Genomic DNA, 57,143 nt, shown 5'->3' with positions numbered 1-57,143 from the left:
CTGGTACACCGTCAGCTGCGCGACCTCGTCGGCGATCGCGGGGACGATCTGGACGCCGCTGGAACCCGTGCCGATCTGGGCCACCCGCTTGCCGGCGAAGCCCACGGGTGTCGCGGGCCAGCGGCCGGTGTGGTGCTGCTCGCCGCGGAAGTCCTCGCGGCCCGGGATGCCGGGGACGAAGGGCACGGAGAGGATGCCGGTCGCGGCCACGACGTGACGCGCCCGGTGTTCGGTGCCGTCCTCGGTGCGCACGGCCCAGGTGCCGGTCGCCTCGTCCCACACCGCCTCGGTCACCTTCGCGCCGAACACCATGTGGCGCCGCAGGTCGAACCGGTCGACCACGTGGTTGAAGTAGCGCTCGATCTCCGGCTGGCCGGCGAAGTGCTCCGACCACTCCCACTCCTCCCACAGCTCCTTGGAGAACAGGTAGCCGTAGGTGTAGCTCTCGGAGTCGAAGCGCGCCTGCGGGTAGCGGTTCCAGTACCAGGTGCCTCCCACACCGCTGCCAGCCTCGAGCAGCCTCGTCGAGAAGCCGGCCTCCCGGGCCCGGTACAGCTGACCGATGCCGGTGACGCCGGCGCCGATGACCAGAACGTCTACGAGGCCACCGAGGCCACCGAGGCCACCGAGGGCCTGGTCCGCCGTGCCCGTCTTCGTGGTTTCGCTCATGTGCTCTCCCGCGTGAGCCTTGATTCATATGTCGACCGGTCGATCGAATATTCAGGGTGAGAGTAGAGGAGGGGTCGGATTCGTTCAATGGATGCGAACTTCGCCCGGGACATTGATTGTACCGACCGTCTGGTCTAACTTTCGCTCAGGGACGCGAAGCCGCGCGACGGGAGCAGTTCATGAGTGACGACAGCGTCGAGGAAACCACCGATTTGCGGGCCGCGGGCTGGAAGGCCATGCGGGCCGCCCTGCCCGGCGTGTTCCCCGAGGAGGACGTCGACCTGCGGGACGGTCGCCTCGGGGAGGAACTCGTCGACATCGGCCTCACCGGTGTCTGGGGAGCGCTGTGGGGACGCGAGGGGCTCGCCCCGCGCGACCGCAGCCTGGTCACGCTCGGGATCCTCATAGCCCTCGGGGCCGAGACCGAGCTGAAGACCCACGTCCGGATCGCGCTGACGAACGGCCTGACCCAGGACGAGATCGCCGAGGTCATCTACCACGCCAGCGGCTACACCGGGTTCCCGCGGGCGGTCGCCGCCCGCACCGCCGCCCGCGAGGCGCTGGAGGGCTGAAGGCCCGCCCGGGTCCTTCCGCCCGGGTGTCCCCACCCGGATGTCAGCGAGCGGGGGCCCCACACCGAGCACACGAGGAGCACACATGTCACTTCAGGGAAAGGTCGCGGTCGTCACCGGCGGCGCGCGGGGGATCGGGCACGGGATCGCGACCGTGCTCGCGGCCGAGGGGGCCGCGGTGGCGGTCTGGGACCTGAACACCGAGGGCGCCGAGAAGACCGCCGCGGAGATCCGGGCGGCGGGCGGCACGGCCGTCGCGGTGGGCGGTGACGCCGCCGACGCGTCCGCCGTGGCCCGCTCCGCGGCGCGCACCCGCGACGAACTCGGGCCGGTCACCATCCTCGTCAACAACGCGGGGACGACCGCCTACGAACCCTTCACCCAGATCGGCGAGGCGTCCTGGGACCGCATGATCGGCATCAACCTCAAGGGACCGTTCCTGGTCACCCAGGCGCTGGTGCCCGACATGCTCGAGGCGGGCTGGGGCCGGATCGTCAACATCTCCTCGTCCTCCGCCCAGACCGGTGCGCCCGCCATGGCGCACTACGCGGCCTCCAAGGGCGGCGTCATCGGCCTCACCAGGGCGCTGGCCGTCGAGTACATCGACAAGGGCATCACCGTCAACCACGTCCCGCCGGGGTTCATCGACACCCCGCTGGTGCGCCAGGGCCCCGTCGACGTGGACGCCGTCGCGGCCACCATGCCGATGAAGCGGGCCGGTACCCCCGAGGACGTCGCGCACGCGGTGGCCTACCTCGCCTCGCCGGCGGCGGGCTATGTGACGGGTCAGACGGTCAGCGTCAACGGCGGGCGCTACCTCGCCTGACCGACCGCCCCCGTCTTCACCCGGAACACAGCACCGACACCGCAGCAACGCCGTACTGGAGCCGAGAATGAGCATCGACGACGACGTCAGGGCCCCGGCCCGCGTCCTGGTGGTGGGCGCCTCCGCGTCCGGACTGACCACCGTGGAGACCCTGCGCCGCAAGGGCTACAAGGGCCGGATCACGGTGCTCGGCGACGAGCCGCACGCGCCGTACGACCGGCCGCCGCTGTCCAAGCAGGTGCTCTGCGGGGCATGGGAGCCGGAGCGGGCCGCACTGCGCGCCCCGGACGTGCTGTCGGCGCTCGACGCCGAGTTCGTCCTGGGCGACCCGGCGGTCTGCCTCGACCGGGCGTCGCGCGGTGTCCGTACGGAATCCGGGCGGGAACTGCGGGCGGACGCCATCGTCATCGCCACGGGGGTAAGGGCCCGGCGCCTGCCCGGCTCGGAGGACCTCGCCGGCGTCCATGTACTGCGCACCCTCGACGACGCGCTGGCGCTGCGCGCCGGTCTGCTCGCCGGCACCCGGCTCGTGGTCGTCGGCGAGGGCGTGCTCGGCTCCGAGATCGCGGCCACCGCGCGGACCCTGGGTCTGGACGTCACGCTTGCCGGACCGCTGTCGGCGCCGATGGCGCTCCAGGTGGGCACGCTGGTGGCGGGCGTGCTGGCCGGACTGCACACCGAACGCGGCGTGCGGCTCCGGCTCGGCAACGGCGTGGTCGGACTCACCGCGCAGGGCGGCCGGGTCACCGGCGTCCGGCTCGCCGGCGACGAGGTGCTGCCGGCCGACGTGGTGGTCGTGGCGATCGGTGCCTCCCCGGCGACGGACTGGCTCGCCGACAGCGGGCTGGAACTCGACAACGGGGTGGTGTGCGACTCCCGCTGCCGGGCGGATCAGGGCATCTACGCCGTCGGCGACGTGGCCCGCTGGCACCACGAGGGCCTCGGCAGGCTCGTCCGTCTGGAGAACCGGACCAACGCCACCGAACAGGCCATGGCCGTCGCCGGGGAGATCCTCGGCGCGGACCGGCCGTACGCGCCCGTGCCGTACTTCTGGACCGACCAGTACGACGCCAGGCTCCAGGTGCACGGCTTCCTGCCCCCGGACGCCGAAGTGGACGTCGTCGAGGGCGATCTGACGACCCGTCGCTTCGTCGCCCGGTACCGCAGCGAAGGCCGGGTGACCGGGGTGCTCGGCTGGAACATGCCCAAGCAGGCCCGCATGCGCCGACAGGAGATCGTCGACGGTCTCGACGCTCCCGCCCCGACCCACTGAACGATCAGGAGAGATTCCCATGAAGGTTGTCGTCGACGAGGAGAAGTGCGTCGCCGCCGGGCAGTGCGTGGCCGCCGCCATGGACGTGTTCGACCAGCGCGAGGACGACGGCATCGTCGTCCTGCTGAACGAGAACCCGGCGGCCGAACTGTCCGAGGACGTCCGCAACGCCGCCGCCGTGTGCCCGGCGCTCGCGATCCGCCTCGAGGAGTAGACCCCGCGAAGTCCACCCCTTCGCCCACCCCCACCACCAAAGGACCATCCATGGCTGAGGCAGACACCCGGGACGCCCCCGACGAGTCCCTCTACTTCTACCAGGACGAACGGGACGCCAAGTGCCCCTTCGCGCCGCCGCCCGGACTGCGCGCCCTGAACGACAGGGCTCCCGTGTCCCGGGGCCGGATCTGGGACGGCAGCACCCCCTGGCTCGTCACCGGCCACGCCGCCCAGCGCGCCATCCTGTCCGACCCCCGGGTCAGCTCGGACGACAAGCGGCCGGGATTCCCGTATCCCAACCGGGCCATGGCGGAGACCGCCCATCACCACCCGCTCACGATCTTCAACGCCGACGGCGCCGACCACACACGCATCCGCCGCATGATGACCCGCCCGTTCACCCGCCCCCGGATGGAGGCGCTGCGGCCGGACATCCAGAGGTTCACCGACGAGCTCATCGACAAGATGCTGGCGGGTCCCAAGCCGGTGAACCTGGTGACGGCGCTGTCGCTGCCGCTGCCCTCGCTGATGATCTGCGCGCTGCTCGGAGTGCCGTACGAGGACCACGACTTCTTCCAGGAGCACGCCTCCTTCGCCACCCGGAGCGACAAGACGGCCGAGGACGACCGCCGGGCGAGCGAGGCACTGGGCGGCTACCTGGCCGGACTGCTCCAGAAGAAGATGGACGAACCCGCGGACGACGTCCTCTCGGACTTCGCCGCGCGGATCAAGGCGGGTGACCTCACCCTTCCCGAGGCCACCCTGCTCTCCATGATCCTGCTGATCGCCGGTCACGAGACCAGCGCGACCATGATCACGCTGGGCACCGCACTGCTGCTGGAGAACCCCGACCAGCTCGCCCGGCTGCGCGAACTCGAGGACACCCGGGACGCCGCGAACGCGGTCGACGAGATCCTGCGCTACCTGACCGTCGCGATGTTCGGACAACGGCGCATCGCGTCCGAGGACTTCGAGTTCGAGGGCGCGCAGATCAAGGCGGGCGACGGCATCGTCGTCCCGCTGCCCGCCGGCAACTGGGACCCGGAGGCCTTCCCCGAGCCGGAGAAGCTCGACCTGACCCGCAAGGCGAACCACCACCACGCCTTCGGCTGGGGCATCCACCAGTGCCTGGGCCAGCAGCTCGCCCGGATCGAGCTCCAGGTCGTCTTCGGCACGCTGTACCGGCGCGTCCCGACCCTGCGCCTCGCGGTCGCGCGCGACGACCTCGAGTTCCGCCCGGCCGACGCGCTCGCCTTCGGCATCAAGGAGCTGCCGGTGACCTGGTAGCCCGGGCATCGCCGCATCGCCGCATCGCCGCATCGCCGCATCGCCGCGTCGCCGCAGGCGCTCCGGCGCCGACCGGCAGGTCCCGCCCGCCCGTCCGGGCGGGACCGGCCATCGCATCCGCGACCGCAGTACAACACCGCAGTACAACAGGAGTCAGGCATGAGCGAGTTGAGCTTCGAAGGACGCGTAGCGGTCGTCACCGGCGCGGGCCGGGGGATCGGCCGGGCCCACGCCCGCCTGCTGGCGGAGCGCGGTGCGAAGGTCGTCGTCAACGACCTGGGCGGATCCATGGAGGGCGACGGGGCGGACACCGGCCCCGCGCAGAAGGTCGCCGGGGAGATCGTCGCGGCGGGAGGCGAGGCCGTCGCCGACACCAGCGACGTGTCCACGCAGGCCGGCGCGGAGGCGATCATCGGCTCGGCGATCGAGCACTTCGGGCGCATCGACATCCTCGTCAACAACGCGGGGATCATCCGGTGGGCCGGCCTTCCCGAGGTCGACGCGGCGAACCTCGAACGCCACCTCGCCGTACACCTCGTCGGCTCGTTCAACACGCTGCGCGCCGCCTGGCCGCACTTCGTCGGGCAGCGGTACGGCCGGGTCGTGCTGACCACCTCCAGTGGCCTGTTCGGGCTCGACAACAACCTGTCGTACGCGGCGGCGAAGGCGGGCACGGTCGGGCTTGCCCGCAGCGCGAAACTGTCCGGCGAGCCCCACGGGATCAAGGTGAACCTGATCGCGCCCGCGGCGATGACCCGGATGGGCGGCGGCCCCGAAGAGGAGCCCGCCGAGGCGGCCCCCGGTATGCCGTACATGCCGTCGGACGCGGTGGCCCCGATGGTGGCGTACCTCGCGCACGAAAACTGCCCGGTCAACGGGGAGATCTACACCGCGGGCGCCGGCCGCTTCGCGCGCCTGTTCATCGCGTCGACCGAGGGCTACGTCCACGAGGGCGACTCCGTGACCGTCGAGGACGTGGCGGGGAACTGGGACGCCATCAACGACGAGAAGGGCTACTACGTGCCGTCGGACCTGATGGCCTGGTCGGGCGCGTTCCTGAAGCACCAGTTCACACCGAGCGCCGATTCGGCGAACGCGTAGGGGGCGAAGGCTTTACGGCTGCACGGTGTACGACCGCACGGGGTGCGGCCGTTCGGCTCCACGGCTGGCGGGGGTGACGCCCCGCCGGCGTGGCATGGCCGGTGGCGGCTGTGGTTGTGGCCGTGGCCGAACGCTGACGGCCGTGAGGCGGACGAGGTGGCCGAGGGCCGGGCGGAAAGCCCGGCCCTCACGGCGTTTCGCCGCGCGCGTCGCAGGGGCCGAGGGATCCTGCCGGGTGCCGGGTGCCGGGTGCCGGGTGCCGGGTGCCGGGTGCCGGGTGCCGGGCCGGGCCTACCACCTGCGGTCTGGGCCCACGGCCACTTGTTCGGGGCCGCCTGGGCCTGAGGTGTTCGGGCGGCGGTGTTCGGGCGGCCGGGGCGGTCCGTTGCCTGCGGAGTTCGGCCTGCGCTGCCGGGGTTACGGCGGCCGACTACCAGGGTTGTGGGGCCCGTTGAGTGGCGGCACGCGCAGCCGCCGCGCGGAGCGAGACACCGCGGCAAGCGCGAACGAAGCGGGTCGGCGCAAGGCGGCACGCAGTGTGGGTGGGGTATGCGGCGCGGGTGGAGGCGGCATGCGGCCCGCGCCGGGAAGGCAGGCAGCGCGGGTGAGGCAGCACGGGGCCCGGCGCGATGCGGCACGCAGGGCGAATAGAGGCGGCACGCCGCCCGCGCCGGGGAGGCGAGCGGTGCGGGTGCGGCGGCAGCCGGGGAGGCGAGCGGTGCGGGTGCGGCGGCAGCCGGGGAGGCGAGCGGAGCGGTCCCGTGCGGGCACGCCGGGGCGGCGTGATCAGGCCGCCTGGCCGACCTCCGCCTCGTCGAGGCGCTTGCTCCGGGGGATGAGAAGCACGAGCAGCGCGCCCAGGGCGCAGCATCCGACGACCAGCCAGAGACCGTTGGTGAACCCGGTGTCGAGATAGAACTGGGTGCCCTTGAGGATCGCGCCGTGCTGGGCCATCACGACGAAGGCCAGCTGGGAGACGATGATCTGTGCGACGCCCTGGCCGAGCGTCTGCGCGCCGTTGGCCAGCGCCTGCTCCTCGGGGGTGACCACCTCGATGATCATGATGGGCACGATGGCCATGACCATGCCGGTGCCGATCCCGGCGATCACCCCCATCTCCACGATCTGCGCGGCGGTGCGGTGCAGGTGCGTGCCGATGCCGTAGCCGACGACCGTGAGCACGGATCCGGTGCCCAGCAGGATGCGCGCGTCCATCCGGCGGGCGAGCCAGCCGGTGCCGACGGCCGCGAGGATGATCATGGCGCTGATCGGGCTGGTGACGATGGCGTTGTGGGTGCCGGACCAGCCCAGGCCCTCGGAGACGGTCGGGATGCTCGGCATCAGTATCAGCAGCTGGATCACCACGCCGACGGCGCTGAGCGAACCGGCGGCGATGGACGTGGCCAGCAGGACGGTCCACACCGGACGACGCCGGGTCATGGACGGCGGGAACAGCGGTTCGGCCACCCGGCGCTCGACGAGCACGAAGGCGAACAGCGCGATCAGTGCCCCGGCGACGTAGGCGGCGAACCTGCCGCTGTCCCAGCCCCAGTGCGATCCCTGGCCGACGGCGTACACGAGCGCGGTGATGCCGCCGCCGAGCAGGAGTCCGCCGATCCAGTCCATCCGGCCGCCCGCCGCGCGGATCGGGCTCTCGGGCACGAAGGCGGCCACCAGGACGAAGCTCGCCGCGGTGCTGACGGCCATGAACCACAGCACACCGCGGAAGCCGTGGTCGTCCAGCAGCCAGCCGGACAGGAACGGCCCGCCGAAGGCGACGAGACCGACGCCGCCCGCGAGGATCCCGCTGGCGAGTCCGACCCAGCGGCGGGGGAACACGTCGCGGGTGATCGCGTAGGCGAGCGGGGCGGTGGCCGCGTAGATGCCGGCGATGCCGCGACCGATCAGCAGCGTGCGGTAGTCGGTGGCGACGGCGGCGATCAGATCGCCCACGAAACCGAGTCCGGTGGCGACGAGCAGGACACGCTTCTTGCCGAAGAGGGCCGCGGCCTTGACCGCGAAGGGCAGGAAGAAGGTCCCGGTCAGCAGGGTCATCAGGGTGAACCAGGCGATCTCGGTGGTCCGGAAGTGGATCGCCACATCGGCCTGCGCGATGCCGGACAACGCGGCCATGAGGGCGACCAGTTGGACGGTCCACACAAGCGCCACGACCATCAGGACGTTACGCGTGGAGGAGGATCTCTCCTCCCGGGCCGGCGGAGCGGCGGTGGGTGTCTGCGACATCGGGGGCCTTCCATGGGTGAGCGGAGAACCAGAAGGCGGCTCTGGTCCGGGCAGGGACGGGGAGCCCTCGGCGGGGTGCCGGCGATCGCTCGGTCACACCGGCCCGAGGGCTGACGGACCGGGAGGCACGGGACGAGGGCGCGGTGCGCCGTGGTCACGGGCGGAGGCAGGTGTGACGCCCGTCTGAAGCTTCGGTGCGGCTGCCGGAAAGATAGACCCAACGGTCGGTACAATCAATGAGCCGCACAGAAAAAGGGACCCTGCAGCCGACAGGTGCCGTGCGGCACCCCCTCCCGCCGCCGTGACCAGCGCGTTCCGCCTCCCAGCCGGCCGGACACACCACGAACCGCAGTCGGCCTCCGTCCCGCTCAGTGGGACGCTTCAGCGCTCCACCCGTCCGAGTCGCCCGGACGCGCGTGGTGGGGGGCGCGGGTTCCCGGCCGACCGCCGCTGTCCGGCCCCGAGTCGGCGGTGTGGAACCCCTTGGTGATTCCTTGGCCCGTCGCACACTCGTCGTACCGTCGACTTTCACACCCGCGTCACCCGGCCCTTCCCTGACGTTCGGTGCCCTTGGAACACTTCGTGGCGCGCGCATTGCGTCACGAACCGGCAGGCGCAGCCCCTTCCGTACGAGAGGTGCCTCACCCATGCCCGAAGTCAACCGGCGCCGATTCCTCCAACTGGCGGGCGCTACCACGGCGTTCACCGCTCTCTCCAACAGCATCGAACGCGCCGCCGCGCTGCCCGCCAACCACCGCACGGGGTCGATCGAGGACGTCGAGCACGTCGTCGTCCTCATGCAGGAGAACCGCTCCTTCGACCACTACTTCGGCAAGCTGCGCGGCGTCAGGGGCTTCGGCGACCCGCGCCCGGTCACCCTCGCGAACGGCAAGTCGGTCTGGCACCAGCCGGACGGCTCCGGCAAGGACGTCCTCCCGTTCCACCCGGACGCCGACGACCTGGGTCTCGCCTTCATCCAGGACCTCCCGCACGGCTGGAACGACGGCCATGTCGCCTTCGACGGCGGCAAGTACGACAAGTGGGTGCCCGCCAAGAGCACCACGACGATGGCCTACCTGACCCGCGAGGACATCCCCTTCCACTACGCCCTCGCCGACAGCTTCACCATCTGCGACGCCTACCACTGCTCCTTCATCGGCTCCACCGACCCCAACCGCTACTACCTGTGGAGCGGTTACACCGGTAACGACGGCAAGGGCGGCGGCCCGGTCCTCGGCAACGACGAGGCCGGCTACAGCTGGACGACGTACCCCGAACGCCTGGAGCAGGCCGGGGTCTCCTGGAAGATCTACCAGGACGTCGGCGACGGCCTGGACGCGGCCGGCAGCTGGGGCTGGATCCAGGACGCCTACCGCGGCAACTACGGCGACAACTCGCTGCTGTACTTCAAGCAGTACCAGGACGCCAAGCCCGGCGACCCGCTGTACGACAAGGCCCGCACCGGCACCGACGCCCGCAGGGGCGAGGGCTTCTTCGACCAGCTGAAGGCGGACGTCAAGGGCGGAAAGCTGCCGCAGATCTCCTGGATCGCCGCCCCAGAGGCCTTCACCGAACACCCCAACTGGCCCGCGAACTACGGCGCCTGGTACGTCGCCCAGGTCCTGGACGCGCTCACCGCCGACCCGAAGGTGTGGGCGAAGACGGCGCTGTTCGTCACCTACGACGAGAACGACGGCTTCTTCGACCACCTGCTCCCGCCGTTCCCGCCGGCCTCGGCCGCGCAGGGCCGGTCGACGGTCGACGTCGGCCCGGACCTCTTCAAGGGGGACAGCAGTCACACCGCCGGCCCCTACGGGCTCGGCCAGCGCGTGCCCATGCTCGTCGTCTCGCCCTGGAGCAAGGGCGGTTACGTCTGCTCCGAGACCCTCGACCACACCTCGGTCATCCGGTTCATGGAGCGCCGCTTCGGCGTCCACGAGCCGAACATCTCGCCGTGGCGGCGCGCGATCTGCGGCGATCTGACCTCCGCGTTCGACTTCTCCCGCCCGGACACCCGGCCGGTCGCCCTGCCGGACACCGACGGCTACGAGCCCCCGGACAAGAACCGCCACCCCGACTACGTACCCACCCCGCCGGCCCACCCCGTCCTGCCGAAGCAGGAGCGCGGCACGCGACCCACCCGTCCGCTCAGGTACGCGCCCGCCGTGGACGCCGCGGTGGATCCGACCGCCGGTACCCTCACCCTCACCTTCGCCTCCGGGGCCAAGGCCGGCGCCGCCTTCCTGGTCACCTCGGGGAACCGCACCGACGGCCCGTGGAGTTACACCACGGAGGCGGGCCGGACCGTCTCCGACACCTGGAACTCGGCCTACTCGGGCGGCTCGCACGACCTGACCGTGCACGGCCCGAACGGATTCCTGCGCGCCTTCAGGGGGACGGGCAGGGCGGCAGGGTCCGAGGTGGCCGCCCGGCACACCGGCGACGGCCTCGAACTGACCTTCACCCACCGGGGTTACGGCACGGTGGAGCTGAAGGTGGCCGACGGGTACGGCGGCCGTCCCACGTCCGTCAGGCTGCGGCCCGGCGCCGTGGTCAGGCGCACCCTGGACCTGCGGGCGAGCCGGCGGTGGTACGACCTCACCGTCACCTCCACCGCCGACCCGGCGTTCCTGCGGCGGCTCGCCGGACACGTCGAGAACGGGCTGCCCGGCGTCAGCGACCCGGCCATCGTCACGGAGTGACCCGCTCGGTTCCCCAAGTCACGGTGAATGCGCGGTGAACACCGCATCGTGGGGGCTGGTCAGGTCCAGGTGGGATCGGGGTAATGTGCCCCGGTGACCACGCAATCGAACACACCTTCAGGTTGGTATCCGGACCCGCACGGGGCGGACCGGACCCTGCGGTACTGGGACGGCGCCCAGTGGACCGAGCACACGCACGCGGACGACAAGGGCGGGCCCGCGCCGCAGGTGCCGCAGCAGGCGGGGCCGGACGACCGGGTCCGACGCCAGGTGCAGCAGCAGGCCGGGGTCGCGGCGGGCGGCCCCGGCGGCGGCACGCTGTTCAGTGAGCCGGTGCTGGTGGTGAACCAGAAGGCCAAGCTGATCGAGCTGACCAACGAGTACAAGGTCATGGACCAGCAGGGCAACCAGCTCGGCTCGGTCATCCAGGTCGGCCAGAGCGCGCTGCGCAAGATCCTGCGCTTCGTCGCCAGCGTCGACCAGTACCTGACGCACCGGCTGGAGATCCGTGACGTCCACGGGCAGCCGGTGCTGCTGTTGACGCGTCCGGCGAAGGTCTTCAAGTCGCGGGTGGTCGTGACGCGCCCCGACGGGCAGCCGGTGGGTGAGATCGTCCAGCAGAACGTCTTCGGGAAGATCAACTTCGCCATCAACGCGGACGGCCGGCAGATCGGCGCGATCAAGGCGGAGAACTGGCGGGCGTGGAACTTCGCGATCGTCGACCACGACGACAACGAGGTCGCCCGGATCACCAAGACCTGGGAAGGCCTCGCCAAGACGATGTTCACCACCGCGGACAACTACGTCCTGCAGATCCACTACCAGCTGCCCGAGCCGCTGCTGAGCCTGGTCGTCGCCACGGCCCTCACCGTGGACACCGCGCTCAAGCAGGACGCACGCGGCCTGGGCTGAGGTCCTCCGCGCAGATGTGATGCCGCACGCGGCACGGGGTGAGGTCCTCCGCGCAGATGTGATCGATGCCGCACGCGGCCTGGGCTGAGGCCCTCCGCGCAGATGTGACGCCCCCCGGTACTGCTCGAGGGAGCGTCACGTCTGCGCGCGTGCGCTACAGCGGGGTGAGGTGCTCCGGGCCGGTCGTCGGCCGCGGCAGCAGCGCCGGTTCGGCCGACGCGGTCTCCGGCCGCAGGGCCAGCACCGCCGCCACGGGGTGATCCTCGTCCGGGACGGCACCGGGTTCCGGCGTGGCCCGTGACAGCAGGACCACACCCCACCCCGCGACCCCCGCTCCCGCGAGTGCGAGGAGCACACCCGCCGCCCCGCCCTGGAGGCGTTCGCCCAGGAGCGCGAGGCCGATCGCCGCGGCGGCCACCGGGTTCGCCAGGGTCACCATCGCCAGCGGTGCGCCGAGGCCACCCCGGTAGGCGGTCTGCGACAGCAGCAGCCCGGCCGTCGCGAAGGCCGCGACCAGCAGCGCCACCCCGATCACCTGCACGCTGAGCAGCGGACCCGAACGGTCCGTCGCGGCCACCGTCACGGTCTGGGTGAGCGCCGAGGCGACCCCCGAGGCGAAGCCGGACGCAGTCGCGTGCCGCAGTCCCGGCCTGGCGCCGCGCCGGGCCAGCAGCCCGATGAGCGCCGCGGTCGCTCCCGCCACCCCGACCGCTTCCGGCAGGCTCAGGACGTCCGCGGGAGCCGGGCCCGACGCGGTGACCAGGATCGCGGCCAGGCCGGCCAGGGTGAAGGCGGTGCCCCGCCACTCGGCGGCGCTGACCCGGCGCCCGGCGACCCGCGCGCCCATCGGCACCGCCGCGACCAGGGTGAGCGCGCCGAGCGGCTGCACCACGGTGAGCGGTCCGTACTTGAGCGCGACCACGTGCAGCAGCGCGGCTCCGGCGTTCAGCCCCACCGAGCACCACCAGGCACCGTTGCCGAGCAGACGCAGCAGTCCCGTGCCGGGGTGCCGGGAGGCGAGCCGCTCCTGGGCGACGGCGGCGGCCGCGTAGGCGACGGCGGAGAAGAGGGACAGGACGACGGCGATCAGGGTGGCGTTCATCGGCCCGCTCCCACGAGAACCGGCTTCTCGGCCGGGACGACAGTGCGCGCACCGGGTCCCACCGGGGTGGCCGTGCGCCGGGGTGCGTGGATCAGCGTGAGCGCGAGGCCGAGCAGCGCACCCGCCGCGATCGCGTCGAGCCAGTAGTGGTTCGCGGTGCCCACGATCACCAGCAGGGTCAGCAGCGGATGCAGCAGCCACACCCACCGCCACCGCGACCGGGTGGCGACGACGAGGCCGATCGCGACCATCAGGGCCCAGCCGAAGTGCAGCGAGGGCATGGCGGCGAACTGGTTCGACAGGTGGTCGGTCCGCGGCGGGCCGTAGACCGACGGCCCGTACACGCGCGCGGTGTCGACCAGTTCCGTCGCCGCCAGCATCCGTGGCGGGGCGAGCGGGAAGGCGAGGTGCAGCACCAGGGCGGCGGCGGTGACCGCGGCCAGTACCCGGCGGGCCCACACGTAGTGGGCCGGGCGCCGCAGGTAGAGCCAGATCAGGAAGGCCAGGGTGGCCGGGAAGTGCACGGTCGCGTAGTAGGTGTTCGCGACCTTGGCCAGGATGTCGCCGTGCAGCAGCAGGGACTGCACGGAGCCTTCTCCGGGCAGCCGCAGCAGGCGTTCGACGTGCCACACGTCCCGTGCGTTGCGGAAGGCCTCGCCGGTGTGGCCGGCAGCCAGCTGCCGACCCAGCTTGTAGACGAGGAAGAGCCCTGCGACAAGCAGGAACTCGCGGACTATGGGCGGCCGCGCCGGTGTGGCCGGCTCCGCTTTGGCAGGCTCGGTGCGGGCATTCATCCCCCGGCCCCTTCACTGACGGTGGTGCGGTGAGGTGGTGCTGCCGTGCTCGTGACTCGTGCATACACCATCGATACGATGTCGTACCGATACGTCAGTGTACCGATACGCAGGCGTACCGGTACACTGACGTATCGATTGATGTGCGCCACACTGGACAGAGGCTCCCGCCGGGGCCTCGAGGCAAGCCGGAGAAACGGTGGAGAAGGAGAGGGGTCGGCAGATGACGTCGCAGGCAGCGGACGGGCCCGAGTCGGTCGCCGCCACGAGCCGCTCCAAGCTCACGCCCGAGCGTGAGCAGGAGTTCTTCGACGCCGTCCTCGACCAGGTCCGTGAATGCGGGTACGAAGCCGTCACCATGGAGGGCATCGCCGCCAGCACCCGGTGCAGCAAGTCCACGCTCTACCGGCAGTGGAAGACCAAGCCCCAGTTCGTGGTGGCCGCCCTGCGCTCCCGTCGACAGGCCAGGCTGGCCGGCATCGACACCGGCTCGCTCGCCGAGGACCTGCGGGAGGCCGCCCGGGCCACGGGTCGCTGGTCCACGAACGACACCAAGCTGCTGCAGGCGCTCGGCCACGCCGTCAACGGTCACGAGGACCTCGCCCGGGCGCTGCGCGAGGCGATCGTCCACCCCGAGATCGAGGCGCTGCGGGAGATCCTGCGGCGCGGGGTCGAACGCGGCGAGATCGCCGGCGACCATCCGGCGCTGGAGTACGTCCCTGCGCAGATGTTCGGAGTGATCCGCGCCCGTCCCGTCGTCGACGGGGAGTACGCCGACCAGGAGTACCTGGTCCGCTTCGTGGAGGCCGCCGTGCTGCCGGCGCTCGGTCTCACCTAGGGATCGACACGGAGTCCGACACAGAGATCAGCACCTGACTCAGGCCGCCGTCCACGGGATGACTGGACGGTGACCTGTCTCGCGCCGCACCGTGGGGACGGGGGCGGCGCGCACCACCCGGCCGGGTGGGGTCCCCTTGAGCGGAGGGGCGCCCCACCCGGCCGGCCGTGTCAGACGTCCTGCCCGCTGCCGCCGCCGGTCGACACCTTGATGCCCTGGGTGACGGTGTCGATGACCGACGCGCTCTGATCGGCGTCGAGCCCGAAGCGGAGCACCACCAGCCGCTTGCCGTCCGCGGGCGCCGGGAACGCCAGCGATTCGACGATGCCGTCCGCGCCCTTGCTCGTGACGGCCTTCCAGCGCACCAGGTACCCCTTCTGCCCGGCCACCGTCACCGCCTTGGAGGCGAGTACCTGGTGCGAGGTGATCGCGCCGTACGTCGTGCCGCCGTAGGACTCCTCGGCGTTGGCCGAGATGTCCGCCTTCGCGACCTCCTCGGCGGTGTCGCCCTTGGTCTTCAGCACCTCGACGGGCGCCGAGTACACGCCCCCCTTGGTGCAGGTCTTCGAGGTGTCGCCCGGGCACTTGTAGGAGGAGTCGGAGGTGATCTGCGCACCCACGCTCAGCTCCTGGCCGGTCCAGCCGGCCGGGATGGGGATGCTGATGCCGTTCAGCGCGTCGGTCACCGAACCGCTCTTGATCTTCGGCGCCTCGGACTCCCCGGGCGCGGGAGAGGCCCCGCCCGAACCCCCGGAACCGTCCGAGCCCCCGGAACCGCCCGAGCCACCCGAACCGCCGGAGTCACCGAAGGGCCCGCCCTGGCCGCCGCTGCCGCCCTGGCCACCCGTGCCGCCGGGTCCGCCCTGCCCGCCCGGCCCCTGGGCCGTGCCGCCGCCACCCGAGCCGTTGTCGTCGGCCAGCGCGTACACGCCGACCCCGATGCCGACGAGGACCGCGACGGCCGCGGCGACGGCTGTGCCCGTCCGCAGCCCGCGCCGCCCGCCCGTGCCCGCCGGCGCCGCGGGATACCCCGGATACCCCGGATGCTGCGGGTACACCGGGTGCGCCCCGTCCGCCGGCGTCTGCGCCGGCGGACCCCATACGGCGGCCGAACCCGCGGCGCGGGTCTGATCCGTCCATGCCTTGCCGTCCCACCAGCGTTCGGTGGCGGGACCGTCACTTGTCTGCCCCGGGTCGGGATACCACCCGGGAGGAGTCACCTGCGTCATGTTCCCACCGTATGAGGCGTCGGTGAAAGCCGGATGAGAGGGAGGGCACTTCGATGAAATCCGTTCCGCGCGCCCCGTCGCCCTTCTGGCGTGAAGTCGACGTCAATTCGGTGCTTGTCACTCGCCGTTGACGTCAGGGGACCACTTCCGCAGGCCCGCCGGGGCGCCCCGGGCCGTCCCGTGTCACTCGTCGAGGCGGACCTGCCCGGACCGCCCTCCGTTCGGGCCTCCGGAGGGCTACGCTCGACGTCGGTACGTCGTTCGGGCGACTTGGGGAGGTAGCGGGATGACGGAGGTCCGGCCGGCGGCGGCCGCCTCGGCTTCCCTGTGGGAGCGCGAGCAGGAAGTCGCCGCCATCGCGCAGGCGGTGGAGAGGCTCTGCGCCGACCGGTCCTCGTCGGGTCACCTGCTGGTGCTCCGGGGCGAGGCGGGATTCGGCAAGACCGCGCTGTTGGCCGAGACACGCCGCATCGCCGAGAGCCGCGGCTGCGTGGTCTGGTCGGCCCGCGGCGGCGAGACACTGAGGTCCGTCCCCTTCAACGTGGTACGGCAGTTGCTCCAGCCCGCACTGCTGTCCCTGCACCCGGAGGAGGCGCGCGAGTACTTCGGGGACTGGCACGACATCGCCGGCCCCGCCCTCGGCATCGCGGAACCCGGCGAGGGCCACGCCGACCCGCAGGGCGTGTGCGACGGCCTCGTCGCCGCCGTGACCCGGCTGGCCAGGCGCGACTACCCGCTGGTGCTGCTGATCGACGACGCGCACTGGGTCGACCAGGAGACCCTGCGCTGGCTCGTCGCGTTCGTCGAACGCCTCGACGAACTCTCGGTCCTGGTCGTCGTGGCCCGCAGGCCCGGCGAGGTCAAGGGCGACGCCGCCCGCCACCTCGACGCCATCGGCCAGGCCGCGGGCCGCGCCGTCACCAGCCTCAGCGCCCTGACCCCGGCCGCGGTGGCCGGCCTCACCCGCGCCACCCTCGGACCGCACGCCGACGCGGCGTTCTGCCGCGAGGTGTGGGCCGTCACCGACGGCAATCCCTACGAGACCGTCGAACTCCTCGCCAAGGTCCGCGACAGCGAACTGGAAGCGAGCGAGTCCTCGGCCGGTGAACTGCGCGACCTGAACCGCGCGGCCCGCGGCGGCGGTCTCGTCGACCGTCTGGAGAAACTGGGCGTCGACGCCACCAAGTTCGCCATGGCCGCCGCGATCCTCGGCGCCGACATCTCCGTCACCCAGGCGGCCCGGCTCGCCGGACTCGGCCGGGACGAAGCGGTGCGCTGCGCCGAGCTGCTGCGTGCCGCCCGCATCCTCACCGAACCCGTCCCCGGCGCAGTCCCCGCGGGCGACGGCGATCTGGAGTTCGTCCACCCACTGATCGCCTCCGCCGTCTACGACTCCATCCCCGGCGGCCTGCGCACCGCGATGCACGGCATCGCCGCCCAGGTCGTCACCGACGAGGGCAAGGGCCTCGCGGCCGCCTCCCGGCACCTGCTCCAGGTCCATGCGGAGGGCGACGAGGAACTCGTCGAGCAGTTGCGCGAGGCCGCCCGGGAACACCTCGCCGTCGGCGCCCCGGACGCGGCCCGCCGCTGTCTGGAACGCGCCCTGCGCGAACCTCCCGCCCCCGACGTCCATGCGCAGGTGCTCTACGAACTGGGCTGCGCCACCCTCCTCACCGCGCCCGCCAGGACCATCGACCACCTGCGCACCGCCCTCGGCATGCCGGGCCTCGACGGCGCCGAGCGCGTCCACGCCGTCTACCGACTCTCGCAGGCACTCCTGCACAACGACCAGTTGGAGGAGGCCGTCCGCACGGTCGAGGCGGAGGCCGCCCGGCACGCCCCGGGGCCCGCGCGGCTGCGGCTGCAGGCGGTGCAGTACATGTGGGAGGGCGTGCACGCCGGAGAGGCGATCTCACCGCGCCGCTCCGAGAAGCTCGCCGCGCTCGCCGCCACCTGCACCGGCCGGGACAACGCCGAGCGCGCCCTGCTCATCCTGCGCGGCTTCGACGCCATGACCCATGGCGAGAACGCCGAGGAGGTCGTCGAGTTCTGCGACCGCGCCCTCGTCAACGGCGGACTGGCTCCCGGGCTCGGCTGGACCGACCAGGAGTGGGGCATCGAGCTGCTGATGATGCTGGCCAGCTCCTACGCCTACACCGACCGGCTCGACCGCGCCGACGCCCTCTTCAACGAGGCTCTGCGCGCCTATGTGTCCGCCGGCTGGAGCGGCGGCCACCTCGCCCTGGCCCACGCCTACCTGGGCCTGGGACTGCGAAGGCGGGGCCGTCTGAAGGAGGCGGAGGAGTCCCTCAGGCAGTCGCTGCGCGTCGCCGAACGCGTCGGCCGCGGCCTGCCCCTGTACTGGTCGGCGACCTGCAACCTCATCGACACGCTGCTGGTCCGCGGCCATGTCGCCGAGGCCTGGGAGACCGCCGAACAGTACGGATTCGCGCCGCCCTACCCGTCGACGATCGTGCTGCCCGACCCCCGATCGGTGCGCGGCCGGCTGCTGCTGGCCGTCGGCCGCGTCAAGGACGGAATCAACGAGCTGGAGGCGGCCGAGAAGGCGGCCGCCGCACGCGGTCACCTTAACCCGGTGATGGTCCCCTGGGCCGTCGATCTCGCCCGGGCCCTGGCCACCGAGGATCCGGCCCGTGCGAACCGGCTGGTCTCCGAGGCCCGTCGGCAGGCCGAACGCTTCGGCACCGACACCGCGATCGGCGAGGCCCTGCGCTGCGCAGCCGCCCTGGAGACCGGCCAGCGCGCGGTCCGGCTGGCCCAGCAGGCGGTCACCTATCTGGAGTCCTCGCCCTGCCAGTACGAACACGCGGCCGCCCGCGTCGAGTACGGCATCCTCTCCCGCTCCGTGTCCGAGCTGGGCCGGGGCCTGTCACTGGCGCGCTCCTGCGGAGCGGACGGTCTGGTGGACCAGGCGCAGCAAGCCCTGCGAGGCCTGGGCGCGCCCCAGGTGGGCCTCGTACCGGGACAGACACGGAGATAGCCCCGGGACGCCGCCGGTGGAGGTGCCACCGGCGGCGCGTGTCCAAGAACGGCGAAGAACATGCGCCTTCAGGCGTGCCGGGCCGCACCCGGTTCCCGGAACACCCCGCGCCGGTCACCTGCGCCGGTACCCCCGGCGCCGGTCACCTGTGCCGGTCCCCCGGCGCCGGTCACCCGTGCTGGCACACCTGGCGCCCGCCGGGCGGACGGTGCCACCTCGCGGCACAACCCAGGCCGTGCCCGCGCAGTCCCGCCCGGCTCGCGATGCCCGGCAGGCACTTCGCCGGAGGGGTGCCCCCAGCCGCGTAGCCGGGATCGCCACGTACACCCGGTACGAAGGCGCCCCGCCGCTTGCGCTCGCGGGCACCGGACGCCGCGAGTCCTGCCCGCCGGAGGGGCGGCGCCCTATCGAGGTCTGGACCTAGTCGGTCCCGTCCTCCTCCGCCAGCACCCGCTGGGCCGTCGCGAACGCCGAGTTCGCCGCCGGAACCCCGCAGTAGACGGCCGTCTGGAGCAGGACGGCGCCGATCTCCTCGGGCGTGAGTCCGTTGCGCCGGGCCGCCCGCACATGCATGGCCAGCTCGTCGTAGTGGCCGTGTGCCACCAGCGCGGTCAGCGTGATCATGCTGCGCTCGCGGCGGCTGAGCGTGGGATCGGTCCAGATCTCACCCCAGGCGTAGCGCGAGATGAAGTCCTGGTAGCGCGCGGTGAATGCGTTCTGCCGGGCTTGCGCCCGGTCCACGTGCGCGTCCCCGAGCACCTCGCGCCGCACCTCCATGCCCCGCTTCGCCGCGCCGTCGAGATGGGTGCGCAGCACGGTCAGCACGGCCTCGGGGCACTGGGCGGGTGCGAGGTGCGAGGCGCCGGGGAGCTCGACCAGCGCGGCGCCCGGCACCGCGTCCGCGATCTCCCGCAGATGCGCCGGCGGCGTCGCCGGATCCTGGCGCCCCGCGATCAGCAGGGTCCGTACGGCGATCTCCGGCAACCGCTCGCGCAGATCGAACGCGCCCAGCGCGTCACAGCACGCCGCGTAGGCCTCCGGGTCGACGGCGCGATGGTCGGCGACCAGCTCCGGCACGGTGAACCCGGGCGTGAACCAGCGGGCGTTCGCGTTCCCGGCGAGTTCCGCGAGTCCCTCGCGGCGCACCAGCGCGGCCCGCTCCTCCCACGGCCCGGACCCGTTGAAGTGGGCCGACGAGCAGATCACCGCCAGTGACGACACCCGCTCCGGGTGGTGCAGCGCCAGATGCAGACCCACCGCGCCGCCCAGGGACACGCCCGCGTACGCGAACCGCGCCAGGCCGAGCGAGTCGGCCAGCGCCAGCACCAGGGCGGCGAGGTCACCCACGGTGGCTCCGGGACCGATGAGGTCGGCCGCCGAACCCCCGTGCCCGGGCAGGTCCCAGCGGACCACCCGGTGGGTGGCGGAGAGCTCCGGGGCGACCTTGTCCCACAGGGCGTACGAGGTGCCGAGCGAGGGCCCGAGCAGCAGCGGGGGAGCGGAAGCCGGCCCCTCGATAAGGTGGTTGAGCAGCTTCTCGGTCAACGTCGCTCCAGCGCACGGTCGGTGAGGCTCCCGGCGGAGCCGGTGTAACGGGCGGGGTCGGTGAGGTCGTCGAGGTCGACATCCTTCAAGTCGGGCTCACCGGAGAGGAGTTCGCCCAGCGGACGGTCCTCGGCGTAAGCGCGCCGGGCCAGCTCGGTGAGCAGTTCCCTGGCGCGGGCGCGGCCGAGCGCGGCCGACAGTTCGGCGGACAGCCGCTCGGAGACGATCAGCCCGTGGGTGACATCGAGGTGCGTACGCATCGCGTCCGCGTTCACCCGCAGCCCCTCGGTCAGCTCGGCCGCGTCCCGGGCGGCCCCGCCGACCAGTCGCAGCAACTCCCTGAGCGGCTCCCACTCGGCGTGCCAGGCCCCGGCCGGCCGCTCGTCCTCCGCCACCAGCGACCCGTAGAGCGTGGCCGCGAGCTGCGGGGCGCGCCGGGCCGCGGCCGCGATCAGCGTGGACCGCACCGGGTTGGCCTTGTGCGGCATGGCCGAGGAGCCGCCGCCGCTGCCTTCCGTCACCTCGGCGATCTCGGTGCGGGCGAGGGTCAGTACATCCGTCGCGACCTTGCCCAGCGCGCCCGCCGCGATGGCCAGACAGCCGGCCAGGTCGGCGATCGGCGTGCGCAGCGTGTGCCACGGCAACAGGGGTACCCGGAGCCCGAGTTCACGGGCGAACGCGGTGGGCAGCGCGGTCGCGTCGGTGGCGCCGTACGCGGTGAAGGCCGCCAGCGTCCCGGCGGCGCCGCCGAGTTGGGCGGGCAGTGAGTCGCGCACCGCCGTCGTCCGGTCCCGCGCGTCCAGCACCAGCGACCGCCAGCCGGCCGCCTTCAGACCGAAGGTCGTCGGCACGGCGTGCTGGGTGAGCGTCCGGCCCGGCATCGGCGTGTCGCGGTGTTCGGCGGCCAGTCGGGCCAGCGCCCGCTGGACCCGGTCGAGGTCGGCCAGGAGGATGCCGAGGCTGCGTACCGCGACCAGCATCGTCGCCGTGTCCATGATGTCCTGGCTGGTCGCGCCCCGGTGGACGTACGAGCCGTACTCCTCGCCGACCGCCTTCGTCAGGTCGGTGACCAGCGGGATCACCGGGTTCCCGCCGCCACGGGCCCGCTCGGCGAGGGAGCGCGGGTCGAAGTCGCCGTCGTCGGCCGCCGAGGTGACCGCCGCTCCGGCTCCCCGCGGGGCCAGCCCCAGCGACTCCTGGGCGCGGGTCAGTGCGGCCTCGGCGTCGAGCAGCGCCCGCAGGTAGGCGTTGTCGCCGGTCGCGGACGCGGCGGCGGAGCCGGTCCACCCGGGGGCGAGCAGACCGGCGTCGTCGAGGGCAGGTGTCACTGGAACTCCAGGAAGACCGTTTCGCCTTCGCCCTGAAGGCGGATGTCGAAACGGTAGGTCCCCAGTTCGCCGCGCGTGGCGACGAGCGTCTCGCGGCGCGCCGGGCCCACCCGTGTCAGCAGCGGGTCGGTGGTCAGCGCGGCCTCGTCGTCCGGCAGGTAGATCCGGGTGAACAGGTGCACCAGCAGCCCGCGGGCGAACACACAGACGCTCAGGTACGGGGCGCTGTGCCCGCGCTTGCCCGGCCGCAGCGTCCGCGCCGACCAGTGTCCGTTGGCATCCGTCTGAACGCGGCCCCAGCCGGTGAACTCCACGCCGTTGCGGCCGAGGAAGCCACCGCTCGACGCGTCGCGCCGCATCGAGCCGTCGACCCGCGGCACATTGCCCGCGGGGTCCGGACCCCACAGCTCCAGGAACGCGTCCGGCAGCGGGTTGCCCTCCCCGTCGTACACATGGCCCTGGAGCGCGATCGTGTCCGGGTGGCCGAGCGGGGCGATGTCACCGCCGCCGGGGAACGGCAGGGCGTGTCCGTAGAACGGGCCGACCGTGTGCGACGGAGTGGGCAGCACGCTGTCCGGACGGCTTGTGTCGATCTTCGTCATGGCAGGTCAGCGTCCTTCTTCGAGCCAGGTGGCGCGCGGCCCGTCGAGCACGATGTCCCAGTGGTAGCCCATGGAGAACTCGGGCACCGACAGGCTGTGGTCGTACGTGGCGACCAGTCGCTGCCGGGCCGCGTCGTCCGTCACCGACTGGATGATCGGGTCGTACGGGAACAGCGGGTCGCTCGGGAAGTACATCTGCGTCACCAGCCGCTGGGTGAACGCCGTCCCGAACAGCGAGAAGTGGATGTGGGCCGGTCGCCAGGCGTTCAGGTGCTGACGCCACGGATAGGGGCCCGGCTGGACGGTGGTGAAGTGGTAGGAACCGCTGTCGTCCGTCAGGGTGCGGCCGACGCCCGTGAAGTTCGGGTCCAGCGGAGCGTCGTGCTGTTCGCGCTGGTGGGCGTAGCGGCCCGCCGAGTTGGCCTGCCAGATCTCGACCAGCTGACCGCGGATCGGCCGCCCGTCACGGTCCAGCAGCCGGCCGGAGACCGTGATCCGCTCCCCGATCGGCTCACCGTGGTGCTGCCGGGTGAGGTCGTTGTCGATCTCGGTGATGTCCCGTTCGCCGAAGGCGGGGGAGACCAGCTCCACCAGCTCCGGGTCCTTGGTCACGTCGATGGTGACCGGCGGCTGCCGCGGGTGGCGCAGCACCGACGAGCGGTACGGCGCGTAGTCGCGGCGCGGCTGGTGCTCGACGGGCGCGCCGTCGGCGATCCGCTTCTCGTAGGCGGCGTGCTCGGCCGCGATCTCCTGGTCGATGTCGGCTTGCGTGAGAGTCATGGGAGTTCCCGGAATTCCTAACGTTCGAGGACGGGGGCGAGGCCCTGGCCCACGCCGATGCAGAGGGTGGCGCCCCTGACGCCGCCGCCCCGTCGGGAGAGCTGGTGGGCGACCGTGCCGGCGAGCCGGGCACCATAGGCGCCGAGCGGACGACGGAGGGCGACGCCGCCGCCCTGCGGGTGGAGGACCGTCGGGTCGGACTCGGGCCACCCGGCCACCCGACCGGGCGCCCGGGCCGCGAAGGCCTCGTTCGGCACGCCGTTCCGCCCGGATCCACCCACCGCCGGGGACGCGCAGTCCGGCACCTCGGCCACCGCCTCCAGGGCCGTGGCGACCACCTCGTCCATCCGTGAAGCCCCATCCCGTCAGTGCCCCTCGGCGTCAATTAATCAGGGCACTGACTAATTCTTCGAGGCCCCTCACACGCTGCCATCGAGGGGTGGAGCAGTCAAGGCCCCAGGCGAGAGGTCTGTGCAGGGTCACTCGGGCGCGAGACTCGGTCGGCCGCACGCGCTATCGTTCAGTGCACCAATGAAATCTCGGGTTGAATCTCACGTTGCATCCCACGCTGAGGAGCGCACATGGCCGCGGTGGACCTCACCAGCCACCCCGGGCACCTGGCCCGGCGGCTCCAGCAGGCGCACTACCTGCTGTGGAACACGATGGTCTCCGAGGAGATCACCTCGCCGCAGTTCGCGGTCCTCAACGCGCTCGTCGCCGAGCCGGGCCTCGATCAGCGCACGGTGGGGGAGCGGGTGGGCCTCGACCGCTCCACCATCGCCGAGGTGATCGGCAGGCTCACCCGCCGGGACCTCCTCGACAAGGTCCGCGACCCGCAGGACGGGCGCCGCTTCCTGCTGGGACTCACCGACGAAGGACAGCGCACCCACCGCAGGCTGACCGTGCGCACGGCCCGGATGAACCAGGTCTTCCTGTCCCCGCTCTCGGCCGCGGAACAGACCCTGTTCCTCGAGCTCATCCAGCGGGTCTCGGACGCGGCCGAGGGGCTGCGCAATCCGGGGGAAACCCTGGGGCCGCGCAATCCGGGGCAGGCCCTGGTCGCCCCGTCCTGACCGCGGGTCTTCCGTCCTGACCGGGTGTTCCCGTCCTGGCCAGGTGCCCCGTTCAGGCCGGGTGTCTCCCGTCGAGGTCCCTGTCCGGGCCCTCGTCCGGGCCCTTGTCCGGACGGGCGCGCCGGTCACGGCGTCTGTGCGAACACCACCCACACCTGGCCCTGGGCGAAGACGGCCGGACTGCCGTCGCCGGCCGAGAACTCCGTGCCGTCCGCGGCCGTCGGCCGCTTCCAGTTCACGTCGTACGCCCGCCCGTCACGCAGCACCCGCGCCTTCCCCGTGCCCACCGTCTCGGTGTACGGCGTGTTGTTGCCGAGGAAGTCGTGGAAGCCCGACGCGCGCACCCTCACGTACTGCACGACCACCGTGGCCGGGGCCACCCGCTGCCCGTCGGCCGTCACGGTGGGCGCGCCGTCCGTCGAGACCAGCCAGCGCGCCAGGCCGGCGGACCACGTGAAGGTGAAACGGGCCGCCGGGTAGCGCACGGTCAGCGAGGGCTCCGCCGTACCGCCGGAAGGCGCGGCGCCGTAGCGGAACCCGGTGGTGAGCGCGGCTGCGCCCGGCGCGGAGGGCAGCAGGCGGCTCGGGCGCAGGAAGAGGTTGTGCGGTGCGGCCCGGTCGGAGCCGCGGTAGTAGGCGCCGGACGACTCCTCAGGAGTGACGGCATCCAGCGGCGCCCGGTCGATCAGTGGCAGCAGCTTGCCCTGCGCGCCGGAGAACGCCAGCACCGGCTCGTGGAACTGGCGCAGCAGCTCCAGATCGGACTCGCGGGCGCTGCGCACGGGGCCGACGGCCTTCGGCAGCTTGGTCGCGTAGACGGCCATCAGCCGGCTCAGCCCGCCCTCGACCTGCTCGGCGTACACGATGTCCGCGGAGTCGAGGCCGGTCTGCGGCCGGGCGTCGGGCGCGTTGTCGATCTTCACGGCGAGCACGGAACCGGCGACCGCGGTGGGGCCGGTGCCGCTCGGGCTCGGCTTCACCGACGGACTGCGGCCGTCGTCCGGCGAGGGCTCGCGGCTCGTCGTGCAGCCCGCCGCGAGGGATATCGCGAGTGTGGTGGCCAGCAGCGCCGCGACCACCGCGGAGTGTGTGGCGCGCACGGCGTTCACCGCGCGCGCCGGACGTCTCGAACGCCTCGTGCCCATCGTGGTCACCCCCGTTCCGTGTCTCGATTGTGCGCTCGGCCGTTCGAAAGTGGCTATGCGTGCCGGTGAGCGCGGGCGCGGGCGCCAACATGGACGTGGACGGACGTGGACGTAGCACGAGAGCGGGGGAGGGTTGCAGCAGGCAGCAGGCAGCAGGCAGCAGGCAGCAGGCAGCAGGGAGCAGGTGCGGGCGGCGAGTGGGCAGGCAGCGGGCCGTGGTCGTCGCGGTTCGGGGTCGGGCGGCCCGGGTACCCGGGCCGCAGCCAGGCCCGGTGATCCGGACCCGCCGGGACGTACGGGCCGGCGGAGGGAGCGCGGCACGATGAAGGCAGTTACCTGGCAGGGCAAGCGGGACGTACGGGTGGAAACCGTTCCGGACCCGAAGATCCAGGAACCGACGGATGCCGTCATCCGCATCACGTCCAGCGGCCTGTGCGGCTCCGACCTGCACCTGTACGAGGTGCTCACCCCGTTCATGACCCCGGGCGACATCCTCGGCCACGAGCCGATGGGCATCGTCGAGCAGGTCGGCGCCGCGGTACCCGACCTCAAGGCCGGCGACCGGGTCGTGGTGCCCTTCCAGATCGCCTGCGGCAACTGCTGGATGTGCCTGAACGCGTTGCCCACCCAGTGCGAGACCACCCAGGTCACCGGCGAGGGGATGGGCGCCGCCCTGTTCGGCTACACCCGCCTGTACGGGGCGGTGCCCGGAGCCCAGGCCGAGTATCTGCGGGTCCCGCAGGCCCAGTTCGGGCCCATCAAGGTGCCCGAGGGACCGCCCGACGACCGCTACGTCTATCTCTCCGACGTGCTCCCCACCGCCTGGCAGGCCGTCGCCTACGCCGACATCCCCGAGGGCGGCAGCGTCGCCGTGCTCGGCCTCGGCCCCATCGGCGACATGGCCTGCCGCGTCGCCCAGGTGCGCGGCGCGGGCCGGGTCTTCGGTGTGGACCTGGTCGGTGACCGGCTGCGCCGGGCCCGTGCGAGGGGCGTGGAGACGTACGACCTGCGCAGCTTCGACAGCGAGAAGGAGCTCGTCGCCGCGATCCGTGACGAGACCGACGGTCGCGGCCCCGACGCCGTGATCGACGCGGTCGGCACCGAGGCGCACGGCAGCGCGGTCGCCCGTATGGTCCAGAACGCCTCCGCGATGCTGCCGCGCGCACTGAGCGGCCCGCTCGCGGAACGCTTCAGTGTCGACCGGCTCGCCGCCCTGCACACCGCCATCGAACTGGTGCGACGAGGCGGCACGCTGTCCCTGGTCGGCGTCTACGGCGGCATGGCCGACCCGCTGCCCATGCTCACCATGTTCGACAAACAGCTCCAGATCCGCATGGGCCAGGCCAATGTGCGCCGCTGGGTCGACGACATCCTGCCGTACCTCACCGACGAGGACCGGCTCGGCGTCGACGACTTCGCCACCCACCGTGTCCCGCTGACGGAGGCCCCGCAGGCCTACGAGACGTTCCAGCACAAGCGGGACGGCGCGGTGAAGATCCTGATGACGCCGTGAAACCGGTCGTGGCTCCGGCGGGACGCACGACACGGGTGGTGGTGGCTCCGGCCGACCGCACGGAACCGGTGGTGGCTCCGGCGGGACGCACGACACGGGTGGTGGCTCCGGCGGGACGCTCGGCACCGGTGAGGGTTCACGCCCGGGGCGGCGGCCCGAGGATCTCGCCGAGGTCGTAGCGCACCGGTTCCTCCAGCTGTGCGTACGTGCAGCTGTCCGCGGTGCGGTCGGGGCGCCAGCGGCGGAAGCGAGCGGTGTGCCGGAACCGTGCCCCGTTCTCCAGGTGGTCGTACGCCACCTCGGCCACCCGCTCGGGCCGCAACGGCACCCAGGACAGGTCCTTCTTGCCCGACCAGCGGCTCGGCGCCCCGGGCAGCCGTGCCGACTCGTGGGCGGCCTCGTCCGACCAGGCCGCCCACGGATGACCGGACGCGTCCCGCATGCGCAGCGGCTCCAGCTCCCCGATCAGTTCCGCGCGGCGCTTCATGGGGAACGCGGCGGACACGCCGACGTGCTGGAGGACGCCCCGGTCGTCATGGATGCCCAGCAGCAGCGAACCCACCACAGGCCCGTTCTTGTGCAGGCGGTATCCGGCGACGACGACGTCCGCGGTGCGCTCATGCTTGATCTTGAACATGGCGCGTTCGTTCTGGAGGTAGCGCAGGCTGAGCGGCTTGGCGATCACGCCGTCCAGGCCCGCGCCCTCGTACTCCTCGAACCACTGCCGCGCCACCTCGATGTCGGTCGTCGCCGGTGCCACGTGCACGGGTGCCGTCACCCCGGCGAGGGCGCCGGTCAACAGCTCACGCCTGTCGCTGAGCGGCACGTCGAGGAGCGGCCGGTCGGCGAGCGCCAGCAGGTCGAAGGCGACGAACGACGCCGGGGTCCGCTCGGCGAGCGTGCGCACCCGGGAGTCCGCCGGGTGGATGCGCTCCGTGAGGGCGTCGAAGTCGAGCCGCCCCTCCCGGGCGATCACGATCTCCCCGTCCAGCACACACCGCTGCGGCACCCGCTCCCGCAACGCTTCCACCAGCTCGGGAAAATACCTGGTCAAGGGCTTTCCGGTGCGGCTGCCCAGCTCGATCTCGGCCCCGTCGCGGAACGCGATCGCCCGGAAGCCGTCCCACTTCGCCTCGTACTGCATGCCGGACGGAATCGCCGCCACCGACTTGGCGAGCATCGGCTTCACGGGCGGCATCACCGGCAGATCCATGCTCCGACTCTACGAGTCGTCCATGGTGTCCGCTCGCTATGCGATTCGGCCGCCGTAGTCCGGCGCTCCTGCGGTTTCCCGCTGTTTCGGGGCCGGACTGTGAGACGAGTGTGAGACCGAGCCCACCGTCGAGGCGGCCCGCACCGAGCGGGCCGCCCCCCGGGCGGCGTCCAATGCCGCCGGATTCATCCGCCGGGCCACCGGCCGCACCCTCACCTTCGACGCCACCGGGACCCGCGTCATCGGCAGCATCCGCCGGACGGAGTTCCACCGGTGAACAAGCCCTGCGTCAGCCTGGCCGCCATCGTCTCCGAACCGTCAGACCTCGAAGTCGCCATCCGCGTCGCCCAGCAGCTCCTCGACAGCGAGAGCGTCCTGTCCCTGCGCCCGGGATCTCCGCGAACGCGGTCCCGCGGTTCTGCCTGAAGGTGATGAACCATCAGGCCAACGACATGGTCCTCGGTACGGGCGCCTACAGGTCCGGCATCAAGGCCACCATGTTCAGCCGCTCCGACCGTGGGATCTGCTGGATGTCCGGCGAGGGCGACGACCCGCGCATCGTGTCCTGCGCGTCCGTCGACGTGCCCCGGCGCCGAACGGATCGTGTCCCGGGCCCGGAAGATGCGGGAGGAGTACGGCAACGTCACCGGCCACGCCATCGGCGAGGGCCCCGCCGAGACGGCCGGCCTCGACGTCCTGGCCGACGTCCTGAAGTCCGTGGGTGCCGACGAGAAGGCCGTGTGGTGCGAGCGGATCGCCTCCCGCCTCGCCGAGCTGCGTCCCGACGTCCACGGCGAGTGGAAGGGCGAGAACGTACCCGACGAACTACGACCCGCCGATCCTCGAGAAGCTGCCCCGCTCGCTCTTGCACACCTTGCCCAGCAAGGTCAGGACTTCGGCGGCCGAGAAGTAGGGACGGCCCTGGGGAGCGGTGAGTTGCACCGGTGGTCCGATCCACGCCAGAGAAGAAGAACGACCGAAGCTCCTGCAGACAACGCGCCCATGGAGTCCGACTCAAAGCGCCGCATTCAAGATGAAAATGACCTCTCCAGACCCCGCGAACATTGGCAGTGCAGGAACCGGAGCCCTCTTGGGGCCTGGCCTGCTTAGGGGCGGTGGAGGAAGGATTGGCCCTGGGGCCGGAGGTCCTCTTGGAGGTTCGAGGCGGCGGGGTAGCTGTTCACGTACCTCGAACGAGCGGACCGGCCCAGGTCGGAGCTTGATCGCTGCGGGGTTCGCCAGCGGTAATCCTCATTGCGCTGAGGTCTGATTTCTCGTCACGTGAACCATAGCCGAGCTCAGAGCTAGAATTCGAGGAAACTCTGTGGGAATCCGCTCCCTCATGCCTGTGCTACCCAAGACGCGGGCGCCCCGGGCCGAAGCCTCCGGGGCGCCCGCGAACCGTGCGGCCAGGCTGCTCGTGCCTCTGACACTGATCAACACATTCGGCAACGGTCTGTTCCGGGTGAACAGTGCGCTGTTCTTCACGCACGTCGGGGACATGACGGCGGGCCAGTTCGGCACAGGCCTGGCTGCCGGCGGCGTATGCGGCATCCTCGCGTCCGTGCCCTTCGGCCGGGCTTGCGACCGCTGGGGTGCCCGCCGTGTGCTGATGATCCTCTGGTCCGCGGAGGCCGTGGGGATCTTGGGTTATACGCAAGTTCATTCGTTCTGGCTGTTCCTCATGCTGATCTGCCCGATCACCGCGGTGGATCGCGGGTCAGTGGTCGCGTACCGGGCACTGCTGGCGACAGCGCTGCCACGGGACGGTGTGGTCAAGGCGCGGGCGAAGCTTCGAGCACTGGCGAATGTCGGGGTCGGGCTCGGCGCGGGCGTCGGCGGCCTTGCGCTCGCCGTGAACACGGCTACCGCCTACTTTGCCGTCATCGTCGTTGACTGTCTGACCTTCGTCGTCGCAGCGGCCATGCTGGCCGGCCTTCCGATCGCCCGGGCGACCGCCGCCGCAGCCACCGGGCAAGACAGCCGACGCTCGGGCGTGCTACGAGATCGGCGTTATGTTCTGTTCAGTGCGATATGCACTGTCCTGGCGCTTCAGTTCGGCATTTTCGAAGTCGGCCTGCCGTTGTGGGTGGTCCGCGACACGAGCGCACCGCGGGAGATCGTGGCGGTGGCGCTCGTGATGAACACAGCCCTCGTCGCCTTGCTCCAGGTTCGCCTCAGCAGAGGTACCGAGGACAGTGCCGGCGCGATCCGGGTCGGCGAGCGCGCCGGATGGCTGTTGGCCCTGGGCTGCGCAGTCTGCGTCGCGTCACGATCCGGGTCGGCGATCGCGGCGACTGTCCTGGTCCTGGGCGCGACGCTGGTCATGACGATCGCCGAGGTGTACTTCGCGGCCTCGAGTACCACGCTGAGCTACAACCTCGCACCCGACAACCAGGCCGGCGCCTACCAGGGCCTGTTCCAATCAGGGACATCCACAGCGACATCGCTTGCACCGGTGGTGATGACAAGCGGCGTACTGCAGTTCCCGGTATGGGGCTGGTTGACCCTCGGCGCGGTCTTCGCCATCGCCGGGACTTCGCTCCGCTGGATCGACCCGGGCAAGGCCGAGTAGATGGCTGCGTGCAGCGCCGACGGTCGCGCGTCCGCGGCCAACATCGGCCTGGCTGTGTCGGCGTCGCTGAACCAGAACGTCGGGACCCGCCGGTAGCCGTGCGGCAGCAGGCCTGCCGGCAGAAGCTCCTGCCGGGCATCGATGGCATGTGAGCAGCTTGCGAATCCGCGTGCGGCACTCAGCCTCAGCCATTGCCGGTAGGGCCACGCGCCCGGCGCCGTGGCCCACCGCAGCGCATGCTCGACCGTGAGGGGCCCGGCGCCTTCCCCGTCCGGGCTGTCGGCAAGCCGGATGCCGAGCTTGCCCGGCTCGTCCAGCTCGAACCCGAATGAGCGGCGCGGCGCCAGAAGTCGCCGGCGGCCTTGCGCAACGATGGCACGGTCACTTCGTTGCCGACACGAGCCCGTGGGCCACGGCCGTACCAGCAGCGTCAGCGCGGCCGGGTCCACCTTCGCCGACCTGCCCGAACCCGCCGCGCCGAGAACGCCGCCCGCAACCTCGGATCCGCCCGGGCATCCCGCCTACGAGCAGATGACGCTTCGCCTCGCATTATCAGCAGTCGACGACACCTCGGCGAATCGGACATGCCGCCGTGGTTCGCCCTCTCAGACCGCCCTACTCGCCTTCGCCTCTGCCCCAGAGATAGCCCATCTGCATCCGGTTGTGTGCCTCGAGCTCTCGCTTCATGGTGGCGATGTGACCCTGCAACGACCGCTCACTGATGCCGAGCCGCCGAGCTATCTGCTTGTCCGAGTAGCCGTTGATCAGCAGGCGCTTGATCGAGTCACGCATTGCGGGCACGACTTCCTTTGCTGCCATCGCTGCATAATTCGGGACGAACGGGAAGGGCTTTGCTCGATCCCACGACCTGTTGAACATGTCACGGAGAAAGCCGACGACGGCCGGCTCGCTCACCGCGACCGCAGAGGTGCGGTCTGCGTTCGCCGCGATGAAGGCGACGTCGTCCACGATGATCAGGCGGTCGAAGAACTCGTCGAGCGTCCGGACCGAAGCTCCGAGGCTTATTGCCTTTTGGACATACTCTTTTGTCGCCTCGTCGAAACGCGTCGTGTGTTGATAGAGAGTACGCATGACGACGCCGGCGGCTAAGTGACGCCGCACGCTTTCCAGGGCGTCGTCAAGAACTTCCCTCGGGCGAGGGCCGTCCGGCTGCGCGGTAAGAATTTCCCGCCGGGAGCCAGACAGGGCGTCATCGATGGCCTGAGCGATGGCGGATAGGCCGTGAATTTCGCGGACATCCGAGTTCCTGCTGGTGGCTGTGTGCGACACGTCGTGCAGTCGGCTGGCCTGCTCATCGACGAGTCGGCTCAAGTCCGTCAAGTGTTTGGCCATTCGCCGGGCGAACTCTCCCGGCTTCGTCAGAGCGTTTGGCTGAACAGCGTGTCGACCATGACTCTCAGTGCCTGCCTCATCACTCATAGTGACTGGCCCTGCCGCGAGCCCTTCCCATTCTTCTTCTATGTCCATATTGAACCCCCGTGAAGATCGGCAGTGCGTGAACCGGAGCCATCTTAGCGTCTGGCCTGATCGGGGGTGGTGCAGGAAGAATTGGCCGCAGGTCAGAGCTTGATTGCCGCCGGGATATTCGTGTACTGAATTGATGGAAACGAATGGAAAAGTTGGGCGAGGCGCGAATGTGCTGTTCTGTCTCGACTGTGATCGTCGGCTTTGCTGCAGGCCAGGCGCGCATTCACTCGAATGGGGTGCGTGAACAGCTACCGAGATAGCTGGGGCCAAGCCGATCTTCTACCTCGCGCCCAATGGGTTGCGGTGAATGGATAAATGCATCATGCATGTTCGTGTAATCTTGACTCGTATGAAGCGCACCGTACGTGTCGCGTTCGTCGGCAGCATCGCTGGTGTGGCAGTGGCGACAGCTATTGGGTGCGGCTCGTTCTCGCCGTCCGTCACTCCGGCGTCTGCGGTCGGTGCAAGTGTGGTACTGGCCGACGATGTCGGCTGGAATAGTGTGACGCTCTCCGCACCCTGACCGCGCGGAGAGCGCGGCGGGTTCCCGCTGCCCGATGCGCCGGAGCGCGAGAAGCCGCCGCTCCGCCGAGTGGATTGTTGCCCATCGACTTCGGGGGACTTCTCGGAGTGCGCGTGCCGGTCTACTTTCAGTTCTCCGTCAATGGTGGCTGTGGACGGCGGTAATCCTCAATGCGCTGAGGTCTGACTTCTCGTCACGTGAACCATGGCCGAGCTCAGAGCTAGAACTCGAGGAAACCCTATGCCTTATCGCGTCCTGGTGGTGCAACCCGCGTTCTCCGCGAACGCCTATATCACTCATGCCCGTTCTCTCAATTGGGACGTCGTGGTGGCCTCCTATGAGGCCGAAGGCCGAAGAGTCGCCGAGTCCGTGCGATCTGCCGCGACAGAGATGATCATGACGGATACCAACTCCGGGGATGTCCTGGAGGCTGCCGTCGTCCAATCCCACCAGCGGAACGCCATTCATGCTGTTGTCGCCGGCGGCGAGTACTACGTGCCTGCAGCCGCCCGGCTGTCCGCCCGGCTGGGGCTGCCCGGTCTGGCCGGCACGGCCGTGGACCAGGTCCGGCACAAGGCGAGGATGCTCGAGGCGGTGGCTGCGGCCGGCCTGCACGTACCGAGGTTCACTGTGATCCGTGAGCTGGCGGAACTCGATGCAGCATGTGCTTCCGTGGGCTTCCCCGCAGTCATCAAGCCGGTCGATTCCGGCGGGAGCGTTCACGTGTCGCGCGTCGACTCTTTCGAAGAAGCACGCCTGGCGGTGTCTGCGATCCACGCCGAGGAGGGACTCGAGTTCGACCGGCCGCTGACCGCCGACGTGATGGTCGAACAGTACGTGGCTGGAACGGAGTACAGCGCCGACGGCTACGTCAGCAGCGGCGAAGTCACCGTTGTGGCGGTGACGCGGAAGCTGCTCGGTCCCGAGCCTCGGTTCCTGGAGCTGGGGCATCTCACGCCCGCGCCGCTCGACGAGGCTGTCCGCCACGAACTCGCGTCGTACGCCGCGGATGTCGTCAGGGCGGTGGGGATCACGACGGGGCCTTTCCACTGCGAACTGCGCCTCAGTGAGGGGCGCCCCGTACTTATCGAGGTGGCCGCGCGCCTGCCCGGCGGCAAGATCACCGAACTCATGGAGATGGTCACCGGCCTCAGGCTGCCCGGAAAGGTCCTCGCGGACATCACAGGCGCGGATCCCCAGAGCGCGGCGGCGCATGGCGAGCCGGTCGCCAAGGCGACCGGAATTCGTTTCCTGACCGCGGGCGGCGCAGGTTCGTACGCGCGGCTCGAAGGCTGGGACGAGCTGACGTCTGAGCCGTGGGTGGTGGGGGGCCACGTCCTCATCGAACCGGGCGCCAGCATCAAGACCGATGAGACGGACTACAGCTGTCGGATCGCGGCCGTCGTCTTCACCGCGGACTCCCCGGAAGAGGCGCTCGAGCGCTGGTCCGAGATCGGTGACCGCGTACGCGTGGTCAGCACCTGACACAGAAGGAAGGATCGAACATGAACCCCCTGCGCCTCCACTGGTGCTCGCCGCCCGACACGGGACAGGCGAAGCCCACGGATCCTTACAATATGGGCAAGCTCGACATGGGGGAAGTCAGGGACTTCGTCCAGGAGGCCGATGAACTCGGCGTCGACAGCCTGTTGTTCGGGATCTCCAAGCGACTTCCCGATCCGATCCCGGTGATCGGGGCGCTTTCGCAGGTCACTGATCGTGTCAGGTTCATGCTCGCCTATCGGCCAGGCCTGATGGCGCCGCCGCTCTTCGCGCAGGTCGTCAATACTCTCTCCTGGATGACGGACGGGCGCATCGCCCTCAACATCGTGTCCGGAACCTCTCCGGCGGAGCAGGCCGGATACGGCGATTTCCTCAACCATGACGAGAGGTACGCGCGCTGCAACGAGTTCCTGGAAATCCTCCGGGGTCTCTGGGAGGGCGAGTCACCGCTGAGCTACGACGGGCAGCACTACATGCTCAAGGACGCGGAGCTCGGCCTCGGATACAGCGGGGGAGTGCGGCCGCGGATCTACCTCAGCGGGGCGTCGGCCGTGGCGCAGCAGACCGCGCTGGCCTTGGGGGACTGCTGGCTGCGCTACGGAGACACCCCTGAGGCGCTGGCACAGGCCAGCCGGCCGCTCGTCGAGGGCGGGTGCCGCGTGGGTACCCGCATGCACGTGCTGGCCCGTCCCACCCGCGAGGAAGCCGTGGCGGAGCTTGCCGAGCTCGTGCGCAATCCGAACGAGGACCACAAGGAGTGGGTCCGCCAGGCGCTCAGCACCACCGACTCCGAGGCGGTGACGTCCTCCTACAAGTTGGCGAACTCCGCGGTCGACGAATGGCTCTCGCCCTACATCTGGACGGGTGCCGTGGCCTACCGCGGGGGTCCGGCCCTGTGCATCGTCGGGAGCTATGAAGAGGTGGCCCAGTACATCTACAGCTACAAGGCCGCGGGTATCAGTGAATTCATCTTCTCGGGGTGGCCGACCCGGGACGAGATGAGGAACTTCTTCACTCATGTGGCTCCCTTGATCCGACGTCTTGAGGCAGAGGCGTCCTGAGCAAGCAGGGCGACCACCTGCGCGCTGCCCGGACCGTAGCCAGGCAGCCGTGCAATCTCGCGAAACGAAGCCCTGCGGTGCTCGCCACGAATACGTGTGACGAACCGAAAGAAGCGATCGAGTTCACCCCGCGGACGGTGCCGATCAAGGCCGGCGCCGCAGTGACGGAGCAGCGTGGCTGTTCACGTACCCCACCCGACTGAATTGCGCGTCTGACCTGCGCCAAAGCTGGCGATCGCATACGTGAACAGCTACGGAGGAGTAATCATGCACATTGTCGTCATCAACCGGTGGCCGAGGTTCCAGGAGGGGCCGCGCTGGGACTTCTCGATGGGCCGCTTCGAGGAGCTCATCGACCATGAGCGGCACCAGGTCAGTTACGTGGTCGACGCGGTCGGCGCCACCGGAGTCCTTGCCGATCCCGAGCAGATCGCCGACCTGGTCGAGGTCGAAGACCTCAACGACTTCGAGGCAGTTCGCGGAGCGGTTCAGAAGACCACCGACCACGTCGGCCCGGTCGACCGGCTCGTCGCCGTGTCGGAGGCCACGCTCGGTATCGCGGCCGAAGTTCGCGCGGCACTCGACATCCCCGGTCCGCGACCCGAGGACGTGGCGCTCTACCGGAACAAGCTGCGGATGAAAGAAGCCGTGGCGAAGGCTGGTGTCCGCGTGCCTCGGTTCGCTTCCTGCGACAACGCCGAATCCGCAGTGGACTTCGCGCGGGTGCTCGGGTTCCCACTGATACTCAAGCCGCTGTCCGGCGCGGGGAGCAGGGGGGTGCACCGCATCGAGGACGAGGCCACGCTCACGACGCTGCTGGATCAGATCGACACCGGGGACTACGAACTCGAGGAGTTCATCGACGGGCCGATCTACCACGTGGATGGGTTTGTCGGCGAGGACTCACAGATCCCGTTCATGGCGGTGTCCCGCTACATCGGCGACTGCCTCGCCTTCGAGGCCGGCCGGCAGCCGCTCGGCTCGGTCGTCCTCCAGGACTCCCCGCTGCGCGACCGTGTGCACGAGTTCGCCCGGCAGTGCGTGTCGGGTCTGGGCATGAGCTCCATGCCGTTCCACCTCGAGCTCTTCGTCACGGCCGAGGGGGACCTGGTGTTCCTGGAGATCGCGGGCCGGATCGGCGGGGCCGAGGTGCCGTACCTCACGGACAAGCTCTTCGGGGTCAACCTCTTCGAGCTCTGGCTGGACGCCCTGTGTGAGGGCGGGGCGACGGTCCCGCCGCAGACGGGCGACCCGTCCGGCGGCTGGCTGATCATCCCGAAGCCCGCCGGACTGCCGGCCGAGGTCGTCTCGGTGACCTCCATGCGGGACCACTTCGCCACGATCTGGCGGGAGTTGGTACCGACCCCCGGCGAGGTGATGCAGCCCGGCGGCAGCTACGACGCGGTGCACAGCGGGCGGTTCATCCTCACCGGCGACGAGTTGGCCGTGGCGGAGGACATCCGGAAGATCGTCGCCGATTTCCGGATCGAAACCGCTCCGGTGCCGCAGTGAGGAATCCCGGACCGGGCCCCGCCCGGCCGAGCACAGCGGAAGCGACGATTGCCGCCCGGGAGGAGACGCTTGCGGGCACGGTCGCGGACCGACCGCTGCCGAAAAGCGGTGGGGGCCGCACCACACCATCAGGGGCCGTCGGTTGCTTCGGCCCACCAGAAAAAATTCACGAGCTGCTCCGCGGGGGAACTTGATGGACGTCGGTTCTGTACGCTTCAGCGAACTCTTTGGCTCGTTCCCGACTCCGATCGCCATCGTCACGGCAATGGACGGAGCGGGTGAGCCGCACGGCTTCACCAGCAACGCCGTCTGTTCGGTGTCGGCGGCGACGTCGACGCTGCTGGTCTCCGTCGGCAAGGGGTCCCGCACGTTGCCGGCGATTGTTTCGTCGCAGGCGTTCGCGGTGAACTTCCTCTCCTCGTCCGCGCGTGACGCCTCGCAGGTGTTCGCTGGCAAGGCCACGGACAAGTTCGCACATGTCGAATGGCGCCCCTCGGCCGTTGCCGGAGGCGCTCCGCTGCTCACCGAAATCGCACTCGGCATTGCGGAATGCAGGGTTGAGAATGCGATCGAGGTGAGTGACCATTGGCTTTTCGTAGGCCGGGTGGAAGGCGCTGAGACCTTCCACCGCGAGCCACTTCTCCACCGTCGGGGCGACTACGGTGTCTGGTCGCCGCTGAACGAGTTTTCCACTGCCTAGTGCGACGTTCGCACCCGATTCTCCTGATTCGACAGGCAGTCCCTTCCCGAAAACATATCGACATCTCGACTTCCTCCTGTCGGCGATGGAAGCAGAAGGGTTCTACATGAATATCGGGGCCGTAGACCACATCGAGTTCTACGTCGGAGATGCCCAGCAGTCCGCGTTCTACCTCTGCACCGCTTTCGGCTTCCGTATCTGCGGCCAAGTCGGCCCCGAGACCGGACAGGCCGACCACCGCTCGCTGCTGCTGCGCCAGGGCGGCATCGAGGTCGTCCTCACCTCCGCCCTTAACCCCACCCACCCAGCCGCTTCCTACGTGATGCAGCACGGTGACGGCGTCGCCAACATCGCGTTCGAGGTCGACGACGCCACCCGTGCCTTCGAGCTGGCAGTCGAGCGGGGCGCCGTCGCCGTCGAACAGCCCACCGTCCACAGCAAGGACGGCACCGAGGTGGTCACCGCCGCGGTCCTGGGCTTCGGTGACGTGGCCCACCGGTTCGTCCAGCGCACCGGCGACCGCAAGCAGTTCCTGCCCGGGGTGATGGACATCATCGCCGCGGACCCCGAGGCGGGCGAGGAGCTGCTCAGCACCGTGGACCACGCGGCGATCTGCCTGCCCGCGGGCCAACTGCGCCCCACGGTCGCGTTCTACGAGCACGTCTTCGGCTTCTCGCAGATCTTCGAGGAGTTCATCGAGGTCGGTTCCCAGGCGATGGACTCCAAGGTCGTCCAGAGCCCGTCCGGCAAGGTCACCTTCACCCTGATCGAGCCGGTCACCGACCGCCAGCCCGGCCAGATCGACACCTTCCTCGCCCGCCACGGCGGCGCCGGCGTCCAGCACGTGGCGCTGCTCTGCGACGACATCGTGGGCACCGTGCAGACCCTGGAGCAGCGGGGCGTCACCTTCCTGCAGACGCCGGGCTCCTACTACGACCAGCTGCAGGAGCGCTTCGAGCGCTCCGCGCTCGCGATCGAGGACCTGCGCCGGACCAACGTCCTCATCGACGAGGACCACTGGGGCCAGGTGTTCCAGATCTTCACCCAGTCCCAGCACGTGCGGAAGACGTACTTCTGGGAGGTCATCGACCGGCACGGCGCCCGCACCTTCGGCAGCGGCAACATCAAGGCGCTCTACGAGGCGGTCGCCCGCGAGAAGGTCGTCTCCTGACCCGGCTCAGGGCGCCGTCCATCCACCGAACTACCGATCTGTAAGGAAGAGCATGACCACCGAGGCCATCCAGACCTTCGCCCTCACCGACGAGGAGCGCGCGCTGCTGCCGACCGACGAGGACGTCGCCTTCTACGCGGAACACGGCTGGTACCTGTCGAAGAAGCTGTTCACCGACGAGGAGATAGAGCAGCTGGAGGCCGCCAGCGAGCGCTTCTACGCAGGCCATCGCGACCGCACCCTGCCGGTCCGCCCGCCCAAGCTGGCCTACTGGGAGCCGGAGAAGGGTGACGTCCAGCGGCACAACGACTACATCCACTACGAGGACGACACCATCGGCCGGATCCTGCGCAAGCCGCTGCTGGGCGCGGTCGCCGCACGCCTCGCCCAGGCCGAGCAGATCCGGGTGTTCCAGTCGACGCTCATCTACAAGCCCCCGGCGGCGCAGGAGCAGTCGAACATCGTGCCCTGGCACTTCGACCGCCACTACTGGTCTACCTCCACCTCCGAGCGGATGCTGACCGCCTTCATCCCCTTCCACGACTGCGGCGAGGAGATGGGCACCATCACCATGGTCGACGGCAGCCACCTGTGGAAGGAGACCGCCGACAACGACGCCACCTCGCTGCACTTCGCCGAGCGAGACCGCTCCGAGCTGGACCAGATGCTGGAGGAGAACGCGGCGTTCAACGGCGTGGAGGTCACCAAGATCCCGGTCACGATCCCCAAGGGGCACGTCAACTTCCATCACTGCCGCACCTACCACGGCAGCGGTGCCAACGTCAGCGACCGTCCGCGCCGCGCGATCTCCTTCCACCTGCAGGACGGCGAGAACCACTACCGCGAGTTCCTCCGCTCGGACGGCACCCAGGTCGGCTACAACCACGACGTGCTGGTGCGCCGCACGGCCGAGGGCACTCCCGACTACAGCGACCCCGAGTACCTCCCGCTGCTGTGGAGCGACCACTGATGCGTAGTGCCGCGGTGGTCGGTACCGGGTTGATCGGCACCTCGATCGCCCTGGCCCTGCGTGGCCGGGGCGTGACCACCTACCTGATCGACACCGACCCGGAGGCGGCGCGCACGGCCGCCGAGCTCGGGGCAGGCATCGCGGGCAGTCCGCGTGAACCGGTCGACCTGGCGGTCATCGCGGTACCACCGCAGTACGTTGCAGCGGCCCTCAGAGAACACCAGCATCGGGCGCTGGCACATGACTTCACGGATGCGGCCAGCGTCAAGGAGCAGGTCCAGCAGGAGGCGGCCCGGACCGGCTGTGACCTGACCCGCTTCGTCGGAGGTCATCCCATGGGTGGCCGGGAGCAGTCGGGTCCGCTGGCCGCGAGCGCTGACCTGTTCCACGGTCGTCCCTGGGTGCTCACTCCGGCCCCGCAGACCCGGGCGCAGACGGTCGAACGCGCGTGGAACCTGGCTGAGCTGTGCGGGGCCAGGCCGGTCGTGATGACCCAAGCGGAGCACGACCAGGCGGTCGCGCTGGTCTCCCACACCCCGCATCTGGTGTCGAGCCTGCTCGCGGCGCGTCTGCTGCATGGCGAGCAGTCCCAGCTCGGGCTCGCAGGACAGGGACTCCGTGACGTGACCCGCCTCGCCGGAGGCTGCGTTGAACTGTGGACCGACATTCTGGGCACGAATGCCGTGGCCGTCGCCGACGTCCTTGCGGAGTTCTCCCACGACGTGGCGCTGATGGTCGACACATTGCGCACACTGGGCACCGCCCGGAAGCCGGAGCAAGGCAGTGCCTCAAGGGATCGGCTCGCGTCGGTCCTGCTCCGCGGCGTGCAGGGAAGGGCTCGGATCCCCGCGTTCAGCACGGACGAAGCCGGCCCGAGCCGGACTTATGCAACCGTACCGGGAGGGGTGTGAGGGATGGCTCAAGTTGGAGCGCCACCAGATCGGGCCCTGTTGCTCGCCGACCTGCACGGCTCGCTCAGTGCCCCGGTCCTCGACGCGATGACCTTCCTCAATGAGGTCGTCGGCCGCTTCCCGGACGCGATTTCCTTCGCTCCGGGCCGGCCGACCGAGGGCGGCTTCGAACCCGAGGACCTCGCACGCCATCTACAGACCTACACCACGTACCTCGAGAAGGAACTCGGCTGGTCACGTGATCAGGTGCGGACCCAGTTGTTCCAGTACGGCCGTACCAGCGGCATCATCCGTGAACTGATCGCCAGGACGATCGCCAACGACGAGGGAATACAGGTCCCGCCGGAAGCGATCGTGGTGACGACGGGTTGCCAGGAGGCGTTGCTCCTCACCCTGAGGGCGCTCTTCGCCAGGCCCGAAGACACTCTGCTGGTCAGTTCACCTTGCTATGTGGGCGTTACCGGTGCGGCCCAGCTCTTGGGCATCCGAGTGCGCCCCGTGCCTGAAGGCCCCGCCGGACCCGATCCGGAAGCCGTGCTCGCGGCTGTCCACGCCAGCAGGCAGGCAGGCGAAAACCCCCGGGCCTTCTACGTGGTCCCGGATTTCGGTAACCCCTCGGGAGCGAGCATGAGTCCGGCGGCGCGGAGGCGTCTGCTCGAGTTGGCCGCTGACGAAGACTTGCTTGTCCTGGAGGACGACCCCTACGGGTTCTTCGTCCGGACCGGATCAGCCCGCCCGACACTGAAGGCCCTCGACCACAGCCGCCGTGTGATACTCCTGGGCTCCTTTGCCAAGACCGCGCTTCCTGGAGCCCGTGTGGGCTACATCATCGCCGACCAGGAGGTCGTGGGCCCAAACGGCAGACGCACGATGCTCACGGACGAACTGTCGAAGATCAAGAGCATGACCACGGTGAATACCTCGGCCATCAGTCAGGCCGTCATCGGCGGGCTGCTGGTCGAAAGCGACTGTCGGCTTCGCACCGCGAACTCTCACGCTGTCGCTCACTACCGCACCAACATGGACACGCTGCTCGACGAGTTGGAGCGGCACTTCCCCGCGGCGCGCCGGGCTGAGGCCCGAGTCCGCTGGAACCGTCCCGACGGCGGCTTCTTCGTCGTCGTCGACGTCCCTTTCGTCGCCGACCACCGGGCTCTCGAGCTCTCCGCACGGTGCTTCGGGGTGCTGTGGACCCCGATGTGCGACTTCCATCTGGACGGCGGCGGCACTCATCAGTTGCGTTTGTCGTGCAGCTCACAGAGCCCGCGAGAGATCACCGAGGGCGTTGCGAGGTTGGCCGACTTCATCACCGCGCAGACAACCGGCACAGCCGGTTAGTACTGATGGTGCGTCAGTTATGCGGGCTTCTGGCGGCGTACCCGACCTGCGGAAACGCGGAAGTCCGGCTGTAGTACCAGGCCCAACGGCACATGCGCGCCAGCGACCCGCCCACCGCACGGAGAATGGAGAATACAAGGGTGCCGAATCTGGACGCTTACGAGGCTGCGGCCAAGGAGCGGCTGCCGAAACCGGTCTGGGACTTCCTCGCAGGCGGCAGCGGCACCGAGTCGATGCTGACGGCGGGCCGGGAAGCCTTGGACCGGATTCAGTTGCGGCCGCGCTGCCTCGTCGACGTCTCTCGCTGCGACTCCTCAACCGCCCTACTGGGTACCGAGTTGGCGGCTCCATTGGGTATCGCTCCCATGGCCTACCATCGGCTCGCCCACCCTGAGGGCGAGGTGGCAACGGCGCGCGCCGCGGGCGCCGCGGGCGTGCTGTTCACGGTGAGTATGTTCGCCAGCCGGACTCTTGAGGACATCGCCGCCGCGGCCAGCGGCCCCTTGTGGCTCCAGCTCTACTGGCTCAAGGACCGCGGGGCGATGACGGATCTGATCCGCCGGGCCGAGTCCGCCGGCTATCGGGCGCTGGTGCTGACCGTCGACGCACCCAGAGTCGCGTTCCGCCCGCGCGATGCCCACAACCAGTTCGTGGTACCGCCTGATGTGCGAGCGGTCAACATCTCTCCGGAGGTCATGGCCGCTTCCCACCGGAGCCTGAACGGGCAATCGGCTGTCGCACGGCACTCGAGGGAGCAGTTCGACGCCTCGATCACCTGGGAGGACCTTGCCTGGCTGCGTGGAGTGACGTCTCTGCCGGTGGTGCTGAAGGGTGTGCTGACCGGCGAGGACGCCGAACTGGCAGTCAAGAACGGCGTTTCGGGGCTGGTCGTCTCCAATCACGGCGGCCGACAGCTCGATTTCGCCAAGAGCGCTCCGGAGTGCCTCACCGAGGTGGTGGACGCTGCGGGAGGGAGATGCCAGGTCATCCTTGACGGGGGGATCCGGCACGGCGCAGACGTGGCCAAGGCCCTGTGCATGGGCGCGGACGCGGTCATGATCGGACGTCCGGTTCTGTGGGGGCTGTCGCATTCCGGTGCCAAGGGAGTCGCGGGCGTCCTACGACTGCTTATTGACGAGTTCGAGGAAGTCATGGCCTTGACGGGTGCGCCGTCCGTCGCCGATTTCGGACGGTCGGGAGTCTCCTACCGAGGCTGATTCACAGCTCCGAACGGACAGTTGTTACGTTGACGCGTCGATGACGGCACCGGAACGCCGACCGACCGGGGGTATTCGCCCAGGCTTGACAGGGACACCGCCAGAGCTCGACAGCAGCCTCTCCGACCGAGTGAAGACCGGTTCGAGGCACCCGAGCGTCAGGCGGTGGTCGGGCATCCAGCCGTGCAGCGACAGCACCGGGCTCTATCCCAACCTGCCGGGCATGGGAGCCTCGCCCGCGCCCGCCTCCATGTCCAGCTCCGACGACATGCTTCAGGCGGTCGACGGCCTCTTCCAGACCGAGATCGGATCCGAGCGGTTCCTGCTTGTCGACGAGTCATTCGGTGGCTACCTCGCGCGGGCGCTGACCCGCCGTCGCGCCGACCAGATGCTGGGGCCGGCCCTGATCTGCCCCATCGGCACCGCGCTCGAGCGCACCGAGCGCACCGAGCGCACCGAGCGCAGGCTCCCACCGGATGCGGTGCTGCGCCCCGATCCGGACCTTCTCGCCGGTCTCGAACCGCGCAGCGCCGAGCGGTTCGCGGACCTCGCGGTGCTGCAGTCCCCGAGACCGCGCGCCGCTTCCGCGAGGAGACCCTCGTGGGGCTCGATGCCGCCGGCACCGAGGCGCTGGCTCGAATCCGGAGCAACTGGCGCTGAGCGAGCAGCCGGAGGGCAACGAGCCGTTCGCGCGCCCGACCTTGATCCTGACCGGCCGTCAGGACGAGTTCGTCGGCTACCTCGACCAGTTCGTGCTGCTCGCACACTAGGCGCGGGCCGCTTTCGCGGTGCTCGACGTCGTCGGCCACAACCTGCAGATCGAGCAGCCGTCCCTGTTCGACACACTGATGCTCGAATGGCTCGACCTCGTGGAAGCCGAGTCCTGACCGCGATCGCGCCGGGCCCCCGGCGCCTGGCTAGCTCTGACCGCACATGTTGACACCCACGTCGGCCGGGTCACCGTGCGGCTGCCCAGGGTGGGCTGGTAGCACCGGTGGGACAAGAGAGCCTTCCTTCTTCCCAGTTGGGTTAGAAGGTCTCGTTGTTGAAGCCCGGGAGTGCCCGTGACCGGCACTACACACCCTGCCAAGACCACAGGTCACAGGACCCCGGTGGCGTAGTAACAGTAGTAACATCGGGGTCGACTTTCAGCAGTTGATCGTCGATGGCATGACTGAGATGCCCTCCGGCCGACCGCACAACCGCCGCTTCGTCTGCCGCAGCGTCCTGGGACTCGGCGGCAACTTGGCGTGGTTCACGGATCACACGTCGGTCGGCCAATCAACACCTCGAGCCCTGACACGTCGTCGATGCCGCCATCAATGAGGAGGCCGCCCCATGGAACCCGTCACGTTGATCACAGGTGGTTCGAGCGGAATCGGCGCGGCCGCTGCCCGTGCCTTGCTCAAGCAAGGTCACTTCGTGGCTATTACCGGCCGCAATGCCGATCGGCTGGCCGCATTCGCTACCTCAGCCGGAGCGGGGGAGCGGCTACTGACCATTAGTGGCGACGCCAGTGACGAGAACCATGTCGCCTCCGCTGTGAGTCATGTCGCGGGCGTCTGGGGTCGGTTGGACACGGTGATCGCCAACGCCGGGTTCTCCCTGCCCGGCACCCTGGAGGACCACGACCCTCAGGCGATGCGTGCCATGGTTCTCACCAACGTCCTCGGCCCGGCTCTGCTGGTGCGTGAGGCACTCCCGTACCTCAGGGAGTCCAAGGGCCGGATCGTGATCGTCGGTTCGGTCGCGGGGACCAGGAACACGCCCGGCAACCTGTACTCCGTCACTAAGTGGGCCGCGCACGCCCTGGTCGAGAACGTCCGGCTCTTGGTGGCCAAAGACCGCGTCGGCGTCACCCTCGTTGCCCCGGGAGTGGTGGACACCCCGTTCTGGGACGAGCGTGGCGGCTGTCCCGAGGCAGCACCGGCACTGACCGCCGAACAGGTCGCCGAGACGATCCTCTTCGCCGTCAATCAGCCTGGAGGCGTGGACATCAACCACCTCATCGTGCGTCCTGTCGGCCAGGTCAACTGACCTCGTTCGGCGGTCAACCGCAGGCGACGGGCCCCGGGAGGCTTCGGGATCGGGTGGTCAGGCGGCTTCGGCGCGGAATCCCGTCGGTGACGGTGGAACACGCGGACCCGGACACGGCGGAGCGGGCAGCACGAGCAGGTGGTGCTGCCAGCCAAAGTCGGGGGCAACCAGGGGGCCGGCCAGGGCACAGTCATCGGCGCCGGTCGACGTCTGCGCAGGCGCTGGCCCTGCGGGCGGATTGTGCTGGGGTGCGCGGGGCCGGAGGTGCCGCCGATCGTCGCGGTCGCCAGGGATCTGCGGGTGAGTGCGGACACAGTCCGCAGGTGGCGGCGGCGCTTCCATTCCGAGCGGCTGGACGGGCTGGCCGACGCATCCCGGCCGGGCCGGCCGCCCACCATCAGCGTCGATCAGGTCGAAGCAGTGGTGGTCGCCACGCTGGAACAGCTGCCGAAGAACGCCACTCACTGGTCCAGGAAATCGATGGCCGAGCACAGTTCGGCCAGGCAGTCCCCGCCCAGCGCGATCGCGAGGGCTACGTCCAGGAGGATCTTCCCCGGGTCGTGGACGGCCCGCTGCTTGCGCCGCGGGGCGAGTGCCGCCGATATCGCCGCATCCAGGCCGGTCTTGCGGACCGTCTCGACCAGCAGCACCGCACCGGCCGGCGAAACCACTCCGCGACCGCCGCCCTCGACGCGGACACGCGGGTAGGACCCGATACGCTTCTTCACCTGGAAAGTGCCTCCGACGGTGGCGGGACAAGGACCTCAGCAATCCTCGTTCTCGCTGGTCGGAGGCACTTTCTGCTTTCTCGGTCACCAGTCGGACAGCCCACCTCGTGAAAGCGAGAGGCCAGAGGAGCGGCATGGCAGTTGCTCGACGGTACCTCAGGGGCATAAGCGCATCCCGGAAATGATTGCGTGTGCATGCACCCGGGGAGTGATCTTGCGCCCTGCGGGAACCTCAACATCAAGTAGCTCTGTTGTGCCTGGTCAAGGGAACTCGTGAACGTCCCATGTGGTGCCTGGTATGCGGGTGTTCGGGGTCGTCAGGTGGCGATGGTGACGGTCTGTGCCGGTCACGGACGCTGTCAGCCGCCGCAGGCGCACACACCGGCTCGGCAAGGCCCACCACAACCGCCGTCGGAACCCTCTTGGTTGCGCGGGGCATGGCTGTTTCCTGGCGGCGCGGATTGGTTGCTGTGTGGGCTATGCGAGGGCTGCTGCGAGCGCGGAGTGGGGTGCGCGGCCCAGCAGTTGACGCAGATCACCGCCGGTGCGGGACATGAACCCGGCCGCGATGGCGGAGTAGGTGCCCACCAGCATCGACACCTGGAACGGCTCGGCGCCGGACGCGGCGATACGCGCGCGGGCCTGGGCGAGGGTCTCCGGCTCGTAGGTGGCCTGTGGGCCGTGAGCGCGGGCCAGGTCGGCGCCGCTGATGGCCTGCTCGCCGACGAGTTCATAGATGCGCCCCGCATGAGCGGGCGCCTCCACCGTCACACGTGCCGCGGCATCGGCCAGATCCGCCTTTGCAACGGCGGCCAGTTGGCCCTCGTCGAGCGGGGCGGTAATCCGCCCGTCGGCCGACGGCGCCGCGAGGCCACCCAGCAACTCCGCGTACAGGCCATTGCGCAGGATCGTCCAGTCCATGGTGCTCGCCTGGAGCCGACGCTCGGTCCAACGGTGCGGCAGCGCGTAGGGAAGGTGATCGCCGTCGGCGGTCAGGCTCGTATAGACGATATGCCTCACACCGGCCTTCTCTGCGGCGTCCATGGCTGCACCGTGCCGGGCTATGACGGTGTCATCCTCGCCGTAGCCCGCGGAGATCAGCAGCAGTACATCCACAGCCTCGAAGCCCCCGGCGAGGGTGCCGGGCTCGTCGAAGTCGATGTGGCGGACCGGCAGCGGAGCCTTGAGCCGCTGAGGTTCGCGCGTTCCAAGGACGGTGTCGTCGCGGTCGGCCAGCCGCTCGGCGATCAGCGTGCCCAGGGCACCGGTGGCGCCAGTAACCAGGATCATCAGGGTCTTCCCGTTCCGGTAGGTTCTCTTCGGTAACCGGGATCATCCTGCGGTTTTGCGGCAGGGAGCGTAAGGAGGCACTTCCATGTCAGTGGGGCACACCGGGGTAACCACCGAACCCGTCGTCAGCTGCGGCGACGAGCACGAGGACTGCGGAATCCGCGATGTACTCGACCGGATCGGCGACAAATGGTCGGTCCTGGTCGTCGTCGAACTGGCCCAGGGTGTACGCCGTTTCCGACAGCTACAGCGCGCCATACCCGGTATCTCACAGCGGATGCTGACGCTCACCGTGCGCCGGTTGGAACGCGACGGCCTGGTCACCCGGACCGTGCACCCCATGGGGCCCCCGCAGGTCGAGTACGAGCTCACGGCGATGGGCCACAGCCTCACCTATCTGGTCAAGGCACTCACGGACTGGTCGGCGGAACACCGCGACGCCATCGCGCAAGCACGCCAAGAATGGGATGCCGAATATCCCGACTCCGGAATCCGGTGAACAAGCGGGCTCCAGCACCTTGCCGACTATGACGGGGACAGCCTGATCAACCCCCTCAACGAACTTGTGCGGGGCATAGTGGCGTCTGACCTGCTCTTATGGGATTCGCCGCAGATCCATGCTCCGATTCTGCGCGAGGATCGCGAGAGCCGCCCGGTGTGCGCAAGGCCACGCGGCCGCCGTCGCGCCGCCCTGGGAGCCGTAGCGGCGCACCCGTGTGAGCTGATGCGAGCTGCCGGAGGTGTGTCTACCGTGGCTCGCATGGGCGATGCGGTGGAACTGGAAGTGGCCGGCCGGAAGGTACGCCTGTCCAGCCCGGACAAGGTCTTCTTCCCGGAGCGCGGCTTCACCAAGCTGGACCTCGCCCGCTACTACCAGGCGGTCGCCCCCGGCATCCTGCGCGCCCTGCGCGACCGCCCCACCACCCTGGAGCGCTACCCGGACGGCGTGGGAGGCGAGTCCTTCTTCCAGAAGCGGGCGCCGAAGAACATGCCCGACTGGATCCCGACCGCGCACATCACCTTCCCGAGCGGGCGCAGCGCCGACGAGATGTGCCCGACGGAGGAGGCGGCCGTCCTGTGGGCCGCCCAGTACGGCACCCTCACCTTCCATCCGTGGCCCGTGCGCCGCACCGACGTCGACCGCCCCGACGAACTGCGCCTCGACCTCGACCCGCAGCCCGGCACCGACTACGACGACGCGGTCTTCGCCGCCCACGAACTACGCGCGGTCCTCGACGAGTTCGGTGGTCTGCGCGGCTGGCCCAAGACCTCCGGCGGGCGCGGCCTGCACGTCTTCGTGCCGATCGAACCCCGCTGGACCTTCACCCAGGTCAGGCGCGCCGCCATCGCCGTCGGCCGGGAGATGGAACGGCGGCTGCCGGAGCGGGTGACGACCAAGTGGTGGAAGGAGGAGCGGGGCGAGCGCATCTTCGTCGACTACAACCAGACGGCCCGTGACCGCACCATCGCCTCCGCCTACTCCGTACGGCCCCGCCCGCACGCTCCCGTCTCGGCACCGCTGCGCTGGGAGGAGGTCGCCGACGCCCGTCCGCGCGACTTCGACCTCGCGACGATGCCGGTCCGCTACGCCGAACTCGGCGATGTGCACGCCGACATGGACGACCACGCGTTCTCCCTGGACGCCCTTCTCGAACTCGCCCGCCGCGACGAACACGACCACGGCCTGGGCGACCTGCCGTATCCGCCGGAGTACCCGAAGATGCCCGGAGAGCCGAAGCGGGTGCAGCCGAGCCGGGCACGGCACGAGGACGCCCCGGGCGGGCCCGGGGCGTCCTAGGGACCGCTCCTCTCAGAGTTCCTTGATCCGGATGTCCCGGTACGTGACGACGTCCGTCGTGCTGTGCACCGGCAGCCCGATGTAGCCGGAGGCGAACGACGGCCGTCCGTGCCCGGGTCGTCCGCGCACGGCGGGGAGAACTCCTGGCCTGGTGAAGAATCCCGACGGTACGATCCCCGGCTACGAGCCGCACGGACCGCACGGACCGCACGGACCGCACGGACCGCACGAGGCGCACGACCGCACGGACCGCACGGACCGCACGAGGCGCACGACCGCACGAGGCGCACGGACCGCACGAGCCGCACGAGCCGCACGAGCCGCACGAGGCGCACGAGTCGAACGAGGCGCACGAGCTGCACGGACCGCACGAGCCGCACGAGGCGCACGAGGCGCGCGAGTCTCCTGAGACGGGCGGGGTCGGCGGCGCTCACGAGCACTGAGGGACGGCAGTCGGAGAGCGCTCTCATCCCGGCCGTCCCGCGGAGCTATCCTGAGCCGCAGCCGGCCAGGAGGAGCTCCGAAGTGACCGAGACAGCGTCGCGTCCCACGCTGGAGGCCGTGGCCGCACGGGCCGGGGTCTCCCGCGCGACCGTGTCGCGGGTCGTCAACGGCGGGGACGGGGTCCGGGAGCCGCTCGTCGAGCGGGTCCGGCGGGCCGTGGAGGAACTCGGCTACGTTCCCAACCAGGCGGCGCGCAGCCTGGTGACGAAGCGGCACGACGCGGTCGCCGTGGTCATCGCCGAACCGGAGACCCGGGTCTTCGCCGACCCCTTCTTCGCGCTTCAGCTCCGCGGTATCAGCAAGGAGCTCACCGCCCACGACAACCAGTTGGTGCTGCTGCTCACCGAGGGCCGCGACGACCATGCCCGCGTCGCCCGCTACCTCGCCGGCGGGCATGTCGACGGAGCCCTGGTCTTCTCGTTGCACCTCGACGACCCGCTCCCCGGTCTGATCCAGGGCGCCGGTGTCCCCACCGTGTTCGGCGGCCGTCCCGGCTGGAGCGACGGCACGCGGGACGTGGTCTACGTCGACAGCGACAACCGCGGCGGCGCCCGTGAGGCCGTACGCCTGCTGGCCGGGCTCGGCCGTACCCGCATCGCGCACATCACCGGACCCCTCGACCAGACCTCCGCGGCGGACCGGCTCGACGGATACCGGGAGGTCATGGGCGACACCGATCCGCGGCTCGTCGTCGAGAGCGACTTCACGCCCGGCGGCGCGGAGCGGGCCATGCGGGAACTCCTCGACCGCTGCCCCGACCTGGACGCCGTGTTCGCCGCCAACGACCTCGCCGCCTCGGGCGCCCTGCGCGTCCTGCGCGAACACGGGCGGCGCGTGCCCGAGGACGTCGCCGTGGTCGGCTTCGACGACATGCTCCCCGTCGCCGAACAGAGCGACCCGCCGCTGACGACGGTCCGTCAGGACATCGAGGAGATGGGCCGGATCATGGCCCGCCTCCTGCTGCGCCGCCTCGACCGGCATGTGGCCGACGAGGAGTCGGGCGGTGTGGTCCTGCCGACCACCCTGGTGCGCCGCGCTTCGGCCTAGGCCGTTCTGGTGGTCCGGCCGTTCTGGTGGTCCAGCCGTGCCGTCGGTCGATCGCTTCTGCTCCACGAGTGACCGGCTGCGCTTCCGCACCGCCGAGACGGGCGCGCCCGGGAACGCCGTGGTGGTCGACGACCCCGAAGGCAGGCGGTCGTGCCGGTGCGGGCACCTTCGCCGACGCGGGCTGCCAGTCCTCGCGGCGGACACACTGCCGGAGTACGCCCGCCCCGTCGGTCATCCGGACACCGCCCGGCATCCCATCGACGGCACGACGGCACGACGGCAGGACGGCAGGACGGACGAGCGGGACGAAGGACGCGGCCGGGTCACTCATGTGGACCGCGTCGACGGCGAGCTCCTACGTGTCCTGCGCCGCGCTCCTGATCACCGCGAAGCGTGCCCCGGAGGGGTCGGCGAGCCTGGCGATGCGGCCGACGCCCTCGACGTCCGTGGCGGGCATCCGCACTCTGCCGCCCAGCTCCTCTGCCCTGGCCACGACCACGTCCACGTCGGTGGCCTCGAAGTAGGGAAGCCAGTACGCGCCGGACTCGGCCTCCGTGGGATCGTCGGCCGGCGATACGATCCCGCCGAACATCGCCTCCTCCCCGGCACCGGCCGGGTTGACGCAGGTGTAGGTGCCGCCCGGGAAGGGGGCGGCCGAGGTCTCGAGGCCCAGCGTCGCGTTGTAGAAGGCGGCCGCCGCGGCGACGTCCGGCGTGTACAGCTCGACCCAGCACAGTGAGCCGGGTTCGTTCGCCAGGTCCACGCCCTTGGTCCGACCCGGCTGCCAGAGGCCGAACGGCGCGCCCGCCTGATCGGCGAGGACCGCCATCGTGCCCTTGCCCATCACGTCCATCGGCGCGAGGAGCACCCTGCCGTGCGTCTGTTCGGCGGCCTTGGCCGTGGCCTGCGCGTCCGATGTCCGGAAGTAGACCGTCCACGACGGCGGGCCCTGCCCCGGCGTGGTCTGCATGCCGCCCGCCACGGTCTTCCCGTCCAGCTGGAAGAAGCCGTAGCCGCCGGCATCGGGTCCCGCCGACTCGAACCGCCAGCCGAAGAGAGCACCGTAGAAGCTGGTGGCGCCGTCGATGTCGGATGTGCCGACGTCGATCCAGTTGGGAGCGCCGTCGACGAAACGGGTGGTGAGCATCCTTGCCCTCCTCGAAGGGGTCCCGACCTCTGCACTGCCGAGTCTCGCACCGCCCACTGACAACCGCTGCCGGAACACCGTCGAGCAGTGCCGCGCGCCGCCGTGCGTCATGGTGCTCGACAGGTGCATCATCGGGCGGCCGGGGGCCCTGCGGCACCGCGTATATCCGGCGTTGATCGAACGTTTTTCGCCGCCGGGCACGATCCTGGCCATGTACACCGACACGATTCCGACACCCGACCTCGGCTGGCAGCGGGAGGCGCTGTGCGCACAGACCGGGGCGGACTTCTTCTTCCCCGAGCCCGGCAGTTCGGTGCGGGAGGCCAAGCGCATCTGCGGCATGTGCGAGATGCGGCCCGCGTGCCTCGAGTACGCCCTGGCCAACGACGAACGCTTCGGCGTCTGGGGCGGCCTGTCCGAGAAGGAGCGCCTGAACCTCCGGCGCCCGGCACGCTGACCGTGCGGTCGCGCCGACCAATGCGGTAGCGCCGACCAATGCGGTAGCGCCGACCAATGCGGTCGCGCCGACCAATGCGCTAGCGCCGACCTGTGCGGAAGCGCGACCCCAAAACCGAGTGACCGCGCCGCGGGGGTGCGGTTAGGATCCGGGGGCGCGTTGGGCGGCTCGAATCCGGTCGTCCGGATGCGTGCGCGGTCCCGTAGAGCAGAGGCAGACTCGCCACCTTCTCAGGGTGGTTACGCCGGTTCGAATCCGGTCGGGACCACGGTACGGCGAACACGGGGCGGGCACGGGGCGGGCGGGGGCGGATGAGCGGGGACACCCCGGGGGAGGCGTTCGGCTCGTCGGTCACCGAGGAGGAACTGGCCGCCTTCCACGACGTCGTGGGCAGGCTGCGCGCTCTGCCCGTCGACGATCCCGTACGGCTGCGGGCCGAGCAGGTCGCCGCGTCCTTCGCGCGCGACGGACGGTTGCGGCGGCGCAAGGAGCGGGGCGCCGAAGTGGCGGCCGCCGACGCGGCGGCGATGTCGGCGACCGCGACCGGGGCCCTGGACCGGCGTGAGGACGCGCCCCTGGTGGATGCGGGACCCGGAGGCCGCTTCCACCGGCCACGCACCTGCTACGTCTGCAAGTCGCCCTATCGGGAAGTCGACACCTTCTACCACCGGCTCTGCCCCGGCTGTGCCGCCGACAACACCACCCGCCGCGCCCTGAGCACCAACCTCGGCGGGCGCCGGGTCCTGCTCACCGGCGGCCGGGTGAAGATCGGCTTCCAGCTGGCGCTGATGATGCTGCGGGACGGCGCGGAGACCATCGTCACCTCCCGTTTCCCGCACGACACCGTCCGCCGCTTCCGCGCCGAGCCGGGCAGCTCCGCATGGCTGGACCGGCTCACCGTCGTCGCCGTGGATCTGCGCGACCCGCGCCAGGTGCTGGGCCTGTGCGAGGAACTGCGCCGGGAGGGCGTACCGCTCGACATCCTGGTCAACAACGCGGCGCAGACCGTGCGGCGCCCGCCCCAGGCGTACGCCCTGCTGGCCGCCGGCGAGTACGACGCGCTGCCCGAGGGGGCGCGCCGGGCGCCCGGGTTCACCCCGATGCGGATGCTGGAGGGGCTCGGCGGCTCCGTCTCGGCGCTGCCCGCCGCCCTGCGTGAGGCCGACGAGGCCGGGCTTCTGCCCGATCCCTCCCCGGAGAACTCCTGGTCCGCCCGGCTCGGCGCGCTCGACCCGGCCGAGGTCCTGGAGACCCAGCTCGTCAACGCCCTCGCGCCCGCGCTGCTGTGCGACCGGCTGCTGCCGCTGCTGCTGGCCTCCCCGCATCCGCGCCGGTACGTGATCAACGTGACGGCCGTCGAGGGCCGGTTCGCGGTGCGCAACAAGATGCCCGGGCACCCGCACACCAACATGGCCAAGGCCGCCCTCAACATGCTCACCCGCACCAGCGCGGCCGCGCTCGCCGAGCAGGGGGTGCACATGTGTGCCGTCGACACCGGCTGGATCACCGACGAGAACCCGGCGCCGAAGAAGGCCCGGATGGCGGGCGCGGGTTTTCGTACCCCGCTGGACATCGTGGACGGCGCGGCACGCGTGTACGACCCGATCGTGCGTGGCGAGGCCGGCCACCCGGTGTCGGGAGTGTTCCTCAAGGACTACCGGGAGGCGCAGTGGTGAGCGAGGAGCACGCGGCGGGGCCGGGGCCCCGGCCGGATTCGCCGGAGTGCCCACATCGTGGCGCGGCCCCTCGTCGAGCTCACCCCTGGACCCTTTTTCGCCGCGCGTCCCCCAGTGCCTCATCGGTAGCAGGCCACACTGACATCGGCCAAGGCGCTACGCTCCGGGGCAAGGGCGGGGTCGTAGCGCAGAGGCAGTCGCACCGGTCTCCAAAACCGGATCACGCTGGTTCGAATCCAGCCACCCCGCCCCCTCGGACGCCCGGTGCCTCAGACGGTGGTGCCCGCCGTCACCACGAGTTCCGGCACCGTCCCGTGGAACGTGCCGATGAGCCTCGCCAGCATCGCCAGCATCGCCCAGGCCTCCTCGCGACCGGCCAGGTGCCTGCGCACGAGTGGGCGCAGGGCGTCCTCGGCCTCGCGGACGCGGGCCGGGAACAGGACATGGCCCACGGACAGCATGTCCAGAACCTGGGAGGCGGGGGCGTGGGTCGTCGCGTACCGGGCCGGGCCGTCGAGTACGCCCGCCTGCCGCAGCCGGTGCGTGAACTTGGGGTGCGAGCCGAACCGGGCGCGCAGCGCGGGCGGACAGTCCGGGCGCACCGACAGCACCCAGCGCGTGTACCCGGGCAGTGGAAGTTCGTCGTGGGCCGCGCCGACCGTCTCCCAGTCACCCCGGGTCAGCACCATGGACCCGGCCGCGCGGGCGGAGGGCATGGAGTCCGCCTCGCGCAGGGCGCCGACGAGGCCGTGCCGGACGTAGCTCTCGGGAATGCCGGGTTCCTGCTCCTGGTGGACGGGGCGCACCGGCAGTGGCTTCGTGCGGCCGGGGCCGAACGGCACCCCGCGGGCGAGGGCCCGGCGCAGGGCGGGGTCGGGGCCGACGAAGCGCCACACGAGGGCGTTGAGCTCGGGGTCGTCCTGCTCCAGGACCCACAGCACCACCGAGGCCGGCAGGGGCTTCCCGTTCCCGATCCGCTCGATCCGGGCGCGGCTCGCCCCCGGCCGCTCCCGCCGGGACAGGCGGATCCGGGTCCGGATCCGCCCGGCGGTGTCCTCGTCGGCCAGACCGCGCAGGAAGCCCACCGCGTGCCGGTCCGTGTCGATGTAACGCATGGCGGCATGATGCCGCAGAGCGCGAACGGCCCGCACCGGGAAACAGGTTCCCGGTGCGAGCCGTCGGCGGGGTCGGTCGTACGGTCAGCCCGCGGCGCGGGCGGCCATCCGCGCCTTGCGCGTCGCCAGCTTCTCGTCGAACTTGGACGCCTCGGAGTCGAGGCCGCCCATGTACAGGCCGATCTCCTCCTGCGCCTTCTGTCCCTCGGGGCCGAGACCGTCGATCTCCATGACCTTCAGGAAGCGCAGCACGGGCTGGATGACGTCGTCGTGGTGGATCCGCAGGTTGTACACCTCGCCGATCGCCATCTGCGCGGCGAACCGCTCGAAGCCGGGCATACCGTGCCCGGGCATACGGAAGTTGACGAGGACGTCGCGCACGGCCTGCATGGTCAGGTCGGGGGCCAGCTCGAACGCGGCCTTCAGGAGGTTGCGGTAGAAGACCATGTGCAGGTTCTCGTCGGTCGCGATGCGCGCCAGCATGCGGTCGCAGACCGGGTCCCCGGACTGGTGGCCGGTGTTGCGGTGCGAGACGCGGGTCGCCAGCTCCTGGAAGGCGACATAGGCGACCGAGTGCAGCATCGAGTGCCGGTTGTCGGACTCGAAGCCCTCGCTCATGTGGGACATGCGGAACTGCTCCAGCTTGTCCGGGTCCACCGCGCGTGAGGCGAGCAGGTAGTCGCGCATCACGATGCCGTGCCGGCCCTCCTCGGCCGTCCAGCGGTGCACCCAGGTGCCCCAGGCGCCGTCCCGGCCGAAGAGCGAGGCGATCTCGTGGTGGTAGCTGGGCAGGTTGTCCTCGGTGAGCAGGTTCACGACCAGCGCGATCCGGCCGATCTCGGTGACCTTGGACTGCCCCTTCTCCCAGGCCTCGCCGTCCTCGAAGAAGCCGGGGAAGTTGCGTCCGTCGCTCCACGGCACGTACTCGTGGGGCATCCAGTCCTTGGTCACCTTCAGGTGCCGGTTGAGTTCTGTCTCGACCACTTCCTCCAGCGCATGCAGCAGCTTGGCGTCGGTCCAGACGGCGGGGCTACCGAGGTGAGGGGAGGTGATCGTCACGAGAACTCCAGGGGGACGTGAAGCGGAGTGGAACACTCCGGCGAGCTAAGCCGGAACTTACGGGATCGTAGGCTACGAAACCGTAGGTTACGAAACCGTAGGTTAAGGGTCGCGTAAAGATCGCTGATCAGCACTGTTGCGCCGGACGATTCGGGGCACGTTCAACAGTCCCGGGAACCCCAGGTCCCGGGGCTTGAACGGTGCTTCGATGGCCCGGTTCAGGCGTACAGCTCACGCAGCCGCACCGAGAGGCACGTCACACATCCCTCGAGTTTCTCGAACTCGTCGATGCAAACCACGACGGGCTCGTGACCGAGGTCGGCGAGCAGGTCCGCCGTCTTCGGCGCGGCGGCGGAGATGAGCACGTGCGGGCCGCCGAGGAGCACCACGTGCGCGCCCGCCTCCTCGGGCACCGACAGGAAGCGCGGGAACAGCGACGGCCGGTCCACCTTGGGGATGTGGCCGATAACCGTTCCGTCGGGCAGCGCCGTGACCGCCGACTTCAGATGCAGCACCTTGCTCACCGGTACGGCCACGACCCGCGCCCCCAGTGGTTCGAAGGCGGCGCGCACCTGCTGCACGCCGGCCGCGTTGGTCCGCCCGCCCCGGCCGACGTAGATCGTGTCGCCGACCTTGAGCACGTCACCGCCGTCCAGCGTGCCCGGCTCCCAGATCCAGTTCACCGAGCAGCCCAGGCGTGCCACGGCCTCCTCGACCCCGAGGGTCTCGTCGCGCCGGGACTCGGCGCCGGGGCGCGCGATCAGGGCGACGTTCTTGTACATCACCACCGTGTCCTCGACGAACACGGAGTCCGGGCAGTCGTCGGCCGGGTCGACCTCGACGGTCTCCCAGCCGTGCGTGCGCAGGGCCTCGGCGTACGCCTCCCACTGCTCCAGGGCGAGCTTCACGTCGACCTTCTCCCGCTCGACGTGCGTCACCAGGCCTTCGGCGAGGCGCGGGCTGGGGCGGCGGATGAGGGCCTTCTTGCTGGGCACGTCCAGGTCTCCGAATCGGGTGGCACAGACCGGCGCCTCGGACGCGGCGCCGGTCAGCCATCATGCAGGGCGGGACCACCAGGACAAAACCCCGCGGTAACAATGTGCTCCTCCTGAGACCGTACGACGACGGGACGCGACGCGGCGGCGCCCGTCCCGAGCGCGGTGCCCAGGACGATCGCCGGGGTCGCGACGGTCGCGACGACACCTGGCTCACGCCCCGCGTTCCCGCGCCCCGCGTTCCCGCGCCCCGCGTTCCCGCGTTCCCGCGCCCCGCGTTCCCGCGCCCCGCGCCCCGCGTTCCCGCGCCCCGCGCCCCGCGCCCCGCGTTCCCGCGCCCCGCGCCCCGCGCCCCG

46 protein-coding genes, 2 tRNA genes and 4 pseudogenes (1 of these 52 running past the window's edge) are annotated in these 57,143 nt (G+C 70.4%); 33 read left to right on the top strand and 19 right to left on the bottom strand.

Annotated features, from left to right (window positions below; genetic code table 11):
- A protein-coding gene (locus tag ACFWBB_RS30155; RefSeq protein ID WP_385278602.1) for a flavin-containing monooxygenase crosses the window boundary here: on the bottom strand, positions 1–669 show its beginning. 1,032 nt of this gene lie to the left of the window's left edge; 669 of the gene's 1,701 nt are visible here — the first part of the coding sequence; its start codon is at positions 667–669; the stop codon falls past the left edge of the window.
- 179 nt (positions 670–848) lie between these two features.
- Here ACFWBB_RS30155 and ACFWBB_RS30150 point away from each other — a divergent pair, with 179 nt between their 5' ends.
- The 6 genes from ACFWBB_RS30150 to ACFWBB_RS30125 all read left to right on the top strand — a co-directional run bounded on the left by ACFWBB_RS30150 (position 849) and on the right by ACFWBB_RS30125 (position 5,944).
- Complete coding sequence (locus ACFWBB_RS30150) at positions 849–1,241, top strand: carboxymuconolactone decarboxylase family protein (protein ID WP_385278600.1); 393 nt, start codon at positions 849–851, stop codon at positions 1,239–1,241.
- Between the two features lie 85 nt (positions 1,242–1,326).
- Complete coding sequence (locus ACFWBB_RS30145; protein ID WP_385278598.1) at positions 1,327–2,067, top strand: SDR family NAD(P)-dependent oxidoreductase; 741 nt, start codon at positions 1,327–1,329, stop codon at positions 2,065–2,067.
- A 67-nt stretch (positions 2,068–2,134) separates the two neighbouring features.
- On the top strand, positions 2,135–3,340 hold the full coding sequence (locus ACFWBB_RS30140) for an NAD(P)/FAD-dependent oxidoreductase (protein ID WP_385278596.1): 1,206 nt from the start codon (positions 2,135–2,137) through the stop codon (positions 3,338–3,340).
- Positions 3,341–3,359: 19 nt separating this feature from the next.
- Complete coding sequence (locus ACFWBB_RS30135; RefSeq protein ID WP_385278594.1) at positions 3,360–3,554, top strand: ferredoxin; 195 nt, start codon at positions 3,360–3,362, stop codon at positions 3,552–3,554.
- A gap of 50 nt (positions 3,555–3,604) precedes the next feature.
- Positions 3,605–4,843, top strand: coding sequence for a cytochrome P450 (locus tag ACFWBB_RS30130; RefSeq protein ID WP_385278592.1), 1,239 nt, complete (start codon positions 3,605–3,607; stop codon positions 4,841–4,843).
- A gap of 159 nt (positions 4,844–5,002) precedes the next feature.
- Positions 5,003–5,944, top strand: a complete 942-nt coding sequence (locus ACFWBB_RS30125) for an SDR family NAD(P)-dependent oxidoreductase (RefSeq protein ID WP_385278590.1) — start codon at positions 5,003–5,005, stop codon at positions 5,942–5,944.
- A 786-nt stretch (positions 5,945–6,730) separates the two neighbouring features.
- Here ACFWBB_RS30125 and ACFWBB_RS30120 read toward each other — a convergent pair.
- Positions 6,731–8,188 (bottom strand): MFS transporter, encoded by a 1,458-nt coding sequence (locus tag ACFWBB_RS30120; protein ID WP_385278588.1) that lies wholly within the window; start codon positions 8,186–8,188, stop codon positions 6,731–6,733.
- Positions 8,189–8,835: 647 nt separating this feature from the next.
- On the opposite strand from ACFWBB_RS30120, the gene ACFWBB_RS30115 reads away from it, so the two are divergent.
- Together ACFWBB_RS30115 and ACFWBB_RS30110 are read left to right on the top strand one after the other, a co-directional pair.
- Positions 8,836–10,890 carry a phosphocholine-specific phospholipase C gene (locus ACFWBB_RS30115; protein ID WP_385278586.1) on the top strand — a complete coding sequence of 685 codons (2,055 nt, stop codon included), beginning with the start codon at positions 8,836–8,838 and terminating at the stop codon, positions 10,888–10,890.
- Positions 10,891–10,983: 93 nt separating this feature from the next.
- Positions 10,984–11,802: a phospholipid scramblase-related protein gene (locus ACFWBB_RS30110; RefSeq protein ID WP_385278585.1), complete on the top strand. Its 819-nt coding sequence runs from the start codon at positions 10,984–10,986 to the stop codon at positions 11,800–11,802.
- Between the two features lie 154 nt (positions 11,803–11,956).
- Here the strand turns inward: ACFWBB_RS30110 and ACFWBB_RS30105 are convergent, their stop codons facing one another.
- Positions 11,957–12,904, bottom strand: a complete 948-nt coding sequence (locus tag ACFWBB_RS30105) for a hypothetical protein (RefSeq protein ID WP_385278583.1) — start codon at positions 12,902–12,904, stop codon at positions 11,957–11,959.
- On the bottom strand, positions 12,901–13,698 hold the full coding sequence (locus ACFWBB_RS30100; RefSeq protein WP_385278581.1) for a phosphatase PAP2 family protein: 798 nt from the start codon (positions 13,696–13,698) through the stop codon (positions 12,901–12,903). Before ACFWBB_RS30100 ends, ACFWBB_RS30105 begins: the two co-directional genes overlap by 4 nt.
- A 223-nt stretch (positions 13,699–13,921) precedes the next feature.
- On the opposite strand from ACFWBB_RS30100, the gene ACFWBB_RS30095 reads away from it, so the two are divergent.
- On the top strand, positions 13,922–14,536 hold the full coding sequence (locus tag ACFWBB_RS30095; protein WP_385278579.1) for a TetR/AcrR family transcriptional regulator C-terminal ligand-binding domain-containing protein: 615 nt from the start codon (positions 13,922–13,924) through the stop codon (positions 14,534–14,536).
- A gap of 170 nt (positions 14,537–14,706) precedes the next feature.
- Here the strand turns inward: ACFWBB_RS30095 and ACFWBB_RS30090 are convergent, their stop codons facing one another.
- Entirely contained in the window at positions 14,707–15,765 is a 1,059-nt protein-coding gene (locus ACFWBB_RS30090; RefSeq protein ID WP_385278578.1) for a DUF2510 domain-containing protein, read from the bottom strand.
- A 286-nt stretch (positions 15,766–16,051) separates the two neighbouring features.
- Between ACFWBB_RS30090 and ACFWBB_RS30085 the strand changes: the two genes are divergently transcribed.
- Positions 16,052–18,766 (top strand): ATP-binding protein, encoded by a 2,715-nt coding sequence (locus ACFWBB_RS30085; protein ID WP_385278577.1) that lies wholly within the window; start codon positions 16,052–16,054, stop codon positions 18,764–18,766.
- Between the two features lie 420 nt (positions 18,767–19,186).
- Here the strand turns inward: ACFWBB_RS30085 and pcaD are convergent, their stop codons facing one another.
- The 5 genes and pseudogenes from pcaD to ACFWBB_RS30060 all read right to left on the bottom strand — a co-directional run.
- The gene (gene pcaD, locus ACFWBB_RS30080; protein WP_385278575.1) at positions 19,187–20,311 is read right to left on the bottom strand and encodes a 3-oxoadipate enol-lactonase; all 1,125 of its coding nucleotides are present in this window, start codon (positions 20,309–20,311) and stop codon (positions 19,187–19,189) included.
- Positions 20,308–21,639, bottom strand: a complete 1,332-nt coding sequence (gene pcaB / locus ACFWBB_RS30075; RefSeq protein ID WP_385278573.1) for a 3-carboxy-cis,cis-muconate cycloisomerase — start codon at positions 21,637–21,639, stop codon at positions 20,308–20,310. The genes pcaD and pcaB overlap by 4 nt, the downstream gene beginning before the upstream one ends.
- On the bottom strand, positions 21,636–22,241 hold the full coding sequence (pcaG, locus tag ACFWBB_RS30070; RefSeq protein WP_385278571.1) for a protocatechuate 3,4-dioxygenase subunit alpha: 606 nt from the start codon (positions 22,239–22,241) through the stop codon (positions 21,636–21,638). Before pcaG ends, pcaB begins: the two co-directional genes overlap by 4 nt.
- Positions 22,242–22,247: 6 nt before the next feature.
- Positions 22,248–23,021 (bottom strand): protocatechuate 3,4-dioxygenase subunit beta, encoded by a 774-nt coding sequence (pcaH, locus tag ACFWBB_RS30065; RefSeq protein ID WP_385278569.1) that lies wholly within the window; start codon positions 23,019–23,021, stop codon positions 22,248–22,250.
- A 17-nt stretch (positions 23,022–23,038) separates the two neighbouring features.
- A pseudogene (locus tag ACFWBB_RS30060) lies at positions 23,039–23,272 on the bottom strand (3-oxoadipyl-CoA thiolase); the annotation flags it as partial.
- 330 nt (positions 23,273–23,602) lie between these two features.
- Between ACFWBB_RS30060 and ACFWBB_RS30055 the strand changes: the two are divergent.
- Positions 23,603–24,094 carry a MarR family winged helix-turn-helix transcriptional regulator gene (locus ACFWBB_RS30055; RefSeq protein ID WP_385278567.1) on the top strand — a complete coding sequence of 164 codons (492 nt, stop codon included), beginning with the start codon at positions 23,603–23,605 and terminating at the stop codon, positions 24,092–24,094.
- Between the two features lie 125 nt (positions 24,095–24,219).
- On the opposite strand, the gene ACFWBB_RS30050 is transcribed toward ACFWBB_RS30055, so the two are convergent.
- Complete coding sequence (locus tag ACFWBB_RS30050) at positions 24,220–25,194, bottom strand: DUF3048 domain-containing protein (protein ID WP_385278565.1); 975 nt, start codon at positions 25,192–25,194, stop codon at positions 24,220–24,222.
- 367 nt (positions 25,195–25,561) lie between these two features.
- Between ACFWBB_RS30050 and ACFWBB_RS30045 the strand changes: the two genes are divergently transcribed.
- Positions 25,562–26,752 (top strand): zinc-dependent alcohol dehydrogenase, encoded by a 1,191-nt coding sequence (locus ACFWBB_RS30045; RefSeq protein ID WP_385278563.1) that lies wholly within the window; start codon positions 25,562–25,564, stop codon positions 26,750–26,752.
- A gap of 136 nt (positions 26,753–26,888) precedes the next feature.
- Here ACFWBB_RS30045 and ACFWBB_RS30040 read toward each other — a convergent pair whose 3' ends face one another.
- A complete protein-coding gene (locus tag ACFWBB_RS30040) occupies positions 26,889–27,965 on the bottom strand; it encodes an ATP-dependent DNA ligase (protein ID WP_385278561.1) in 1,077 nt (358 codons plus the stop codon).
- A 273-nt stretch (positions 27,966–28,238) separates the two neighbouring features.
- On the opposite strand from ACFWBB_RS30040, the gene ACFWBB_RS30035 reads away from it, so the two are divergent.
- From ACFWBB_RS30035 to ACFWBB_RS30025, 3 genes and pseudogenes are all read left to right on the top strand, one after another.
- A complete protein-coding gene (locus tag ACFWBB_RS30035) occupies positions 28,239–28,391 on the top strand; it encodes a hypothetical protein (protein WP_385278604.1) in 153 nt (50 codons plus the stop codon).
- Positions 28,355–28,799, top strand: a pseudogene (locus tag ACFWBB_RS30030) (cell division protein FtsK); the annotation flags it as partial. The gene ACFWBB_RS30035 and the pseudogene ACFWBB_RS30030, both read left to right, overlap by 37 nt.
- A 586-nt stretch (positions 28,800–29,385) precedes the next feature.
- On the top strand, positions 29,386–30,540 hold the full coding sequence (locus ACFWBB_RS30025; RefSeq protein WP_385278559.1) for an MFS transporter: 1,155 nt from the start codon (positions 29,386–29,388) through the stop codon (positions 30,538–30,540).
- Between the two features lie 615 nt (positions 30,541–31,155).
- Here ACFWBB_RS30025 and ACFWBB_RS30020 read toward each other — a convergent pair.
- The gene (locus ACFWBB_RS30020) at positions 31,156–31,872 is read right to left on the bottom strand and encodes a LuxR C-terminal-related transcriptional regulator (RefSeq protein WP_385278557.1); all 717 of its coding nucleotides are present in this window, start codon (positions 31,870–31,872) and stop codon (positions 31,156–31,158) included.
- 919 nt (positions 31,873–32,791) lie between these two features.
- Between ACFWBB_RS30020 and ACFWBB_RS30015 the strand changes: the two genes are divergently transcribed.
- The 11 genes and pseudogenes from ACFWBB_RS30015 to ACFWBB_RS29965 form a co-directional block, all read left to right on the top strand.
- Positions 32,792–34,036, top strand: a complete 1,245-nt coding sequence (locus ACFWBB_RS30015; RefSeq protein WP_385278555.1) for an ATP-grasp domain-containing protein — start codon at positions 32,792–32,794, stop codon at positions 34,034–34,036.
- 20 nt (positions 34,037–34,056) lie between these two features.
- Positions 34,057–35,115, top strand: coding sequence for an LLM class flavin-dependent oxidoreductase (locus ACFWBB_RS30010; RefSeq protein ID WP_385278553.1), 1,059 nt, complete (start codon positions 34,057–34,059; stop codon positions 35,113–35,115).
- A gap of 267 nt (positions 35,116–35,382) precedes the next feature.
- The gene (locus ACFWBB_RS30005; RefSeq protein ID WP_385278551.1) at positions 35,383–36,627 is read left to right on the top strand and encodes an acetyl-CoA carboxylase biotin carboxylase subunit family protein; all 1,245 of its coding nucleotides are present in this window, start codon (positions 35,383–35,385) and stop codon (positions 36,625–36,627) included.
- Positions 36,628–36,820: 193 nt separating this feature from the next.
- The gene (locus tag ACFWBB_RS30000) at positions 36,821–37,327 is read left to right on the top strand and encodes a flavin reductase family protein (RefSeq protein WP_385278549.1); all 507 of its coding nucleotides are present in this window, start codon (positions 36,821–36,823) and stop codon (positions 37,325–37,327) included.
- 85 nt (positions 37,328–37,412) lie between these two features.
- On the top strand, positions 37,413–38,498 hold the full coding sequence (gene hppD, locus ACFWBB_RS29995; protein ID WP_385278547.1) for a 4-hydroxyphenylpyruvate dioxygenase: 1,086 nt from the start codon (positions 37,413–37,415) through the stop codon (positions 38,496–38,498).
- A 52-nt stretch (positions 38,499–38,550) separates the two neighbouring features.
- Positions 38,551–39,468, top strand: a complete 918-nt coding sequence (locus ACFWBB_RS29990; protein WP_385278546.1) for a phytanoyl-CoA dioxygenase family protein — start codon at positions 38,551–38,553, stop codon at positions 39,466–39,468.
- Positions 39,468–40,379 (top strand): prephenate dehydrogenase, encoded by a 912-nt coding sequence (locus ACFWBB_RS29985; protein WP_385278544.1) that lies wholly within the window; start codon positions 39,468–39,470, stop codon positions 40,377–40,379. Before ACFWBB_RS29990 ends, ACFWBB_RS29985 begins: the two co-directional genes overlap by 1 nt.
- 39 nt (positions 40,380–40,418) lie before the next feature.
- Positions 40,419–41,717: a PLP-dependent aminotransferase family protein gene (locus tag ACFWBB_RS29980; protein WP_385278542.1), complete on the top strand. Its 1,299-nt coding sequence runs from the start codon at positions 40,419–40,421 to the stop codon at positions 41,715–41,717.
- A gap of 140 nt (positions 41,718–41,857) precedes the next feature.
- Positions 41,858–42,934: an alpha-hydroxy acid oxidase gene (locus ACFWBB_RS29975; RefSeq protein WP_385278540.1), complete on the top strand. Its 1,077-nt coding sequence runs from the start codon at positions 41,858–41,860 to the stop codon at positions 42,932–42,934.
- Positions 42,935–44,272: 1,338 nt separating this feature from the next.
- The gene (locus ACFWBB_RS29970; protein WP_385278538.1) at positions 44,273–44,971 is read left to right on the top strand and encodes an SDR family oxidoreductase; all 699 of its coding nucleotides are present in this window, start codon (positions 44,273–44,275) and stop codon (positions 44,969–44,971) included.
- Between the two features lie 138 nt (positions 44,972–45,109).
- Positions 45,110–45,460 (top strand): annotated as a pseudogene (locus tag ACFWBB_RS29965) (helix-turn-helix domain-containing protein); the annotation flags it as partial.
- A 2-nt stretch (positions 45,461–45,462) separates the two neighbouring features.
- Here the strand turns inward: ACFWBB_RS29965 and ACFWBB_RS29960 are convergent.
- Together ACFWBB_RS29960 and ACFWBB_RS29955 are read right to left on the bottom strand one after the other, a co-directional pair.
- Positions 45,463–45,699, bottom strand: a pseudogene (locus tag ACFWBB_RS29960) (transposase); the annotation flags it as partial.
- A gap of 477 nt (positions 45,700–46,176) precedes the next feature.
- Entirely contained in the window at positions 46,177–46,989 is an 813-nt protein-coding gene (locus ACFWBB_RS29955) for an NAD(P)H-binding protein (protein ID WP_385278536.1), read from the bottom strand.
- A gap of 85 nt (positions 46,990–47,074) precedes the next feature.
- On the opposite strand from ACFWBB_RS29955, the gene ACFWBB_RS29950 reads away from it, so the two are divergent.
- From ACFWBB_RS29950 to ACFWBB_RS29940, 3 genes are all read left to right on the top strand, one after another.
- Positions 47,075–47,488, top strand: a complete 414-nt coding sequence (locus ACFWBB_RS29950) for a winged helix-turn-helix transcriptional regulator (RefSeq protein WP_385278534.1) — start codon at positions 47,075–47,077, stop codon at positions 47,486–47,488.
- Between the two features lie 261 nt (positions 47,489–47,749).
- The gene (gene ligD / locus ACFWBB_RS29945; RefSeq protein WP_385278532.1) at positions 47,750–48,787 is read left to right on the top strand and encodes a non-homologous end-joining DNA ligase; all 1,038 of its coding nucleotides are present in this window, start codon (positions 47,750–47,752) and stop codon (positions 48,785–48,787) included.
- A 525-nt stretch (positions 48,788–49,312) separates the two neighbouring features.
- Positions 49,313–50,338, top strand: a complete 1,026-nt coding sequence (locus ACFWBB_RS29940; protein WP_385278530.1) for a LacI family DNA-binding transcriptional regulator — start codon at positions 49,313–49,315, stop codon at positions 50,336–50,338.
- A 355-nt stretch (positions 50,339–50,693) separates the two neighbouring features.
- On the opposite strand, the gene ACFWBB_RS29935 is transcribed toward ACFWBB_RS29940, so the two are convergent.
- Positions 50,694–51,485 (bottom strand): VOC family protein, encoded by a 792-nt coding sequence (locus tag ACFWBB_RS29935; RefSeq protein WP_385278528.1) that lies wholly within the window; start codon positions 51,483–51,485, stop codon positions 50,694–50,696.
- Between the two features lie 211 nt (positions 51,486–51,696).
- On the opposite strand from ACFWBB_RS29935, the gene ACFWBB_RS29930 reads away from it, so the two are divergent.
- The 4 genes from ACFWBB_RS29930 (at position 51,697) to ACFWBB_RS29915 (ending at position 53,868) form a co-directional block, all read left to right on the top strand.
- Entirely contained in the window at positions 51,697–51,942 is a 246-nt protein-coding gene (locus ACFWBB_RS29930; protein WP_385278526.1) for a WhiB family transcriptional regulator, read from the top strand.
- Between the two features lie 196 nt (positions 51,943–52,138).
- Positions 52,139–52,210, top strand: a tRNA-Glu gene (locus ACFWBB_RS29925).
- Positions 52,211–52,253: 43 nt separating this feature from the next.
- Positions 52,254–53,618, top strand: coding sequence for an SDR family NAD(P)-dependent oxidoreductase (locus ACFWBB_RS29920; RefSeq protein WP_385278524.1), 1,365 nt, complete (start codon positions 52,254–52,256; stop codon positions 53,616–53,618).
- Between the two features lie 174 nt (positions 53,619–53,792).
- Positions 53,793–53,868: transfer RNA gene (locus tag ACFWBB_RS29915), tRNA-Trp, on the top strand.
- A 19-nt stretch (positions 53,869–53,887) separates the two neighbouring features.
- Here the strand turns inward: ACFWBB_RS29915 and ACFWBB_RS29910 are convergent.
- The 3 genes from ACFWBB_RS29910 to ddaH all read right to left on the bottom strand — a co-directional run bounded on the left by ACFWBB_RS29910 (position 53,888) and on the right by ddaH (position 56,787).
- A complete protein-coding gene (locus ACFWBB_RS29910; RefSeq protein ID WP_385278522.1) occupies positions 53,888–54,733 on the bottom strand; it encodes a hypothetical protein in 846 nt (281 codons plus the stop codon).
- 84 nt (positions 54,734–54,817) lie between these two features.
- Positions 54,818–55,792, bottom strand: coding sequence for an acyl-ACP desaturase (locus ACFWBB_RS29905; RefSeq protein WP_385278520.1), 975 nt, complete (start codon positions 55,790–55,792; stop codon positions 54,818–54,820).
- 218 nt (positions 55,793–56,010) lie between these two features.
- Positions 56,011–56,787, bottom strand: coding sequence for a dimethylargininase (ddaH, locus tag ACFWBB_RS29900; protein WP_385278518.1), 777 nt, complete (start codon positions 56,785–56,787; stop codon positions 56,011–56,013).
- Positions 56,788–57,143: the final 356 nt, after the last annotated feature.

The sequence above is a fragment of the Streptomyces sp. NPDC060000 genome, assembly GCF_042737375.1.
GTDB lineage: Bacteria > Actinomycetota > Actinomycetes > Streptomycetales > Streptomycetaceae > Streptomyces.
This window is presented reverse-complemented; position numbering and strand designations above follow the sequence as displayed.

Excerpts from the sequence above, each read along its gene's own strand:
- ACFWBB_RS30005 (WP_385278551.1), top strand. The coding sequence starts at position 35,383 with ATGCACATTGTCGTCATCAACCGGTGGCCGAGGTTCCAGGAGGGGCCG.
- ACFWBB_RS30100 (WP_385278581.1), bottom strand. The coding sequence starts at position 13,698 with ATGAATGCCCGCACCGAGCCTGCCAAAGCGGAGCCGGCCACACCGGCG.
- hppD (WP_385278547.1), top strand. The coding sequence starts at position 37,413 with ATGGAAGCAGAAGGGTTCTACATGAATATCGGGGCCGTAGACCACATC.
- ACFWBB_RS29920 (WP_385278524.1), top strand. The coding sequence starts at position 52,254 with ATGAGCGGGGACACCCCGGGGGAGGCGTTCGGCTCGTCGGTCACCGAG.
- ACFWBB_RS29990 (WP_385278546.1), top strand. The coding sequence starts at position 38,551 with ATGACCACCGAGGCCATCCAGACCTTCGCCCTCACCGACGAGGAGCGC.
- pcaG (WP_385278571.1), bottom strand. The coding sequence starts at position 22,241 with ATGACGAAGATCGACACAAGCCGTCCGGACAGCGTGCTGCCCACTCCG.
- ACFWBB_RS30015 (WP_385278555.1), top strand. The coding sequence starts at position 32,792 with ATGCCTTATCGCGTCCTGGTGGTGCAACCCGCGTTCTCCGCGAACGCC.
- ACFWBB_RS30125 (WP_385278590.1), top strand. The coding sequence starts at position 5,003 with ATGAGCGAGTTGAGCTTCGAAGGACGCGTAGCGGTCGTCACCGGCGCG.
- ligD (WP_385278532.1), top strand. The coding sequence starts at position 47,750 with ATGGGCGATGCGGTGGAACTGGAAGTGGCCGGCCGGAAGGTACGCCTG.
- ACFWBB_RS30145 (WP_385278598.1), top strand. The coding sequence starts at position 1,327 with ATGTCACTTCAGGGAAAGGTCGCGGTCGTCACCGGCGGCGCGCGGGGG.
- ACFWBB_RS29935 (WP_385278528.1), bottom strand. The coding sequence starts at position 51,485 with ATGCTCACCACCCGTTTCGTCGACGGCGCTCCCAACTGGATCGACGTC.
- ACFWBB_RS30150 (WP_385278600.1), top strand. The coding sequence starts at position 849 with ATGAGTGACGACAGCGTCGAGGAAACCACCGATTTGCGGGCCGCGGGC.
- ACFWBB_RS29930 (WP_385278526.1), top strand. The coding sequence starts at position 51,697 with ATGTACACCGACACGATTCCGACACCCGACCTCGGCTGGCAGCGGGAG.
- ACFWBB_RS30130 (WP_385278592.1), top strand. The coding sequence starts at position 3,605 with ATGGCTGAGGCAGACACCCGGGACGCCCCCGACGAGTCCCTCTACTTC.
- ACFWBB_RS30120 (WP_385278588.1), bottom strand. The coding sequence starts at position 8,188 with ATGTCGCAGACACCCACCGCCGCTCCGCCGGCCCGGGAGGAGAGATCC.
- ACFWBB_RS30010 (WP_385278553.1), top strand. The coding sequence starts at position 34,057 with ATGAACCCCCTGCGCCTCCACTGGTGCTCGCCGCCCGACACGGGACAG.
- ACFWBB_RS30090 (WP_385278578.1), bottom strand. The coding sequence starts at position 15,765 with ATGACGCAGGTGACTCCTCCCGGGTGGTATCCCGACCCGGGGCAGACA.
- ACFWBB_RS29955 (WP_385278536.1), bottom strand. The coding sequence starts at position 46,989 with ATGATCCTGGTTACTGGCGCCACCGGTGCCCTGGGCACGCTGATCGCC.
- ACFWBB_RS30140 (WP_385278596.1), top strand. The coding sequence starts at position 2,135 with ATGAGCATCGACGACGACGTCAGGGCCCCGGCCCGCGTCCTGGTGGTG.
- ACFWBB_RS29985 (WP_385278544.1), top strand. The coding sequence starts at position 39,468 with ATGCGTAGTGCCGCGGTGGTCGGTACCGGGTTGATCGGCACCTCGATC.
- ACFWBB_RS30135 (WP_385278594.1), top strand. The coding sequence starts at position 3,360 with ATGAAGGTTGTCGTCGACGAGGAGAAGTGCGTCGCCGCCGGGCAGTGC.
- ACFWBB_RS30085 (WP_385278577.1), top strand. The coding sequence starts at position 16,052 with ATGACGGAGGTCCGGCCGGCGGCGGCCGCCTCGGCTTCCCTGTGGGAG.
- ACFWBB_RS29910 (WP_385278522.1), bottom strand. The coding sequence starts at position 54,733 with ATGCGTTACATCGACACGGACCGGCACGCGGTGGGCTTCCTGCGCGGT.
- ACFWBB_RS29970 (WP_385278538.1), top strand. The coding sequence starts at position 44,273 with ATGGAACCCGTCACGTTGATCACAGGTGGTTCGAGCGGAATCGGCGCG.
- ACFWBB_RS30045 (WP_385278563.1), top strand. The coding sequence starts at position 25,562 with ATGAAGGCAGTTACCTGGCAGGGCAAGCGGGACGTACGGGTGGAAACC.
- pcaH (WP_385278569.1), bottom strand. The coding sequence starts at position 23,021 with ATGACTCTCACGCAAGCCGACATCGACCAGGAGATCGCGGCCGAGCAC.
- ACFWBB_RS30115 (WP_385278586.1), top strand. The coding sequence starts at position 8,836 with ATGCCCGAAGTCAACCGGCGCCGATTCCTCCAACTGGCGGGCGCTACC.
- ACFWBB_RS30055 (WP_385278567.1), top strand. The coding sequence starts at position 23,603 with ATGGCCGCGGTGGACCTCACCAGCCACCCCGGGCACCTGGCCCGGCGG.
- ACFWBB_RS30105 (WP_385278583.1), bottom strand. The coding sequence starts at position 12,904 with ATGAACGCCACCCTGATCGCCGTCGTCCTGTCCCTCTTCTCCGCCGTC.
- ACFWBB_RS30040 (WP_385278561.1), bottom strand. The coding sequence starts at position 27,965 with ATGGATCTGCCGGTGATGCCGCCCGTGAAGCCGATGCTCGCCAAGTCG.
- ACFWBB_RS30000 (WP_385278549.1), top strand. The coding sequence starts at position 36,821 with ATGGACGTCGGTTCTGTACGCTTCAGCGAACTCTTTGGCTCGTTCCCG.
- ACFWBB_RS30095 (WP_385278579.1), top strand. The coding sequence starts at position 13,922 with ATGACGTCGCAGGCAGCGGACGGGCCCGAGTCGGTCGCCGCCACGAGC.
- ACFWBB_RS29950 (WP_385278534.1), top strand. The coding sequence starts at position 47,075 with ATGTCAGTGGGGCACACCGGGGTAACCACCGAACCCGTCGTCAGCTGC.